The organism is Streptomyces sp. NBC_00887 (assembly GCF_045207585.1).
The window spans coordinates 7,891,829-7,949,499 of sequence record NZ_CP108788.1; the positions used below are offsets into that span (position 1 = coordinate 7,891,829).

Annotated in this window: 52 protein-coding genes (2 of these 52 running past the window's edge); 37 read left to right on the forward strand and 15 right to left on the reverse strand. The window is 70.6% G+C overall.

The window, feature by feature from the left end:
- Together OG844_RS35995 and OG844_RS36000 are read left to right on the forward strand one after the other, a co-directional pair.
- On the forward strand, window positions 1-301 hold the end of the coding sequence (locus tag OG844_RS35995; protein ID WP_406389459.1) for a class I SAM-dependent methyltransferase. Its footprint begins 458 nt before the window's first position; only the last 301 of its 759 coding nucleotides appear in the window; the start codon falls outside the window, past its left edge; it ends in the stop codon at window positions 299-301.
- A 301-nt stretch (window positions 302-602) separates the two neighbouring features.
- Window positions 603-1,001, forward strand: a complete 399-nt coding sequence (locus OG844_RS36000; RefSeq protein ID WP_406389458.1) for a DUF3040 domain-containing protein — start codon at window positions 603-605, stop codon at window positions 999-1,001.
- A 343-nt stretch (window positions 1,002-1,344) separates the two neighbouring features.
- Here OG844_RS36000 and OG844_RS36005 read toward each other — a convergent pair whose 3' ends face one another.
- The 4 genes from OG844_RS36005 to OG844_RS36020 form a co-directional block, all read right to left on the reverse strand.
- Window positions 1,345-3,765, reverse strand: coding sequence for a DUF3488 and DUF4129 domain-containing transglutaminase family protein (locus tag OG844_RS36005; RefSeq protein WP_406389457.1), 2,421 nt, complete (start codon window positions 3,763-3,765; stop codon window positions 1,345-1,347).
- Window positions 3,762-5,135 (reverse strand): DUF58 domain-containing protein, encoded by a 1,374-nt coding sequence (locus OG844_RS36010; RefSeq protein ID WP_406389456.1) that lies wholly within the window; start codon window positions 5,133-5,135, stop codon window positions 3,762-3,764. The genes OG844_RS36005 and OG844_RS36010 overlap by 4 nt, the downstream gene beginning before the upstream one ends.
- Window positions 5,135-6,181, reverse strand: a complete 1,047-nt coding sequence (locus OG844_RS36015; protein WP_406389455.1) for an AAA family ATPase — start codon at window positions 6,179-6,181, stop codon at window positions 5,135-5,137. The genes OG844_RS36010 and OG844_RS36015 overlap by 1 nt, the downstream gene beginning before the upstream one ends.
- Window positions 6,182-6,387: 206 nt before the next feature.
- Window positions 6,388-6,951, reverse strand: coding sequence for a beta-class carbonic anhydrase (locus OG844_RS36020; protein ID WP_406389454.1), 564 nt, complete (start codon window positions 6,949-6,951; stop codon window positions 6,388-6,390).
- Between the two features lie 408 nt (window positions 6,952-7,359).
- On the opposite strand from OG844_RS36020, the gene rsmH reads away from it, so the two are divergent.
- The 16 genes from rsmH (at window position 7,360) to OG844_RS36100 (ending at window position 25,359) form a co-directional block, all read left to right on the forward strand.
- On the forward strand, window positions 7,360-8,325 hold the full coding sequence (rsmH, locus tag OG844_RS36025) for a 16S rRNA (cytosine(1402)-N(4))-methyltransferase RsmH (RefSeq protein ID WP_406389453.1): 966 nt from the start codon (window positions 7,360-7,362) through the stop codon (window positions 8,323-8,325).
- 49 nt (window positions 8,326-8,374) lie between these two features.
- Window positions 8,375-8,920, forward strand: coding sequence for a septum formation initiator family protein (locus OG844_RS36030; RefSeq protein ID WP_406389452.1), 546 nt, complete (start codon window positions 8,375-8,377; stop codon window positions 8,918-8,920).
- Window positions 8,921-8,924: 4 nt separating this feature from the next.
- A complete protein-coding gene (locus OG844_RS36035; RefSeq protein WP_406389451.1) occupies window positions 8,925-10,928 on the forward strand; it encodes a peptidoglycan D,D-transpeptidase FtsI family protein in 2,004 nt (667 codons plus the stop codon).
- A gap of 15 nt (window positions 10,929-10,943) precedes the next feature.
- Window positions 10,944-12,653, forward strand: a complete 1,710-nt coding sequence (locus OG844_RS36040; protein WP_406389450.1) for a UDP-N-acetylmuramoyl-L-alanyl-D-glutamate--2,6-diaminopimelate ligase — start codon at window positions 10,944-10,946, stop codon at window positions 12,651-12,653.
- Window positions 12,654-12,657: 4 nt separating this feature from the next.
- The gene (gene murF / locus OG844_RS36045; RefSeq protein WP_406389449.1) at window positions 12,658-14,079 is read left to right on the forward strand and encodes a UDP-N-acetylmuramoyl-tripeptide--D-alanyl-D-alanine ligase; all 1,422 of its coding nucleotides are present in this window, start codon (window positions 12,658-12,660) and stop codon (window positions 14,077-14,079) included.
- Window positions 14,076-15,146, forward strand: a complete 1,071-nt coding sequence (gene mraY, locus OG844_RS36050; RefSeq protein WP_329212005.1) for a phospho-N-acetylmuramoyl-pentapeptide-transferase — start codon at window positions 14,076-14,078, stop codon at window positions 15,144-15,146. The genes murF and mraY overlap by 4 nt, the downstream gene beginning before the upstream one ends.
- Window positions 15,128-16,561 (forward strand): UDP-N-acetylmuramoyl-L-alanine--D-glutamate ligase, encoded by a 1,434-nt coding sequence (gene murD, locus OG844_RS36055; RefSeq protein ID WP_406389448.1) that lies wholly within the window; start codon window positions 15,128-15,130, stop codon window positions 16,559-16,561. Before mraY ends, murD begins: the two co-directional genes overlap by 19 nt.
- Window positions 16,562-16,676: 115 nt before the next feature.
- Window positions 16,677-18,155 (forward strand): putative lipid II flippase FtsW, encoded by a 1,479-nt coding sequence (ftsW, locus tag OG844_RS36060; RefSeq protein ID WP_406389447.1) that lies wholly within the window; start codon window positions 16,677-16,679, stop codon window positions 18,153-18,155.
- Between the two features lie 6 nt (window positions 18,156-18,161).
- Window positions 18,162-19,256, forward strand: coding sequence for an undecaprenyldiphospho-muramoylpentapeptide beta-N-acetylglucosaminyltransferase (murG, locus tag OG844_RS36065; protein WP_406389446.1), 1,095 nt, complete (start codon window positions 18,162-18,164; stop codon window positions 19,254-19,256).
- Window positions 19,257-19,305: 49 nt separating this feature from the next.
- A complete protein-coding gene (locus OG844_RS36070; RefSeq protein ID WP_406389445.1) occupies window positions 19,306-20,100 on the forward strand; it encodes a cell division protein FtsQ/DivIB in 795 nt (264 codons plus the stop codon).
- 276 nt (window positions 20,101-20,376) lie between these two features.
- Window positions 20,377-21,591, forward strand: a complete 1,215-nt coding sequence (gene ftsZ, locus OG844_RS36075) for a cell division protein FtsZ (protein WP_406389444.1) — start codon at window positions 20,377-20,379, stop codon at window positions 21,589-21,591.
- A complete protein-coding gene (gene pgeF / locus OG844_RS36080) occupies window positions 21,588-22,340 on the forward strand; it encodes a peptidoglycan editing factor PgeF (protein WP_406389443.1) in 753 nt (250 codons plus the stop codon). Before ftsZ ends, pgeF begins: the two co-directional genes overlap by 4 nt.
- Before the next feature lie 6 nt (window positions 22,341-22,346).
- Window positions 22,347-23,066 (forward strand): YggS family pyridoxal phosphate-dependent enzyme, encoded by a 720-nt coding sequence (locus OG844_RS36085; RefSeq protein WP_406389442.1) that lies wholly within the window; start codon window positions 22,347-22,349, stop codon window positions 23,064-23,066.
- A 127-nt stretch (window positions 23,067-23,193) separates the two neighbouring features.
- Window positions 23,194-23,805: a cell division protein SepF gene (locus tag OG844_RS36090; protein ID WP_056784116.1), complete on the forward strand. Its 612-nt coding sequence runs from the start codon at window positions 23,194-23,196 to the stop codon at window positions 23,803-23,805.
- 89 nt (window positions 23,806-23,894) lie between these two features.
- Window positions 23,895-24,191 carry a YggT family protein gene (locus OG844_RS36095; RefSeq protein ID WP_329212022.1) on the forward strand — a complete coding sequence of 99 codons (297 nt, stop codon included), beginning with the start codon at window positions 23,895-23,897 and terminating at the stop codon, window positions 24,189-24,191.
- 49 nt (window positions 24,192-24,240) lie between these two features.
- A complete protein-coding gene (locus OG844_RS36100; RefSeq protein WP_406389440.1) occupies window positions 24,241-25,359 on the forward strand; it encodes a DivIVA domain-containing protein in 1,119 nt (372 codons plus the stop codon).
- A 267-nt stretch (window positions 25,360-25,626) separates the two neighbouring features.
- Here OG844_RS36100 and ileS read toward each other — a convergent pair whose 3' ends face one another.
- Complete coding sequence (gene ileS / locus OG844_RS36105; RefSeq protein ID WP_406389439.1) at window positions 25,627-28,773, reverse strand: isoleucine--tRNA ligase; 3,147 nt, start codon at window positions 28,771-28,773, stop codon at window positions 25,627-25,629.
- 565 nt (window positions 28,774-29,338) lie between these two features.
- On the opposite strand from ileS, the gene OG844_RS36110 reads away from it, so the two are divergent.
- Genes OG844_RS36110 through OG844_RS36125 form a run of 4 tightly spaced genes read left to right on the forward strand, consistent with a single transcriptional unit; the run spans window position 29,339 to window position 32,270 of the window.
- On the forward strand, window positions 29,339-30,160 hold the full coding sequence (locus OG844_RS36110; RefSeq protein WP_406389438.1) for a TraR/DksA family transcriptional regulator: 822 nt from the start codon (window positions 29,339-29,341) through the stop codon (window positions 30,158-30,160).
- A 57-nt stretch (window positions 30,161-30,217) separates the two neighbouring features.
- Window positions 30,218-30,832, forward strand: a complete 615-nt coding sequence (lspA, locus tag OG844_RS36115; RefSeq protein WP_406389437.1) for a signal peptidase II — start codon at window positions 30,218-30,220, stop codon at window positions 30,830-30,832.
- Between the two features lie 23 nt (window positions 30,833-30,855).
- Window positions 30,856-31,797: an RluA family pseudouridine synthase gene (locus tag OG844_RS36120; protein WP_406389435.1), complete on the forward strand. Its 942-nt coding sequence runs from the start codon at window positions 30,856-30,858 to the stop codon at window positions 31,795-31,797.
- Window positions 31,798-31,802: 5 nt separating this feature from the next.
- The gene (locus tag OG844_RS36125; protein ID WP_406389434.1) at window positions 31,803-32,270 is read left to right on the forward strand and encodes a GNAT family N-acetyltransferase; all 468 of its coding nucleotides are present in this window, start codon (window positions 31,803-31,805) and stop codon (window positions 32,268-32,270) included.
- A 44-nt stretch (window positions 32,271-32,314) separates the two neighbouring features.
- Here OG844_RS36125 and OG844_RS36130 read toward each other — a convergent pair whose 3' ends face one another.
- Window positions 32,315-33,460, reverse strand: coding sequence for a mechanosensitive ion channel family protein (locus tag OG844_RS36130; RefSeq protein ID WP_406389432.1), 1,146 nt, complete (start codon window positions 33,458-33,460; stop codon window positions 32,315-32,317).
- Between the two features lie 37 nt (window positions 33,461-33,497).
- Here OG844_RS36130 and OG844_RS36135 point away from each other — a divergent pair, with 37 nt between their 5' ends.
- Window positions 33,498-34,082, forward strand: coding sequence for a dienelactone hydrolase family protein (locus OG844_RS36135; RefSeq protein ID WP_406389431.1), 585 nt, complete (start codon window positions 33,498-33,500; stop codon window positions 34,080-34,082).
- A gap of 112 nt (window positions 34,083-34,194) precedes the next feature.
- On the opposite strand, the gene OG844_RS36140 is transcribed toward OG844_RS36135, so the two are convergent.
- The 4 genes from OG844_RS36140 to OG844_RS36155 all read right to left on the reverse strand — a co-directional run bounded on the left by OG844_RS36140 (window position 34,195) and on the right by OG844_RS36155 (window position 38,959).
- Complete coding sequence (locus OG844_RS36140; RefSeq protein WP_406389430.1) at window positions 34,195-35,844, reverse strand: alkaline phosphatase D family protein; 1,650 nt, start codon at window positions 35,842-35,844, stop codon at window positions 34,195-34,197.
- Between the two features lie 147 nt (window positions 35,845-35,991).
- A complete protein-coding gene (locus tag OG844_RS36145; protein ID WP_406389428.1) occupies window positions 35,992-36,807 on the reverse strand; it encodes a DsbA family protein in 816 nt (271 codons plus the stop codon).
- 55 nt (window positions 36,808-36,862) lie between these two features.
- On the reverse strand, window positions 36,863-37,588 hold the full coding sequence (locus OG844_RS36150; RefSeq protein WP_406389427.1) for a hypothetical protein: 726 nt from the start codon (window positions 37,586-37,588) through the stop codon (window positions 36,863-36,865).
- A gap of 45 nt (window positions 37,589-37,633) precedes the next feature.
- Complete coding sequence (locus tag OG844_RS36155; RefSeq protein ID WP_406389426.1) at window positions 37,634-38,959, reverse strand: DUF2252 domain-containing protein; 1,326 nt, start codon at window positions 38,957-38,959, stop codon at window positions 37,634-37,636.
- A gap of 169 nt (window positions 38,960-39,128) precedes the next feature.
- Here OG844_RS36155 and dnaE point away from each other — a divergent pair, with 169 nt between their 5' ends.
- Window positions 39,129-42,668, forward strand: a complete 3,540-nt coding sequence (dnaE, locus tag OG844_RS36160; protein WP_406389425.1) for a DNA polymerase III subunit alpha — start codon at window positions 39,129-39,131, stop codon at window positions 42,666-42,668.
- Window positions 42,669-42,746: 78 nt separating this feature from the next.
- On the opposite strand, the gene OG844_RS36165 is transcribed toward dnaE, so the two are convergent.
- The gene (locus OG844_RS36165; RefSeq protein ID WP_329212048.1) at window positions 42,747-42,926 is read right to left on the reverse strand and encodes a hypothetical protein; all 180 of its coding nucleotides are present in this window, start codon (window positions 42,924-42,926) and stop codon (window positions 42,747-42,749) included.
- A gap of 269 nt (window positions 42,927-43,195) precedes the next feature.
- Between OG844_RS36165 and OG844_RS36170 the strand changes: the two genes are divergently transcribed.
- The 4 genes from OG844_RS36170 (at window position 43,196) to OG844_RS36185 (ending at window position 47,216) form a co-directional block, all read left to right on the forward strand.
- Window positions 43,196-44,455 carry an NYN domain-containing protein gene (locus OG844_RS36170; RefSeq protein WP_406389424.1) on the forward strand — a complete coding sequence of 420 codons (1,260 nt, stop codon included), beginning with the start codon at window positions 43,196-43,198 and terminating at the stop codon, window positions 44,453-44,455.
- A gap of 117 nt (window positions 44,456-44,572) precedes the next feature.
- Complete coding sequence (locus OG844_RS36175) at window positions 44,573-45,556, forward strand: ABC transporter ATP-binding protein (RefSeq protein WP_406396062.1); 984 nt, start codon at window positions 44,573-44,575, stop codon at window positions 45,554-45,556.
- A gap of 31 nt (window positions 45,557-45,587) precedes the next feature.
- A complete protein-coding gene (locus OG844_RS36180; RefSeq protein WP_406389423.1) occupies window positions 45,588-46,433 on the forward strand; it encodes an ABC transporter permease in 846 nt (281 codons plus the stop codon).
- A 54-nt stretch (window positions 46,434-46,487) separates the two neighbouring features.
- Window positions 46,488-47,216: an ABC transporter permease gene (locus tag OG844_RS36185; protein ID WP_406389422.1), complete on the forward strand. Its 729-nt coding sequence runs from the start codon at window positions 46,488-46,490 to the stop codon at window positions 47,214-47,216.
- Window positions 47,217-47,250: 34 nt separating this feature from the next.
- Here OG844_RS36185 and ybaK read toward each other — a convergent pair whose 3' ends face one another.
- From ybaK to OG844_RS36205, 4 genes are all read right to left on the reverse strand, one after another.
- Window positions 47,251-47,751: a Cys-tRNA(Pro) deacylase gene (gene ybaK / locus OG844_RS36190; RefSeq protein WP_406389421.1), complete on the reverse strand. Its 501-nt coding sequence runs from the start codon at window positions 47,749-47,751 to the stop codon at window positions 47,251-47,253.
- 16 nt (window positions 47,752-47,767) lie between these two features.
- The gene (locus OG844_RS36195) at window positions 47,768-48,553 is read right to left on the reverse strand and encodes an LON peptidase substrate-binding domain-containing protein (protein ID WP_406389420.1); all 786 of its coding nucleotides are present in this window, start codon (window positions 48,551-48,553) and stop codon (window positions 47,768-47,770) included.
- Between the two features lie 11 nt (window positions 48,554-48,564).
- Window positions 48,565-49,599, reverse strand: a complete 1,035-nt coding sequence (locus OG844_RS36200) for a hypothetical protein (protein WP_406389419.1) — start codon at window positions 49,597-49,599, stop codon at window positions 48,565-48,567.
- A gap of 223 nt (window positions 49,600-49,822) precedes the next feature.
- Window positions 49,823-51,424, reverse strand: coding sequence for an oxidoreductase (locus tag OG844_RS36205; RefSeq protein WP_406389418.1), 1,602 nt, complete (start codon window positions 51,422-51,424; stop codon window positions 49,823-49,825).
- Window positions 51,425-51,584: 160 nt separating this feature from the next.
- Between OG844_RS36205 and hisD the strand changes: the two genes are divergently transcribed.
- The 9 genes from hisD to OG844_RS36250 all read left to right on the forward strand — a co-directional run.
- Window positions 51,585-52,907 (forward strand): histidinol dehydrogenase, encoded by a 1,323-nt coding sequence (gene hisD, locus OG844_RS36210; protein WP_406389417.1) that lies wholly within the window; start codon window positions 51,585-51,587, stop codon window positions 52,905-52,907.
- Window positions 52,904-54,031 (forward strand): histidinol-phosphate transaminase, encoded by a 1,128-nt coding sequence (locus tag OG844_RS36215; RefSeq protein WP_406389416.1) that lies wholly within the window; start codon window positions 52,904-52,906, stop codon window positions 54,029-54,031. The genes hisD and OG844_RS36215 overlap by 4 nt, the downstream gene beginning before the upstream one ends.
- Window positions 54,028-54,621, forward strand: coding sequence for an imidazoleglycerol-phosphate dehydratase HisB (gene hisB, locus OG844_RS36220; RefSeq protein ID WP_031098999.1), 594 nt, complete (start codon window positions 54,028-54,030; stop codon window positions 54,619-54,621). The genes OG844_RS36215 and hisB overlap by 4 nt, the downstream gene beginning before the upstream one ends.
- Entirely contained in the window at window positions 54,618-54,785 is a 168-nt protein-coding gene (locus OG844_RS36225; protein WP_351170823.1) for a hypothetical protein, read from the forward strand. The genes hisB and OG844_RS36225 overlap by 4 nt, the downstream gene beginning before the upstream one ends.
- 10 nt (window positions 54,786-54,795) lie before the next feature.
- Complete coding sequence (gene hisH, locus OG844_RS36230) at window positions 54,796-55,437, forward strand: imidazole glycerol phosphate synthase subunit HisH (RefSeq protein WP_351170820.1); 642 nt, start codon at window positions 54,796-54,798, stop codon at window positions 55,435-55,437.
- On the forward strand, window positions 55,437-56,162 hold the full coding sequence (priA, locus tag OG844_RS36235) for a bifunctional 1-(5-phosphoribosyl)-5-((5-phosphoribosylamino)methylideneamino)imidazole-4-carboxamide isomerase/phosphoribosylanthranilate isomerase PriA (protein WP_329212070.1): 726 nt from the start codon (window positions 55,437-55,439) through the stop codon (window positions 56,160-56,162). The genes hisH and priA overlap by 1 nt, the downstream gene beginning before the upstream one ends.
- The gene (locus OG844_RS36240; protein ID WP_351170817.1) at window positions 56,159-56,557 is read left to right on the forward strand and encodes a RidA family protein; all 399 of its coding nucleotides are present in this window, start codon (window positions 56,159-56,161) and stop codon (window positions 56,555-56,557) included. Before priA ends, OG844_RS36240 begins: the two co-directional genes overlap by 4 nt.
- Window positions 56,554-57,309: an imidazole glycerol phosphate synthase subunit HisF gene (gene hisF / locus OG844_RS36245; protein WP_406389414.1), complete on the forward strand. Its 756-nt coding sequence runs from the start codon at window positions 56,554-56,556 to the stop codon at window positions 57,307-57,309. The genes OG844_RS36240 and hisF overlap by 4 nt, the downstream gene beginning before the upstream one ends.
- 235 nt (window positions 57,310-57,544) lie before the next feature.
- Window positions 57,545-57,671, forward strand: partial view of an alpha/beta hydrolase family protein gene (locus tag OG844_RS36250; protein ID WP_406396060.1) — the 5' end (the start) only. 761 nt of this gene lie beyond the right edge of the window; 127 of the gene's 888 nt are visible here — the first part of the coding sequence; it begins with the start codon at window positions 57,545-57,547; the stop codon falls past the right edge of the window.

The window sequence follows — 57,671 nt, forward strand, 5'->3', positions numbered from 1 at the left end:
CGGGCACTTCACCGAGGCCAAGCAGGCGCTGACGGACCCTTCGGGACGATGGGGGGAGGGCGACCCCGTGCCCCGCAGGTTCACCGCCGACCAGCTCGCCGAGCTGGTGTCGGCCGCGGGGGTAGAGGTCGGCGCGGTCCACGGCGTGCGGGTCTTCGCGGACCTCGTGCCGGGGGTTCTCGTGGACACCGAGCCCGGCGCGCTCGATGCGCTCCTGAGGCTGGAGGCAGCCGTCGCGGAACTGCCGGCGTTCCATTCGGTGGCGACCCAGCTGCACGTTCTGGGCGAGAAGCGCGTCTGAGCCATGACGCGGACACGGCCGAAACGTGGCCGTGGAGCGACCGGAGCACGGCTGATCAGCAACGCAGCTGCAGACGGAGTACGGCCCAGAACACCCGATCGGGGCGCAGGCCCCGTATGATCGGGTGACACCATCCGGCATGACGGATCGGCGGTCGGGGAATCTACGCCTCAGCAGCCGGCCGACATGGCGGTCCGGACTGGCTATGGCTAGAGGGCGGGTTTCACGGGGGCGAATCCCTGCCTATTCTGGAAGGGCCGCATACCGGTCGCCCCCCGCGGCCGACGACGAGGAGGACTCCGTGCCGCTCTCGGAGCACGAGCAGCGAATGCTCGAGCAGATGGAGCGAGCGCTGTACGCCGAAGATCCCAAGTTCGCGACAGCGCTTGAGGGAAGCGGGCTGCGCAGGTACACCCGGCGACGGGTCTACCAGGCGGTGGCCGGTTTTCTGGTGGGTATCGCGCTCCTCATGGCCGGAATGGTCTTTAAGCAGACCTGGATCAGCGTGGTGGGATTCCTGGTCATGCTGGGCTGCGCCGTGCTGGTTGTCACCGGGTGGCGCAAGGCGCCCAAGCCCGGCGAGCAGCCGCAGACGGGGAGCGGGGGCGGAGGCGAACGCCGACATCCCAAGCAGCGCCGGTCGATGATGAACCGGATCGAGCAACGGTGGCAGCGCCGCCGCGACGAACAGGGCCAGTGAACCCCCGGTTCGGCAGGCATCGGTCCGCCCGGCCCTGATCCGTACCGTGAACACCGAAACTTGCTGCAGGACTCATGAGTGAGGGGCGGCCGCATCTCTGCGGCCGCCCCTCACTCGTCATGTGCGCCGCCACCCGTCGCCCGGGCTGCCGGTCCTGGCCCCCACCGGTCCAGGGCCCTCGGCTCCCGCCGGTCCTCGACTCGGGCTGTCGGCCCCGGCGCCCACCCGGTCGCCGCCTGGCCCTGGCCCCCGGCTCCCGCCGGTCCTCGCTCGGGCTGCCTGCCCCCGGGCAGCCGGTTGCCGCCTGACCCCGGGCCGCCGGTCCTTGTCCGGGTCCCGGCGGTCAGCCCTGCTGGCGGGAGGGGCGGCGCAGGCGGGTGGCCCAGCGCTCCCGGCCAGGACGGTCCATCCACCGCAGGCGGAACGCCGCGCGGCGTTCCGAAATCGTCCAGATCACCCGAACGGCCGAACGTGGCGCGACCGTCGCGCGCAGCCGTCCCAGGCGGCCGGCCGAGCCTCGCAGCCCCGCCTGGACGGCCAGGACGTCCTCGGCCGAACCGGCCGGTGCCAGGGGCTCGGGCGCGTACAGCACCTGCTCCACCGCGCCCGCCACCCGGTGGGCCGCGGACGCCGCCGTGCCGGTGAGCTTCCCCAGCCGTACGAGGCGTGCCGCGGCCTTGCGCGGCGTCTGCGACTCGTCGGGTTCGATGCCGTGGTCCCAGGCCGTGTCCGTGAGTTCCCGCCACGCGGCCATGACCCTGGCCGTGGCATCCGCGGGCGTACGGCCACCGGAGGAGCCCAGCCGCCGTGCACGGGCCCGAAGACGCCAGAGCATCGGCAGGAACGGGATGACGAGCACCAGAAGGGCACCCAGCACCACCAGAACCACGGTTCCCGTGGGCGTCCCCGGATCGGCCGAGTCCAGCGCACCGGGAGCCGCCGACGCACCGCACTCACCCTGGCGGCGCATCTGTGCCGGGCACGATTCCGAGGCGGACGGAGCGGCCGTGGGCGCTGAGGAGGCACCCGCGGAGGGCAGCGCCTGATCGTTCGTGTCGTCCGGGGAAACGTCCTGCCTGGTGTACGAGGGGGTGGTGCCCCGGGACGGGGTCGGCTCGAAGCGGGTCCAGCCCACCCCTTCGAAATACAGCTCCGGCCAGGCGTGCGCATCACGCAGCCCGACCGACACGGAACCGTCCGCCTGGACCGTGCCGGGTGTGAAGCCCACAGCGACCCGCGCCGGAATGCCCAGCGTCCTGGCCATCGCGGCCATCGTGAACGAGAAGTGGACGCAGAAGCCTTCCCTGTCCTTGAGGAACCGCTCGATCGCCGCCGTGCCGGTCCCCGACGTCACCGTCGTGTCGTAACGGAAACCGCCCCCCGACGCGAACCAGTCCTGGAGCTTGACGGCCTGCTCGTATCCGTTGGCCGCCCCCTTCGTCACCCGTTCGGCGGTCTTCAGGACCACGTCGGGCAGCGAGCCGGGCACCCGGGTGTACTCACGCGCCAGCTCCGAACGCGGAGCCAGCGCCCCGGCGAGCTGGTCGGCCGTCGGCTGCACGAGCAGACTGCTCACCTCGTACCGGACGCCTCGCGTCGTCTGGCCGTCGTCCCCGACAAGGGTGCGTCCCTCCGGTTCGAACCGCCAGCGACCGCTGATGTCCACCTCGCTCGCCGGATAAGGGAGCGGCAGATACGTCTGCCGGTACGAGCCCGAAGCGGAGATGTTCGTCAGGATCTCCGTGAAGGCGACGTCGGAGCCCAGCCCGGCCGGCTGCGGCAACCGGTCGGGCACATCCTTCAGACGGCGGGTCGAAGGCCGCCACTCGCTCCCGTTGAACTGATCCAGGGCCTGGATGCGCAGATAGAAGTCTTCGGGGTTCGCCGAGTCGGTGCGGTACGACATCACCTGCCGGTTCTCCGGCTGGTTCAGGTTGTTCTGCAGCGAGACCAGCGGGTTGACCGCGGAGATCGTGCCCCCGCCGGTGCCCTTGCCCGTACCGCCGCCCGTGCCGCCCAGCAGCCCGCCGTCCAGGGCGGGCAGCGCCGCAGGGACCACCAGGGCGATGCCCAGCGCCACCGCACCGATGCGACGCCCCGTGCGGACCGGCGCCAGAGGGCCCGAAGGCCCTTCCAGCCCGGCCGCCAGACCGCCCGACGAGCGGGACGTACCGCTGAAGACCCGCCCCCACTGGGACAGCCGGTCACGGCCCTCGGCCAGCAGCAGGAGCAGATAGCCGCACGCGGCGAGCAGGAACCAGAGCCAGCCCGCTCCTCCGTCGCTGAGCCCCGCCGCGACCGAGTAGAGCGCCAGCAGAGGCAGCCCGGCAGGCGCCGCGGTACGGAAGGTCACCGCGAGAGCATCCACGGCGAGCCCGATCAGCAGCACGCCGCCGATCAGCATCAACCGGATGCCGTCGGACGCCGGAGCGGGTATGGCGTACCGGCCGACGTCGTCGGCGCCCGCCGTCAGCAGGTCCGCCAGCCGCTGCACGGCCTCGGGTCCGGGGAACAGACCGAACAGCGCCTCCTCCGAGGCGAAGGCCATCGTCAGCAGCAGCAGCGTGACCAGCAACTGCGCGGAGACCGTCAGAATCCGTGCGAGCGGCACCCGGCGGGTGAGCGCACCCACACCGCTCTGGATCCCCAGCAGGAAAGCGGCCTGGACGAGCCACTTCGCCGTCTCGACCAGCGGCAGCAGAGCCCCCGCCGCCATCAGCGTCGCCACAAAGGCGCACAGCGTCAGCCGCGTACGACCGCTCATGACCATCCCCCAGAGAACCCTGTCGTTCCGCCGGCCGCTGCCGGGTGAGGGCCGGAGTCCTGCCGGCCCGCCTGCTGCCACAGCCGGGAGAACTCCGCCCCGGCCGGCACCGCCACCGCGGTCCAGCCCGCCTCGCGCAGCAACCTCAAGCGGTCGTCGGCCGGCGCGGGAGGCACCTTGTCCCCGTCGCGCACCCATTCCGAACTGTCCAGCACGAACGCCACAGCGGCGCCGCTGCGTTGCCGCATACGGGCAGCCAACGCCGTCTGCTCCTCGTCCAGATCACCGAAGAACGCCAGCAGCAGACCCTCGTTGCCCCCGCGCAGCACGTCGTAGGCGCGGGACAGACCGCCCCCGTCGGAGTGGTCGACGACCGCGAGGGTGTCCATCATCAGCCCCGCCGAGTCCGCGGACCCCTGGGTCGCCCCGGCGAATCCGTCGGAGCCCTCGCCCGGCACGGAACCGCCGTCGTCCGTCAGCAGACGCACGGCGAAGCCGCGCTCCAGCATGTGCACAAGAGAGGAGGCAGCCGCCGACACCGCCCACTCGAAGGCGGAGTCCGGACCTGCCCCCCGGAACGCGATCCGCCGGGTGTCCAGCAGAACCGTGCACCTGGCCCGCTGCGGCTGCTCCTCGCGGCGCACCATCAGCTCGCCGTAGCGCGCGGTGGAGCGCCAGTGCACCCGCCGCAGATCGTCCCCGTGCCGGTAGCCGCGGGGAATGATGTCGTCCTCACCGGCCAGCGCCAGTGAACGCTGCCGCCCCTCGCCGTACCCGGAGGCCTCGCCCGCCAGCCTCAGCGTCGGCAGTGCCTCGGTGCGCGGTATGACGACGAGGGTGTCGTACGCGCTGAAGGAACGGGTCAGCTCGCACATCCCGAACGGGTCGCTGAGCCGCAACTGCAGCGGACCGAGCGGGTAACGTCCGCGCAGATCGGACCTGACCCGGTAGGACACCTCACGCTTGCCGCCCGCCTCCACCCGGTCGAGTACGAACCGGGGCCGGGGACCCAGCACGTACGGCACCTGGTCCTGGAGCATCAGCAGGCCCGTGGGCAGCCGGGACAGATTGTCCATCCGCAGGTGGACCCGGGCCTCCGAGCCCGTGGGCACCCGGGACGGCGCCAGCCGCCGGCTTCCCGCGACCCGGTAGTGGGTGCGGCAGAGCACGGTCACGCAGACCAGGGGCAGCACCGCCAGCAGCAGTCCGACCCGCAGCAGGTCACCCTGGCCCAGCACATAGGCGCAGACCGCGGCGGCGACACCGGCGGCCAGGAAGGACCGCCCCCGTGTCGTCAGACCGTTCAGAGCCGCACGCAGGCTGCCCTTGTCGTCGCCGTCGTCCACGGGACCGGGAACCCCGGCCGCCATCACAGCCGCCGTACGCCGGGCTGGCCGTAGACCGGGCGGCCGGGCTGGTGCTGCGGCGCCGCCGGGGCAGCCGTGACGGCACCGGACGTCGGCACGGGGATGCGCTGAAGGATCTCCAGCACGACCTGCTCCGCCGTGCGCCGGTTGAGCTGTGCCTGGGCCGTGGGCAGCAGCCGGTGCGCGAGCACGGCCACCGCGAGGGCCTGGACGTCGTCCGGCAGGGCGTATTCCCGCCCGCTGAGGGCCGCCGAGGCCTTCGCCGCACGCAGGAGGTGGAGGGTGGCGCGGGGCGAGGCCCCGAGTCTGAGATCCGGGTGCTGACGGGTGGCCCCGACGAGGTCCACCGCGTACCGGCGCACGGAATCGGCCACGTGGACCGTGCGCACCGCGTCGATCAGCTTCACGATGTCGTGGGCGTGCGCCACCGGCTGCAGGTCGTCCAGCGGTGAGACCCCGCCGTGTACGTCCAGCATCTGGAGCTCGGCCTCCGGGCTGGGGTAACCGATCGACACCCGGGCCATGAACCGGTCGCGCTGCGCCTCGGGCAGCGGATAGGTGCCTTCCATCTCCACCGGGTTCTGGGTGGCCACCACCATGAACGGGTTGGGCAGTTCGTAGGTCTGGCCGTCGATCGTGACCTGACGTTCCTCCATCGACTCCAGCAGCGCGGACTGGGTCTTGGGCGACGCTCGGTTGATCTCGTCGCCGATCACGATCTGGGCGAAGATCGCGCCCGGCTTGAACTCGAAGTCCCGTCGCTGCTGATCGAAGATCGACACCCCGGTGATGTCCGAAGGCAGCAGGTCGGGCGTGAACTGGATACGCCGCACCGAGCAGTCGATGGACCGCGCCAGCGCCTTGGCCAGCATCGTCTTGCCGACCCCGGGCACATCTTCGATGAGGAGGTGTCCCTCCGCGAGCAATACGGTCAGCGAAAGCCGTACGACCTCAGGCTTGCCCTCGATCACACCTTCCACCGACCTGCGCACCTGCTCCACTGTGGTGGTCAGATCTGTGAGGCTCGCTCGATCGTCATAGGTCGTCACCCGGCCCTCCTCGGCCCCTTGTGCACGGGCCGACACGCAAAGCTGCCCGGCCCGCCCCGAAATACGGACACTCTCCGGAAGACCCGGAGAGGTGTCACACCCGCATTCTTGTTGCCGTTACCGCTTCGTGTCACTCGCCTGTGGATAAGTGGGCGCGATATGTCGGGTGTGGCCCGTATGTCGATGGGTGAGCCGGGGCCGGAGAGTCAGGAGGCGGGAAGGATCTCGCGGAGCAGGCCGGTCGTCACGTCGAAGACGAACCCCCGGATGTCGTCCGTGTGCAGGAGGAACGGCGAGGTGCGCACGCGCTGCATCGACTGCCGTACGTCCTGGTCCGCGTCCTTGTAGGCCTCGACCGCCCAGACCGGCCGCTGCCCGACCTCGTGCTCCAGCTCCTGCCGGAAGTCCTCGGTGAGCGATTCGAGGCCGCAGTTCGTGTGGTGGATGAGTATGACGCTGCGGGTGCCGAGCGCCCGCTGGCTGATGGTCAGCGACCGGATGACGTCGTCCGTGACCACACCGCCCGCGTTGCGGATGGTGTGGCAGTCGCCGAGCTCCAGGCCGAGCGCCTTGTGGAGGTCGAGGCGGGCGTCCATGCAGGCGACGACGGCGACGTGGAGCACCGGTCGCGCGTCCATGCCGGGGTCGCTGAACTCGTCCGCATAACGGGCGTTCGCTTCGACCAGCCGGTCGGTGACCGTACCGCCCGAACGGGCCGTCCCTGTCGTGGAAGCAATGGGCTCGGCGGAAGACTGCGCGGAAGTCGACATGGATACGACGTTAGCTGTCACGGTCGCCATCGGCGTGCTGTGGAAGGGGACAAAGAACGTCAACGAGACTTGTTGTGAGGTAATCCACAGACCTCACAGTCCTGCACCCGCACGGGTGAGTCCCGGGTCCGCAGAGGGTGGTGCGACGCGCTGTCCGGTTCGTTGATCGTGAATCGATCGAATGGCAGGGTGGACTAAAGTGACGCGAAGTTACCGACACGCCTGCACATTCTGCATATTTCAGCACGTTTCGAATTCCCCGTGATGTGCGGCGTACATGCGGCCCGGCCCTCTCCCGCTCGCCGGTCGGCCGACGCCCCTTCCCCGGCGCCGGCGGGCCTCCCCTTCCGAGCGGGCGGGGACCAGACCGCACGTGCGGCCACACGGGACTGAGCCTGAGAGGGCGCATTGAGCCAGACCCGACATGTCCCGGTGATGCTCCAGCGGTGCCTGGACCTGTTGGCCCCGGCTCTGGAGGTGGCAGGACCGCAGCCACCGGTGGTCGTGGACTGCACCCTCGGGCTCGGCGGGCACAGCGAGGCCCTGCTCGCCGCCTTCCCGGCGGTCCGGCTGATCGCGCTGGATCGCGACAAGGAGGCGCTGCGGCTCTCCGGCGAGCGCCTCGCCCCGTTCGGCGACCGGGCCACGCTGGTCCACGCCGTCTACGACGAACTGCCCGAGGTGCTCGACCGGCTCGGCGTCCCCAAGGTCCAGGGCGTGCTCTTCGACCTCGGCGTCTCCTCCATGCAACTGGACGAGGCGGACCGAGGGTTCGCGTACGCCCAGGACGCCCCGCTCGACATGCGCATGGACCAGACGACGGGCATCGGCGCGGCAGAGGTGCTCAACACCTACGCGCCGGGCGAGCTCGTACGGATCCTCCGCGCGTACGGCGAGGAGAAGCAGGCCAAGCGGATCGTCTCCGCCGTCGTACGCGAGCGCGAGAAGGAACCGTTCACCAACAGCGCCCGCCTCGTGGAGCTCATCCGGGACTCGCTGCCCCAGGCCGCCAAGCGCACCGGAGGCAATCCGGCCAAGCGCACCTTCCAGGCACTGCGCATCGAGGTCAACGGGGAGCTCACCGTCCTGGAGCGAGCCGTTCCGGCCGCTGTGGGGAGCCTCGCGGTGGACGGCCGCATCGCCGTCCTCTCGTACCACTCGCTGGAGGACCGGCTGGTCAAGCAGGTCTTCGCGGCCGGCGCGGCCAACACGGCGCCGCCCGGTCTGCCCGTCGTACCCGAGCGCTACCAGCCCCGGCTGAAGCTGCTGACCCGCGGAGCGGAGCTGCCCACCGAGGAGGAGGTCGCCGAGAACCGGCGGGCCGCCCCCGCCCGGTTGCGCGGCGCCCAGCGGATCCGCGCGGAGGAGCGATGAGCGCGCACCACAGGGCCGAGGAGACACCGGGGAAGGCGGGGGAACTGCGGTGACCAAGGCGGCCGAGCAGTTGAAGGGGCGGGCGGGAAGGCTCGCCCGGCTGATGCCGTCGGGCCCGAGCAAGGCGGCCCGTACCCCCTTCGTCCTGCTGGTCGTGCTGCTCCTCACCGGTGGCCTGATCTCGCTGCTCCTGCTGAACTCGGCGCTCAACGAAGGATCGTTCAGGCTGAGCAAGCTGAAGCGGGAGACCACCGATCTCACCGACGAGCAGCAGGCCTTGCAGCGCGACGTCGACAGCTACTCGGAGCCGGACGCGCTCGAACGGCGCGCCCGGGAACTCGGGATGGTGCCCGGCGGCAGCCCCGTGTTCCTGAACCCGGACGGCACCATCCGCGGCGTTCCCGAGCGCGTCACCGCTGAGCTGTCCCCCGCCGCAGCCCCGAAACCGGACACGAGCCCGGCGGGCAGCGCGGGCCGGCCCCCGGTGACCGCCTCGCCGCCAGGGTCCGTACCCCCGTCTCCCTCCGGTTCCGCAGCCGCCCCGCCGCCGTCCGCGACTCCCACGACTTTGCCCCCGACGAGCTCCGGCAGGTGACGCAGTGCCGTCCAAGGAACCGCCGCGCCGCCGTGTGCCCGGCCCCGCGCGTCCCCGTAAGGCGGCAGGCGGAAGCGGCCGCCCCCGGCCCTCCGCCCGTCCCGGGGCCGGGCGCCCGCGTCCGTCGTCGCGGCGCCCGCGGGGAACGGCGTCTCGCGGAGGCTCCCCGCAGTCCATCCGCCTGGGCAGCCCGCGCCCACGGCTGCGCCTGATCAGCCTCTGCCTGACGCTCGTCATGCTGGCGTTCGTCGTCCGGCTGCTCCAGGTGCAGGCGGTCGACGCCGGCACGTACTCGGCCAAGGCGGAGAAGAACCGCTATCTCGAGTACACGATCGCCGCCGAGCGCGGTGAGATCACCGACCGCAGCGGCATCGCCCTGGCGACCAGCGTCGACGCGCACGACATCACGGCCGACCCCAAGTTGTTCACCCCCGAGGACAGCAAGGCCCCCGACGCGCCGCACCAGGCGGCGGCCCTGCTCGCCCCGATCCTCGGCAAGGACGCCGCGGAACTGACGAAGAAGCTCTCGGCCCCCGACAGCCGCTACACCGTGCTGGCCCGCAGGCAGACCCCGCAGGTCTGGAAGCAGATCAAGGACCTCAAGTCCGTGTTCGCCGAGAAGGCGGCGAAGGACAAGGCCGACGGCGGCACGGGAGCGAACGTCCTAGCCGGAGTCCTCCAGGAGCCCACCACCAGGCGGGTCTACCCGAACGGCGATCTCGCCGCCGGGATACTGGGATTCGTCAACGCCGAGGGCAAGGGCGGCGGCGGACTGGAAGCCCAGCTGAACGGCCGGCTCGAGGGCGAGAACGGCAAGATCCGGTACGCCCAGGCCGGCGGCCGCCCCGTACCGACCGCGGGTACCAAGGAGATCCCGGCCGTCGCGGGCACCGACATCGAGCTGACGATCGACCGCGACATCCAGTGGGCCGCCCAGCGGGCCATCGCCGACCAGGTGAAGAAGTCCAGGGCGGACCGCGGCTATGTGATCGTCCAGAACACGAGGACCGGCGAGGTGCTGGCCATGGCCAACGCCCCCGGCTACGACCCGAACGACCTCTCGCAGGTCAACTCGGCGGCTCTCGGGAACGCGGCGCTCCAGGACGTGTACGAGCCCGGGTCCACGAGCAAGGTCATGTCCATGGCCGCGGTACTGGAGGAGGGCGCCGCGACCCCCGGTACCCACGTCACCGTCCCCAACCGGCTGCACCGGGGGGACCGGCTGTTCAGGGACGACATCGACCACCCCACCTGGTACCTCACGCTCAACGGCGTACTCGCCAAGTCGAGCAACATCGGCACGATCCTGGCCACCGGACAGCTCGGCAGGACGCAGACCGAGGCCAACAAGGTCCTCCACTCGTACCTGCGCAAATTCGGCATCGGCAGCACCACGGGGCTGGACTACCCGGGCGAGTCGCCGGGCATCCTCGCCAAGCCGCACGACTGGTCCACCTCGCAGCAGTACACGATCCCGTTCGGCCAGGGCCTCTCGCTCAACGCCATGCAGGCGGCGTCGGTGTACCAGACCATCGCCAACGGAGGGGTCAGGATCGAGCCGACCCTCGTCCGCGGGACCAAGGGCGCGGACGGCCGCTACACCGCTGGAGCCGCGCCCGAACGGACCCGGGTGGTCAGCGAGAAGACGGCGAAGACCCTGGCGAACATGCTCGAGTCCGTGGTCGACGACCGCGAGGGAACCGGGACGAAGGCGCACATCCCGGGCTACCGAGTCGCGGGCAAGACCGGTACGGCCAACCGTGTGGATCCCGTGCGCGGCATCTACAAGGGCTACACGGCGTCCTTCGCGGGCTTCGCCCCCGCCGACGACCCGCAGATCACCGTCTACTGCGCCATCCAGAACCCCACCAGGGGCAGCTACTTCGGCGGCCAGATCTGCGGTCCGATCTACAAGAAAGTCATGGAGTTCGCGCTGAAGACGCTCCAGACCGCACCGTCCGGCAGCGATCCCGCCAGGCTGCCGGTGTCCTTCAAGCCCGGCGAGTGACTCGGAATGTCCTCAGTGACGACGATCACCCCGGATCACCGGAACCGGAACGAGAAGTACCGCAAACCTGGGCCCTCGCTTCGCGAGAGGCCGGGTCCGCCCGGTACGCTCACCGCCGTGCCCCACGCCGATCAGTTCCAAACCACTCAGAAGGACGCGCCTGTGAACTATCCGGGAGCGCCCCGACCGGACCGGCTCCGGCCGACTTCCCTCGGAGAGCTGGCAGCCCGGCTCGGCGCCGGACCGCAGGAATCCGGTGAGGTCACCGGTATCACCCACGACTCCCGGGCCGTGCGGCCCGGGGACGTGTACGCGGCCCTGCCCGGCGCCCGCTTCCACGGCGCCGACTTCGCCGCCCAGGCCGCAGGCCTCGGCGCGGCCGCGATCCTCACCGACCCGGCAGGTGCCGAGCGCGCCGCCGCCACCGGAATCCCCGTCCTGGTCACCGAGGACCCGCGCGGCCGGATGGGCGACATCGCCGCCGAGATCTACGGCCGGCCCGGCGTCGGTCTCCTGCAGATCGGCATCACCGGAACATCCGGCAAGACCACCACGGCCTATCTGGTCGAGGGGGGTCTGCGCGGCGCCGGACGCAGTACGGGCCTCATCGGCACGGTCGAGATGCGGATCGGCGACGAGCGCATCAAGTCGGAACGCACCACCCCGGAAGCCACCGATCTCCAGGCGCTGTTCGCCGTCATGCGCGAACGCGGTGTCGACGCGGTCGCCATGGAGGTCTCCAGCCACGCCCTGGTGCTCGGGCGGGTCGACGGCTGCGTCTTCGACGTGGCCGTGTTCAACAACCTCAGCCCGGAGCACATGGAGTTCCACTCCGGGATGGAGGACTACTTCCAGGCCAAGGCGAGGCTGTTCACTCCGCAGCGCAGCAGGCTCGGCGTGGTCAACTTCGACGACGAGTACGGCCGCAGGCTGGTCACGGAGGCGACCGTCCCCGTCGTCACCTTCTCCGCCGAGGGCCACCCGGACGCGGACTGGCGTGCCGAGGACGTCGAAGTCGGCCCGCAGAGCAGCACCTTCACGGTGATCGGCCCCAAGGGGGAGCAGATCACCGCGAAAGCCCCGCTGCCCGGCCCGTTCAACGTCGCCAACTCCCTCGCCGCGATCGTCACCCTGGCCGTCGCGGGCGTCGACCCGCAGATCGCCGCCGACGGTGTCGCGGCGGTCCCCGGTGTCCCGGGGCGGCTGGAACGCGTCGACGCCGGACAGCCGTACCTCGCGGTCGTCGACTACGCGCACAAGACCGACGCCGTCGAATCCGTCCTGCGCTCCCTGCAGAAGGTCACCGAGGGCAGGGTGCACATCGTGCTCGGCTGCGGCGGCGACCGTGACACGACGAAACGCGGTCCGATGGGCGCGGCGGCGGCCCGGCTCGCCGACACCGCCGTGCTGACCTCGGACAACCCGCGCTCCGAGGACCCCCTCGCCATCCTCGCCGCGATGCTCTCGGGCGCCGCGGAGGTACCCGTCCACGAACGGGGCGACGTCCTCGTCGACGCGGACCGCGCCGCCGCCATCGCCGCGGCGGTGGCCCGCGCCGAACCCGGCGACACCGTACTGGTGGCCGGAAAGGGACACGAGCAGGGACAGGACATCCACGGAGTGGTACGCCCCTTCGACGACCGCCAGGTCCTGCGCGAGGCCATCGAGCGCTCCATGGGACGCGCGGGCGCCGCACACACCCACGAGAACAACAGTCAGGGATGACCAAGTGATCGCCCTTTCACTCGCCGAGATCGCCGAAATCGTCGGCGGGCAGCCGCACGACATACCGGACCGGGCCCTCACCGTCACCGGCCCCGTCGTCATCGACTCCCGAGAGGTGGAGGAGGGCTCCCTGTTCGCCGCGTTCGCCGGCGAGCGGGTCGACGGGCACGACTACGCGCAGCGCGCCGTCGAGGCGGGCGCGGTAGCGGTGCTCGCCGCCCGCCCCGTCGGTGTCCCGGCGATCGTCGTCGACGACGTCGTGTCGGCGCTCGGCACGCTCGCCCGTGCGGTCGTCGAGCGCCTCGGGACGACCGTCGTGGCGCTCACCGGCTCGGCCGGAAAAACGTCCACCAAGGACCTGATCGCCCAGCTCCTCGAGCACAAGGCACCCACCGTCTGGACCCTCGGCTCGTTCAACAACGAGATCGGACTGCCGCTCACCGCGCTGCGCTCCACCGCCGAGACCCGACACCTCGTCCTGGAGATGGGCGCCCGCGGAATCGGCCACATCCGCTACCTCGCCGGCCTCACCCCGCCGAGGATCGGCCTGGTCCTCAACGTGGGAACCGCCCACCTCGGCGAGTTCGGCAGCCGGGAGGCGATCGCCCAGGCCAAGGGCGAGCTCGTGGAGGTCCTCCCCGAGGACGGAGTCGCCGTGCTCAACGCCGACGATCCGCTCGTGCGGGCCATGTCCGCCCGTACAAAAGCGCGGGTGATCCTCTTCGGAGAAGCCCCGGATGCGGACGTACGGGGAGAGAACGTCCGGCTCACGGACGACGGCCGTCCCGCTTTCGCGCTCCACACACCCACCGGGTGCAGCGACGTGACCTTGCGCCTGTACGGTGAGCACCACGTGTCGAACGCGCTCGCCGCGGCCGCCGTCGCCCATGAGTTGGGCATGTCCGTGACTGAGATCGCCGAGGCGCTCTCCGGGGCGGGCACCCTCTCCCGCTGGCGCATGGAGGTCACCGAGCGTCCGGACGGTGTGACGGTCGTCAATGACGCCTACAACGCGAACCCCGAATCCATGAGAGCCGCACTGCGTGCGCTGGCTGCCATGGGCAGAGCCTCACGGGCAGGAGGGGGACGTACGTGGGCGGTGCTCGGTCAGATGGCCGAGCTCGGCGACGCGTCGCTCGCCGAGCACGACGCTGTCGGACGGCTTGCCGTCCGGCTCAACGTCAGCAAGCTCGTCGCTGTCGGAGGAAGAGAAGCCTCCTGGCTGCAACTGGGCGCATATAACGAGGGTTCGTGGGGTGAGGAGTCGGTGCACGTGTCCGACGCACAGGCGGCCGTCGACCTGTTGCGCAGTGAACTGCGCCCGGGAGACGTCGTGCTGGTGAAGGCGTCCCGGTCGGTCGGCCTGGAGAAGGTCGCCCTGGCACTGCTGGAGAACGCGACCGAGGGCGAGGTCGCCGTCCGATGAGGCAGATCCTCTTCGCAGGGGCCATAGGGCTCTTCCTGACCCTGGTCGGCACTCCGCTGCTGATCAAGCTCCTGGCCCGCAAGGGCTACGGGCAGTTCATCCGGGACGACGGCCCGCGGTCCCACGGCAGCAAACAGGGCACGCCCACCATGGGTGGTATCGCCTTCATCCTGGCGACGATCATCGCGTACGTCCTGGCGAAGGTGATCACCGGCGAGGAGATGCGCTTCTCCGGCGTCCTCGTCCTTTTCCTGATGGCGGGGATGGGCCTCGTCGGCTTCCTCGACGACTACATCAAGATCGTCAAGCAGCGATCGCTGGGTCTGCGGGCCAAGGCGAAGATGGCCGGCCAGCTGATCGTCGGCATCTCCTTCGCGGTGCTCTCCCTGCAGTTCGCGGACATCCGCGGCAACACCCCGGCATCCACCAAGCTCTCGTTCGTCGAGGACTTCGGCTGGTCCATCGGGCCGGTGCTGTTCTGCGTCTGGGCGCTGTTCATGATTCTCGCCATGTCCAACGGCGTGAACCTGACGGACGGCCTGGACGGCCTGGCCACCGGCGCCTCGGTGATGGTCTTCGGCGCGTACACCTTCATCGGACTGTGGCAGTTCCAGGAGTCCTGCGCCAACGCGAACACCCTGACCAACCCCGAAGCGTGCTTCGAGGTACGCGACCCACTCGACCTCGCGGTCGTCGCCTCGGCACTCATGGGCGCCTGCTTCGGCTTCCTGTGGTGGAACACCTCGCCCGCGAAGATCTTCATGGGCGACACCGGTTCGCTCGCCCTCGGCGGAGCGCTCGCGGGCCTCGCGATCTGCTCCCGCACCGAGTTCCTGCTCGCCATCCTCGGCGGCCTCTTCGTGATGATCACGATGTCCGTGGTCATCCAGGTCGGCTCGTTCAAGATGACCGGCAAGCGGGTCTTCCGGATGGCACCGCTCCAGCACCACTTCGAACTCAAGGGGTGGTCCGAAGTCCTTGTCGTGGTCCGCTTCTGGATCATCCAGGGCATGTGCGTGATCGTCGGACTCGGCCTCTTCTACGCAGGATGGGCAGCCAAGAAGTGAGCAACGCGGACTGGCAGGGCAAGCACGTCACCGTCGCGGGACTGGGCGTCAGCGGTATCCCCGCCGCCCGCGCCCTGCACGAGCGCGGGGCGCTGGTCACCGTCGTCAACGACGGCGACGACGAGCGCTCCCGCGCCCAGGCGGCGGAACTGGAGGCGCTCGGCATCACCGTGCGCCTCGGCGACGGGGCCACCCTGCCCGAGTCCACCGAGCTCATCGTCACGGCCCCCGGCTGGAAGCCCGACAAGCCGCTCTTCCTGGCAGCCGCCGAGGCGGACGTCCCCGTCTGGGGTGACGTCGAACTCGCCTGGCGGCTGCGGGGGCCCGATGCCGCACCCTGGCTCGCGGTCACCGGAACCAACGGCAAGACCACGACCGTGCGGATGCTCGCCTCGATCCTGGAGGCGGCCGGGCTGCGCACCGCCGCGGTCGGCAACATCGGCGTCTCCCTCCTGGACGCGGTCCTCGGCGAGGAGACGTACGACGTGCTCGCCGTCGAACTCTCCAGCTACCAGCTCCACTGGTCGCCCTCCCTGCGCGCCCACTCCGCGGCCGTGCTCAACCTGGCCCCGGACCACCTCGACTGGCACGGCTCCATGTCCGGTTACGCCGCCGACAAGGGCCGGATCTACGAGGGCAACAGCGTCGCCTGCGTCTACAACGCACAGGACGGCGCCACCGAGGACCTGGTGCGCGAGGCCGACGTGGAGGAGGGCTGCCGGGCGATCGGCTTCACCCTCGGTACGCCGGGTCCCTCGCAGCTCGGCGTGGTGGACGGCATCCTCGTCGACCGGGCCTTCGTGGCCAACCGCCAGAAGCAGGCGCAGGAGCTCGCCGAGGTCTCCGACGTCAACCCGCCGGCCCCGCACAACATCGCCAACGCCCTGGCCGCCGCGGCCCTCGCCCGCGCCTTCGGCGTGGAGCCGGCCGCCGTACGCGACGGCCTGCGGGCCTTCCGCCCCGACGCCCACCGCATCGAGCACATCGCGGACGTCGACGAGGTCACCTACATCGACGACTCCAAGGCGACCAACACCCACGCCGCGGAAGCCTCCCTCGCCGCCTACGACCCGATCGTCTGGATCGCCGGCGGCCTTGCCAAGGGCGCCACCTTCGACGAGCTCGTGACCGGGGCGGCCAAGCGCCTGAGGGGCGTCGTACTGATGGGTGCCGACCGGGCGCTGATCCGCGAAGCCCTGGCGCGACACGCCCCCGAGGTACCGGTCGTCGACCTCGACCGGACCGACACTGGGGCGATGTCCGAAGCGGTCCGGGAAGCGGCACGTCTCGCCCGGCCGGGCGACACCGTACTGCTGGCACCGGCCTGCGCCTCGATGGACATGTTCGTCAACTACAACAAGCGGGGCGAGGCGTTCGCGGACGCGGTCCGCCAACTCGTCGCCGAGAGCGCCTGACAGGCCCGGCCTCCGCGTCGTACCGTCCCGGAGTCCCGGGGCGCGAGCGGCACCGCCGCGGGCCCCGGCGCCCCGGTAACAGCCCCGGGCACGAGCAGTGGAGGGGACAGCGACAATGCCGGCCCACGAGAGCCCAGCCCCGCGCGGAGCGGACCGCTCACGGGTGACCGCCGCGATCAGCCGGGCGTTCAGCCCGCCCCTGCTCGCCCGGCCGGCCGTCGGTGGCCCCGGGCTGCCCTCCGGACTCGCGCAGCCCCCCGGACTCGCGCTGCGCAGCCGGCCGGCCGTCGGCTCCCGGCGGCCCGCCGTGCCCCGCAGCGGTGGCGCCGGATCGGGCACGGGGTCCCGGCCGCCCCGCTTCGCCGCCGTGCGGCGGATGTACGAGCAGGCGCGGAGGGCCTGGGACCGCCCCCTGACCGCGTACTACCTGATCCTCGGCTCCAGCCTGCTGATCACGGTTCTCGGGCTCGTCATGGTCTACTCCGCCTCCATGATCAAGGCGCTCGAGCTCGCCAAACCCGGTACGTACTTCTTCCGGAAGCAGTTCCTCGCCGCCGTCATCGGGGCCGGGCTGTTGCTGATGGCCTCCAGGATGCCCGTCAAACTGCACAGGGCACTGGCCTACCCGCTCCTCATGGGATCCGTCTTCCTGATGGTGCTCGTGCAGGTTCCGGGGATAGGGATGTCGGTCAACGGCAACCAGAACTGGCTCTACCTGGGCGGTCCCTTCCAGCTCCAGCCCAGCGAGTTCGGCAAACTCGCCCTCGTTCTGTGGGGCGCCGACCTGATCGCCCGCAAACAGGACAAACGGCTCCTGACGCAGTGGAAGCACATGCTGGTGCCGCTCGTCCCCGTCGCCTTCATGCTGCTCGGGCTGATCATGCTCGGCGGCGACATGGGAACTGCGATCATTCTCACCGCGATCCTGTTCGGCCTGCTCTGGCTGGCAGGTGCTCCGACCCGGCTCTTCGCCGGGGTGCTCGCCTTCGCCGGGCTCATCGGCTTCGTCCTGATCAAGACCAGCCCCAACCGGATGTCACGGCTCGGCTGCATCGGTGCCTCCGAGCCGGGTCCCGGCGACTCCTGCTGGCAGGCGGTGCACGGAATCTATGCCCTGGCCTCCGGCGGATGGTTCGGTTCCGGGCTGGGTGCGAGTGTGGAAAAATGGGGTCAACTCCCCGAACCGCACACGGACTTCATCTTCGCCATCACCGGGGAGGAACTGGGTCTGGCGGGGACGCTGTCGGTGCTCGCCCTGTTCGCGGCCCTAGGCTATGCGGGTATCCGCGTGGCCGGACGCACGGAGGACCCCTTCGTGAGGTACGCAGCGGGAGGCGTGACCACCTGGATCACGGCGCAGGCCGTGATCAACATCGGTGCGGTGCTCGGCCTGTTGCCGATCGCCGGTGTCCCGCTGCCGCTGTTCTCCTACGGAGGTTCGGCCCTGCTGCCGACCATGTTCGCCGTCGGGCTGCTGATCGCGTTCGCGCGAGAGGAACCCGCCGCGAAAGCGGCCCTGGCCATGCGGAGGCCCGGGGTGAGATGGAAGACGATGAGACGGCGCGTCACGAAGCGTCCGTCCGGAGAGCGGTGAATTTCGGTGCATGTCGTACTCGCCGGTGGGGGGACCGCCGGCCACATCGAGCCCGCGCTTGCCCTCGCAGACGCCCTGCGCAGGCAGGACCCGACCGTGGGAATCACTGCCCTCGGCACGGAACGCGGACTCGAGACCAGGCTCGTACCCGAGCGGGGGTACGAGCTGGCACTGATCCCTGCCGTGCCGCTGCCGCGCAAGCCCACACCTGAGCTGATCACCGTCCCGGGGCGGCTGCGCGGCACCATCAAGGCGGCCGAGCAGATCCTGGAACGCACCAAGGCGGACTGCGTGGTCGGCTTCGGCGGCTACGTCGCCCTGCCCGGCTACCTCGCCGCCAAGCGGGCAGGGGTGCCGATCGTCGTCCACGAGGCCAACGCCCGGCCGGGCCTGGCCAACAAGATCGGTTCGCGCTACGCGCACGGGGTCGCCGTCTCCACCCCCGACAGCAAGCTGCGTGGTGCCCGCTACATCGGCATCCCGCTGCGGCGCACCATCGCCACCCTCGACCGTGCCCGGGCCCGCCCTGAGGCGCGTGCGGCCTTCGGGCTCGACCCCAACCTGCCGACGCTGCTGGTCTCCGGCGGCTCGCAGGGCGCGCGCCACCTCAACGAGGTGGTCCAGCGGGTCGCGCCGCTGCTCCAGCGGTCCGGAATCCAGATCCTGCATGTGGTCGGCCCGAAGAACGAATTGCCGCGCATCGACAACATGCCCGGGATGCCGCCCTACATCCCGGTACCGTACGTGGACCGGATGGACCTCGCGTACGCCGCGGCCGACATGATGCTCTGCCGCGCCGGCGCGATGACCGTCGCCGAACTCTCCGCCGTCGGGCTGCCCGCCGCCTACGTCCCGCTGCCGATCGGCAACGGCGAACAGCGGCTCAACGCCCAGCCCGTGGTCAACGCGGGCGGCGGTCTCCTGGTGGACGACGCGCTGCTCACCCCGGAGTGGGTGCAGGGCAACGTCCTTCCGGTGCTGTCGGATCCGCACCGGTTGTACGAGATGTCCCGTTCCGCCGCGGAGTTCGGGCGCAGAGACGCCGACGACCTGCTCGTCGGCATGGTGTACGAGGCGATTGCCGCACGCCGCAAGGCGTGAGGCGGTGCGGACCCGGGGCGCGTGCCCCGGGTCCGGTGAAGGAGCGAGCGTGGCCGGACCGACGACCGCCCAGCGCGGCGCAGCCAAGCGTGCCGACACTCCGGCCCGCCCGCCGCACATCCGCCCCGAGGGGCGGCGGCTGACCGGCCGTACGCGACTGGTCCTGGCCGCAGTTGTCGCGGCGCTGATCGCGGCAGGCGGAATCTGGGTGCTCTACGGCTCTTCCTGGCTGCGCCTGGAACAGGTGACGACCACCGGTACGGACGTCCTGACGCGGGCCGAGGTGGAGGCAGCCGCGGCGGCTCCGGTCGGCGCTCCGCTGATTTCCGTGGACACCGAAGCCATGGCGGACAGGTTGCGCCAGAAGTTGCCTCGTATCGACTCGGTGGATGTCGTACGGTCATGGCCACACGGCATCGGACTTAAAGTGACCGAACGGAAGCCGGTTCTGTTGGTGAAAAAGGGCGCAAAGTTCATTGAAGTGGACGCGAAAGGCGTGCGCTTCGCAACGGTGGACGAAGCGCCGCGACACGTGCCCCTGCTGGAACTGGAATCCGACCGGTCGCCGAGCCTGCGCCGCTTCGGCAGTGACCGTCTGTTGCGGGAGGCGGTCCGGGTCGCGGGCGGCCTTCCGACGCGTCTGGCCGGGGAGACGAAGGCCGTACGGATCTCGTCGTACGACTCCGTCGTCCTGGAACTGACCCGGGGGCGCACGGTGATGTGGGGCAGCGCCGAAGAAGGGCCCGTGAAGGCGCGAGTCCTCACCGCACTCATGAATGCGGCGCCCAAAGCGGGGCACTTCGACGTGAGTGCACCCACCGCCCCGGCCGTATCGAAGAGTTGACGCACATTTGGCCTGGCCAGCACCCTGGTTGGTCATCGCTACGGGTGATCACATAGGGTGAAAAGAAAAACGGGAGGTTCGGCGTGTTCGTTGAACGTGCGCCACTTGTCGACTTAGTGTCCTGTTCGGAAGAGTCCAAGAAGCAGACACACTGGTAACCCTAAACTTCAACGTTAGGGTTCGGGTCGGCGTCCGGACCGTCCCAATCGGCATCCGTCGTCGCGGCGGGACTACCGCCAAGCGACGACACGTAACTCGAGGCGAGAGGCCTTCGACGTGGCAGCACCGCAGAACTACCTCGCAGTCATCAAGGTCATCGGTGTCGGCGGCGGTGGTGTCAATGCCATCAACCGAATGATCGAGGTCGGCCTCAAGGGCGTCGAGTTCATCGCGATCAACACCGATGCGCAAGCACTGTTGATGAGCGACGCCGACGTCAAGCTCGACGTCGGCCGTGAACTCACCCGTGGCCTCGGCGCCGGGGCGAACCCGGCCGTCGGTCGAAAGGCGGCAGAGGACCACCGTGAGGAGATCGAGGAGGTCCTCAAGGGGGCCGACATGGTCTTCGTCACCGCCGGAGAAGGTGGCGGCACCGGCACCGGCGGCGCACCCGTCGTGGCCAACATCGCCCGCTCGCTGGGCGCCCTGACGATCGGTGTGGTCACCCGCCCGTTCACGTTCGAGGGCCGGCGGCGCGCGAACCAGGCGGAGGACGGCATCGCCGAGCTCCGCGAAGAGGTCGACACCCTCATCGTCATTCCCAACGACCGACTGCTGTCCATCTCGGACCGCCAGGTCAGCGTGCTCGACGCGTTCAAGTCGGCCGACCAGGTACTGCTCTCGGGCGTCCAGGGCATCACCGACCTCATCACCACCCCGGGTCTGATCAACCTCGACTTCGCCGACGTCAAGTCGGTCATGTCCGAGGCCGGGTCGGCGCTCATGGGTATCGGATCGGCCCGCGGCGACGACCGCGCGGTGGCCGCCGCGGAGATGGCGATCTCCTCGCCGCTCCTCGAGGCGTCCATCGACGGCGCGCGCGGTGTCCTGCTCTCCATCTCCGGCGGCAGCGACCTCGGTCTCTTCGAGATCAACGAGGCCGCGCAGCTGGTGAGCGAGGCGGCCCACCCGGAGGCCAACATCATCTTCGGTGCGGTCATCGACGACGCGCTGGGCGACGAGGTGCGGGTCACCGTGATCGCCGCGGGCTTCGACGGCGGACAGCCGCCGACCCGTCGCGAGACGGTTCTCGGAGCGGGTGCCGGAAAGCGTGAGGAGTCGGCGCCGCCGGCCAGGGCCGCCGAACCGGTGCGCCAGACGGGCGGACTGGGCTCGGTTCCCTCGCGCGAGGAGACCCAGGCACCGGTCGAGCCGGTACCGGTGGCGAACGAGAGCTCGCTGCCGCCGGTCTCCCCGCCGCACGTCCCGACGGCCCGTCCGTACCAGGACACCCAGGCCGAAGAGCTGGATGTACCGGACTTCCTGAAGTGATAGGTCCGCACCACGCGGTGAAGACCGCAGTGTCCTCGACGGGCGGCGCCCATTTCGCCTTCACCGACAGGTGGGGCGGAGTGAGCGCCGCTCCGTACGAGGAGCTCAACCTCGGCGGTGCGGTCGGCGACGACCCCGCCGCCGTCCGCGCGAACCGCGGACGCGCCGCCCGTTCCCTCGGTCTGGACCCGGCGCAGGTCGTCTGGATGAACCAGGTGCACGGTCGCGAGGTGGCCGTCGTCGACGGGCCCTGGGGCGACACCACCGGGATTCCCGCGGTGGACGCGCTGGTGACGGCCCGGCGCGGTCTCCCGCTCGCGGTGCTCACCGCCGACTGCACGCCCGTACTGCTCGCCGATCCGGCCGCCGGTGTCATCGCCGCGGTCCATGCGGGCAGGCCCGGTCTGGTCGCGGGTGTCGTGCCCGCCGCCGTCGAGGCGATGACCGCTCTCGGTGCCGAACCGTCCCGGATCGTCGCCCGCACCGGCCCGGCCGTCTGCGGGCGGTGCTACGAGGTCCCGGCGCAGATGCGCGCCGAGGTCGCGCAGGCCGTTCCCGCCTCCTGGTCGGAGACCGGCTGGGGGACGCCGGCGGTGGACGTCACCGCGGGAGTCCACGCCCAGCTCGACGCCCTCGGCGTGAGCGACCGCCACGGTTCGCCGCACTGCACCCTGGAATCCGGCGACCACTTCTCGTACCGCCGCGACCGCACCACCGGGCGGCTCGCCGGATATGTCTGGTTGGACTGATAGGACATGACGGATCGCAGGTCTCAACTCGCGGCAAACCTGGCACAGGTGGAGGAACGCATTGTTTCCGCCTGTGCCGCGGCAGGCCGCAAGCGGGAGGAAGTGACCCTCGTCGTGGTCACCAAGACCTACCCCGCGAGCGATGTGCGGATCCTGCACGAACTCGGTGTGCGCCAGGTCGCCGAGAACCGTGATCAGGACGCGGCGCCGAAAGCTGACGCTTGTGCGGATCTGTCGCTCACATGGCACTTTGTCGGCCAGTTGCAGACGAACAAGGTTCGTTCCGTGGCCGGTTATGCCGACGTGGTGCAGTCGGTGGACCGGGTCAAACTGGTCACCGCCCTGTCGGCGGCGGCGGTGAAGGGCGGCCGCGAACTCGGCTGCCTCATCCAGGTCGCCCTGGACGCGGAGAGCGGCGAACGCGGTGACCGGGGAGGTGTCGCACCCGACGCGATCGAGGAGTTGGCCGCCGCGGTGGACGCGGCACCGGGGCTCCGGCTGGGAGGTCTGATGACCGTCGCCCCGCTCGCCGGGCCGTACGCGGGCAGGCAGCGGGCCGCGTTCGACCGGCTGATGGAATTCTCATCCCGCCTGCGCGGGAACCATCCGGCTGCGAACATGGTCTCTGCAGGGATGAGTGCGGATCTCGAGGACGCGGTGGCGGCCGGAGCGACACATGTACGCGTCGGTACGGCGGTACTCGGAGTCCGACCCCGGCTCGGGTAACGTCGCGAAGCAAGTCGGACCACAGCAGAAAATATGGTCATTCCCGCTCTGAGCGGGCAGGCCGGAGTGGATCTCGGGCACTTGGTGACACGAATGCCGATCCACCACAGAGCGGAGGACTCGGAGCATGGCCGGCGCGATGCGCAAGATGGCGGTCTACCTCGGCCTCGTGGAGGACGATGGGTACGACGGTCCGGGGTTCGACCCCGACGACGAATTCGAACCCGAACCGGAGCCGGAGCGGGACCGGAGGCGGCACCAGCCCGCGCATCAGGTGGAGCGGGAACGGGACGAACCGGTACGAGTGGTACAGCCGCCCGCGCAACGTGAGCCGGTTCAGCTCCCGGCGGAAAGCGGACGACCCGCCCGAATCGCCCCCGTGGCATCCATCACACCTGACCGCCCGAACATGGAGAAGAACGCACCGGTGATCATGCCCAAGGTCGTGTCCGAGCGGGAGCCCTACCGCATCACCACGCTGCACCCCAGGACCTACAACGAGGCCCGTACCATCGGGGAACACTTCCGTGAGGGCACTCCGGTGATCATGAACCTCACGGAGATGGACGACACGGACGCGAAGCGACTTGTCGACTTTGCCGCGGGCCTCGTCTTCGGACTCCATGGCAGCATTGAAAGGGTGACGCAGAAGGTGTTCCTGTTGTCGCCTGCTAACGTCGATGTCACGGCGGAGGACAAGGCCCGCATCGCAGAGGGCGGGTTCTTCAACCAGAGCTGAGAACACGAACAGGGATCAACCGGCCGTCAGGCCGGTGACCGGCCGGGAGGCCGGAGCTACGAAAGCCAGGGGAGAGGGAAGCGCGGGACATGGGCGTCGCACTGGATGTGGTCTATATCGCGCTGATGTGTTTCCTCATCGTGCTGATCTTCCGGCTGGTCATGGACTATGTGTTCCAGTTCGCACGATCATGGCACCCAGGCAAGGCGATGGTGGTCGTTCTCGAGGGCACTTACACTGTCACCGATCCACCGCTGAAGCTTCTGAAGCGGTTCATACCACCGTTGCGTCTCGGGGGCGTGGCACTTGACCTGTCCTTCTTCGTTCTGATGATCATCGTCTACATCCTGCTCAGCATCGTGGGCAAGCTTGCGAGCAGCGTGTGAACGATACGGTCTTGCCGACTGCCGACGACTACGTAGAGGTGAAGAAGAGATGCCGCTGACCCCCGAGGACGTGCGGAACAAGCAGTTCACGACCGTCCGCCTCCGAGAAGGCTATGACGAGGACGAGGTCGATGCCTTCCTCGACGAGGTCGAATCGGAACTGACTCGTCTGCTCCGTGAGAACGAGGACCTGCGCGCCAAGCTGGCCGCGGCCACGCGTGCCGCTGCGCAGAACCAGCAGCAGCAGGGCATGCGCAAGCCGCCGGAGCAGCAGGACCGCCCCGGTTCCCCCGTACCCGCCGCCATATCTGGCCCGCCGGTGCAGCAGCAGCCCCCGCAGATGGGTCCCCCCCAGCTGCCCGGTGGTGCTCCGCAGCTGCCTGCCGGTCCCAGTGGCCATGGCCCCCAGGGCGGCCACGGCCCGCAGGGCCAGCACGGCCCCGGCCCGATGCAGGGCGGCCCCATGGGTGGCCACCCCCAGCAGCAGCAGATGCAGCAGATGCAGCAGATGCAGCAGATGCAGCCGCCGCAGATGCAGCAGCAGGGCCCCGGTGGCGACAGTGCCGCCCGTGTCCTCTCCCTTGCTCAGCAGACCGCAGACCAGGCGATCGCGGAGGCCCGTTCCGAGGCCAACAAGATCGTCGGCGAGGCGCGCAGCCGCGCCGAGGGCCTGGAGCGGGACGCACGTGCCAAGGCGGACGCGCTGGAGCGGGACGCGCAGGAGAAGCACCGCGTGGCCATGGGCTCCCTCGAGTCGGCCCGCGCGACGCTTGAGCGCAAGGTCGAGGACCTGCGCGGCTTCGAGCGCGAGTACCGGACCCGCCTGAAGTCGTACCTGGAGAGCCAGCTGCGCCAGCTGGAGACCCAGGCCGACGACTCGCTGGCTCCGCCGCGGACCCCGGCAGCCGCTTCGCTGCCGCCGTCGGCCTCGCTGGCCCCGGCCGGCGCCGGTGCCATGGGTCACACCATGGGTGGCAACCACGGTGGGCACGGCAACCAGCAGATGGGCGGCAACCCGTCCATGGGCGGCCCCTCGTACGGCGGCCAGCAGCAGATGTCGCCCGCGATGACGCAGCCGATGGCTCCGGTCCGCCCGCAGGCGCCGCAGCCGATGCAGCAGGCGCCGTCGCCGATGCGCGGGTTCCTGATCGACGAGGACGACAACTGAGCGGTTCGCGCTCTCTGAGCGCGTAGCCGTCGGCAGGCTGAGGGCCGGGCCCCGGGATTCTTCCCGGGGCCCGGCCCTTTGCCGTGGCTGCGGGGCGTGCGGGCCGCTGCACGGGGCTCGTCCCCTGCCCACCCCTTCCCGTAACCCCCGCTCCCCCCGGACCTCCGCTCCTCAATCGCCGGAGGGGCTTGAACGGTCGGGCAAGGGGACAGGAAAGGGCCCGGCCGGAAGTTGTCCGGCCAGGCCCTCTCCTTTCCGCGCCGGGGGTCAGCTCGTCTTGCGGAGGCGGAACCTCAGGGACAGGCCCTCGTCCTCGAAGGCGGTGCCGTACGTGGGGTCGGCCTCGCCCTCGGCGTAGTCCAGGGCGAGGACCTCGTCCGCGATCAGCGACGCGTGCTCGGTCAGGGCCTCGGCCGTTGCCGGGGACGTGGACGTCCAGCGCACCGCGATACGGTCCGCGACGTCCAGGCCGCTGTTCTTGCGGGCCTCCTGGATCAGCCTGATCGCGTCACGGGCCAGACCCGCGCGCCGGAGCTCCGGGGTGATCTCGAGGTCCAGGGCGACCGTGGCGCCCGAGTCGGAGGCCACCGACCAGCCCTCGCGCGGGGTCTCGGTGATGATGACCTCGTCGGGGGAGAGGGTGATCCGCTCACCGTCGACCTCGACCGACGCGGTGCCCTCGCGCAGGGCCAGCGAGAGCGCCGCGGCGTCCGTGTCGGCGACGGCCTTGGCCACCGCCTGGACACCCTTGCCGAACCGCTTGCCCAGGGCCCGGAAGTTCGCCTTCGCCGTCGTGTCGACCAGCGAGCCGCCGACCTCGGACAGGGAGGCCAGCGAGGAGACGTTCAGCTCCTCCGTGATCTGGGCGTGCAGCTCGGCGGAGAGGGTCTCGAAGCCCGAGGCCGCGACCAGGGCGCGGGACAGCGGCTGACGGGTCTTGACGCCCGACTCGGCACGGGTGGCGCGCCCCAGCTCGACCAGGCGACGGACCAGCGCCATCTGCGTGGAGAGCGCCGGGTCGATCGCCGACAGGTCCGCCTTGGGCCAGGTGGACAGGTGCACCGACTCCGGGGCGTCCGGGGTGACCGGGGCGATCAGGTCCTGCCAGACCCGCTCCGTGATGAACGGGGTCAGGGGGGCCATCAGCCGGGTGACCGTCTCGACGACCTCGTGCAGCGTGCGCAGGGCCGCCTTGTCGCCCTGCCAGAAGCGGCGGCGCGAGCGGCGTACGTACCAGTTGGACAGGTCGTCGACGAACGAGGACAGCAGCTTGCCGGCGCGCTGGGTGTCGTAGCTCTCCAGCGCCTGGGTGACCTGGTCCACCAGGGCGTTCAGCTCGCTCAGCAGCCAGCGGTCCAGGACCGTGCGCCCGTCCGGTGCGGGATCCGCAGCGGACGGCGCCCAGCCCGAGGTACGGGCGTACAGGGCCTGGAAGGCGACCGTGTTCCAGTAGGTCAGGAGCGTCTTGCGGACGACCTCCTGGATCGTGCCGTGGCCCACGCGGCGTGCCGCCCACGGGGAACCGCCGGCCGCCATGAACCAGCGCACGGCGTCGGCGCCGTGCTGGTCCATGAGCGGGATCGGCTGGAGGATGTTCCCGAGGTGCTTGGACATCTTGCGGCCGTCCTCGGCGAGGATGTGGCCGAGGCAGACCACGTTCTCGTAACTGGACTTGTCGAAGACGAGCGTGCCGACCGCCATCAGCGTGTAGAACCAGCCGCGGGTCTGGTCGATGGCCTCCGAGATGAACTGCGCCGGGTAGCGGCTCTCGAAGATCTCCTTGTTCTTGTAGGGGTAGCCCCACTGGGCGAACGGCATGGAGCCCGAGTCGTACCAGGCGTCGATGACCTCGGGGACGCGGTACGCCTCCAGCTGGCAGTTCTCCTGCGAGCACGTGAACGTGATCTCGTCGATGAACGGACGGTGCGGGTCCAGGTCCGACTGGTCGGCGCCGGTGAGCCCGGAGAGCTCGGCGCGGGAGCCCACACAGGTCAGGTGGTTGTCCTCGCAGCGCCAGATGGGCAGCGGGGTGCCCCAGTAGCGGTTGCGGGACAGGGCCCAGTCGACGTTGTTGTTCAGCCAGTCGCCGAAGCGGCCGGTCTTGACCGAGTCAGGGAACCAGTTGGTCTTCTCGTTCTCCTCGAGAAGCCGGTCCTTGACGGCCGTCGTGCGGATGTACCAGGACGGCTGCGCGTAGTAGAGCAGCGCGGTGTGGCAGCGCCAGCAGTGCGGGTAGCTGTGCTCGTACGGGACATGGCGGAAGAGCTTCCCGCGGGCGTCCAGGTCCGCGGTGAGCGCCTCGTCGGCCTTCTTGAAGAAGACGCCGCCGACCAGCGGCAGGTCTTCCTCGAAGGTGCCGTCGGGGCGGACCGGGTTCACGACCGGGAGGCCGTAGGAGCGGCAGACGACGAGGTCGTCGGCGCCGAACGCGGGGGACTGGTGGACCAGACCCGTACCGTCCTCGGTCGTGACGTACTCGGCGTTGACGACGTAGTGGGCCTCGGCCGGGAAGTCGACGAGCTGGAACGGGCGCTCGTACGTCCAGCGCTCCATCTCGCGGCCGGTGAAGGACCGGCCCGTGAGCTCCCAGCCCTCGCCGAGGGCCTTCTCGACCAGCGGCCGGGCGACGACCAGTTTCTCCTCGCCGTCCGTAGCGACGACGTAGGTGACGTCCGGGTGCGCGGCGACGGCGGTGTTGGAGACCAGGGTCCAGGGGGTGGTCGTCCAGACCAGGAGGGCCGCCTCACCGGCCAGAGGGCCGCTCGTGAGGGGGAAGCGCACGAAGACCGAGGGGTCGACGACCGTCTCGTAGCCCTGGGCCAGCTCGTGGTCGGAGAGGCCGGTGCCGCAGCGCGGGCACCAGGGGGCGACGCGGTGGTCCTGGACCAGGAGGTCCTTGTCGAAGATCTCCTTCAGGGACCACCACACGGAGTCGACGTACTCCGGGTCCATCGTGCGGTAGGCGTCGTCGAGGTCGACCCAGTAGCCCATGCGGGTCGTGAGCTCGGTGAAGGCGTCGGTGTGGCGGGTCACGGACTCACGGCACCTGGCGTTGAACTCGGCGATGCCGTACGCCTCGATGTCCTTCTTGCCGTTGAAGCCCAGCTCCTTCTCGACCGCGAGCTCCACCGGCAGGCCGTGACAGTCCCAGCCGGCCTTGCGGCCGACGTGGTAGCCCTGCATGGTGCGGAAGCGGGGGAAGACGTCCTTGAAGACGCGGGCCTCGATGTGGTGGGCCCCGGGCATGCCGTTGGCGGTCGGCGGGCCCTCGTAGAAGACCCACTCGGGGCGGCCCTCGGACTGTTCGAGGCTCTTGGTGAAGACCTTGCTGTCACGCCAGAAGTCGAGCACGGCGTGCTCGAGGGCGGGCAGGTCGACCTGGGCGGGTACCTGGCGGTACTGCGGCGATGTCATGTGCGGGCTTCCTCCGGCGGACGTCTTCCACTTCCGTCGGAGGGACGAGAACCGGCAGGCTCCCGCGGTACCACCCTCCTTGGCCCCGGGCATGCGCCCGTGACCCCCTCATTGGGGTCGCGATGCCGGGTCTACTCGCCTTGCGCCCGGGGGCGGAGCCCAGGGTCCAAAGCTTTCTTCCGGCGGCTCCGGGGTGATCTTCACGACGTGCTCGCCCCCGGGCTCCCACCGTCCCCGGGTCGCTGCGGGCTGCGTACGACGCTACTCGTCCCATCCATGCCTCTCGCTGCGGCCAGTGTACGGGCCCGTACGGGCGGCGGCCGACCGGTTTACCGGCGGGGTGCGGCGTGACCCGAATGGCCAGACGGGGCGGAGGGAGTCCTGGCGGGCCGGTCAGGAGCGGATTACCGCGCGGGCAGCTGGGCACAACGGTTGCAGGCGCGTCACGACCCGGGCACGGGGAGGGGCGAACCGGCGGCGTGCCCCGTTGCCGTGGGGCTGGAGTCGATTTATCGTCCCAGCACGATTCGCGTGCAAGATCACAATATGTGAAGGGGCCGCGGCGATGGTGGCGAAGAAGACCGCCGTAACAGGAACGGCGTCGGCGAGATCCACGGGTCCGGTGGCCGAGGAGACGACCGGGAGGACAGCGAAGAAGGCGGCGAAAATGGCGGCCAGGAAGGCGGCAGGGAAGACCGTGGCCGAGGAGGCCGCGGCCGGGCCGCCCGACGGGACGAGCGCCGCGAAGAAGACGGCGGCCGGGCCGCCGGACGAGAAGGAACGGGCCGATCGGGCTCCGGCGCACCACGGGCCGGCGAAGAAGAGCGCAGCCAAGAAGGCTTCGAAGAAGGCCACGGGGGCGGCCCAGGCCGCCGAGCAGACAGGAGCCCACACGGTGGTAGCGAAGAAGAGCGCCGGCCGGACCACGGCGGTAGGAAAGGGCGGTGCCACAGCGGTGCCGCCGGCCCGGGTGGCCGCCGCGACGGCGCCCGGCGAGCTGGCGGTCAGGCCGGGGGAGGACCCCTGGACCCCCGAAGAGGTCGCGGAGGCGAGGACGGAGCTGTCCAGCGAGGTCATCCGGCTGCGCAACGAGCTGGAGGCATCGGGAGCGGCGCTGGCCGGGCTGATGCGGGACTCCGGCGACGGGGCGGGTGACGACGAGGCGGACACCGGCACCAAGAACATCACGCGCGAGCACGAGCTGTCCCTGGCCGCCAACGCCCAGGAGATGCTGGAACAGACCGAACGCGCCCTCGCCAGGCTCGACGCGGGGACGTACGGGCTGTGCGAGATCTGCGGCGACCCGATCGGCAAGGCGCGCATGCAGGCGTTCCCCCGGGCCACCCTCTGCGTCGAGGACAAACAGAAGCAGGAGCGACGCGGCTGACCGGGACGGTGTGTCGTACCCTCGTCCTCAGTCAGGCACCTAGGTTGAGGGACTCACGTGGCAGAGGCGGAGCGCATCATCGGTACGCCGGATATCCCCGATGCCGAGGGGGCTGACGGGGCAGAGCCCCAGCAGCCCTCCGAGGGAGCGACTCGGGCCGGGAGCGACGACACGGGCGGCGGCAGGGGCAGGCGGAAGATCCTCGTGCTCTTCGTCGTGGCCGTGATCGCCTACCTCCTGGACCTGGTCAGCAAGATGATCGTGGTCGCGAAGCTGGAGCACCAGGAGCCCATCGAGATCTTCGGCGACTGGCTGAAGCTCGACGCCATCCGGAACGCGGGTGCCGCGTTCGGGATGGGTGAGGCGTTCACGGTGATCTTCACGGCCATCGCCGCGGTCGTGATCGTGGTGATCGCCAGGCTCGCGCGCAAGCTCTACAGCCTGCCCTGGGCCATCGCCCTCGGGCTGCTGCTCGGCGGAGCGCTCGGCAACCTCACCGACCGCATCTTCCGCGCACCGGGCGTCTTCGAGGGCGCGGTGGTGGACTTCATCGCCCCCGCGCACTTCGCCGTCTTCAACCTCGCCGACTCCGCGATCGTCTGCGGCGGGATCCTGATCGTGATCCTTTCCTTCAAGGGCCTGGACCCCGACGGCACCGTGCACAAGGACTAGTGGGCGCAAGGCATACTCGACAGGTGAGTACGCATCCCGAGGTCCGCACCCTGCCCGTACCCGACGGTCTGGAAGGCGAGCGTGTAGACGCCGCCATCTCCAGGATGTTCGGTTTCTCCCGTACCAAGGCCGCCGAGCTGGCCGCAGCCGGGAAGGTCCAGGTGGACGGTGCGGTGGCCGGGAAGTCCGAGCGGGTGCACGGCGGCGCCTGGCTGGAAGTGGAGATGCCCCAGGCATCCGCTCCGGTCCAGATCGTTGCCGAGCCCGTCGAGGGCATGGAGATCGTGCACGACGACGACGACATCGTCGTGATCATGAAGCCTGTCGGCGTCGCCGCCCACCCCAGCCCCGGCTGGACCGGCACCACGGTCATCGGCGGCCTCGCCGCAGCCGGCTACCGGATCTCCACGTCGGGTGCCGCCGAGCGCCAGGGCATCGTGCACCGGTTGGACGTCGGCACGTCCGGGCTGATGGTCGTCGCCAAGTCCGAGCGGGCCTACACCCTGCTCAAGGCCCAGTTCCGCGACCGGGTCGTCGAGAAGAAGTACCACGCGCTGGTCCAGGGCCACCCGGACCCGATGAGCGGCACCATCGACGCCCCCATCGGGCGTCACCCCCAGCACGACTACAAGTGGGCCGTCACCGCCGAGGGCAAGCCCTCCGTGACGCACTACGACCTCATCGAGGCCTACCGCGCCGCCAGCCTGCTGGACATCAAGCTGGAGACCGGGCGCACCCACCAGATCCGGGTGCACATGTCCGCCCACCGCCACCCCTGCGTCGGCGACCTGACCTACGGCGCCGACCCGACCATGGCCAAGCGCCTCGGTCTGACCCGTCAGTGGCTGCACGCGGTCCGGCTCGGCTTCGAGCACCCCTCGGACGGCAGCTGGGTCGAGTTCTCCAGCACCTACCCGGACGACCTGCGCCACGCCCTCGAGACGATCGCGGCCGAGAGCGAGTGAGCCCCGTGTCCGCCCCGTACAGCACCCGCAGGGCCGTCGAGGAGAACGATCTCTCGGCCTGCTTCCAGGTGCGCAAGAACGTCTTCGTCGGTGAACAGCAGGTGCCCGAGGAGATCGAGTACGACGCCTACGACGCCGACGCGGTCCACGTCCTCGCCGTTGCGGCGGACGGCTCCGCGCTCGGTACGGGCAGGCTGCTGCACGGCTCCGCAGCGGAGGGCAAGACCGGCGGCGCCGAAGCCGTCGGCTCCCTCGGCAGGCTCGCCGTGACCCGCGAGGCGCGCGGCCTCGGGGTCGGTGCCGCGCTCGTGCGCGCCATCGAGGACGAGGCACGCGCCCTCGGCCTGACCGCCGTCGACCTGCACGCCCAGACCCATGCGCTCGGCTTCTACGAGCGGCTCGGGTACGTGGCGTACGGCCCCGAGTTCCCGGATGCCGGAATGCCGCACCGGGCGATGCGCCGCACGCTCTGACCGCGGCGCCCGCCCGAGGCGCCCGACGGCGCCCGTACGGGCGGTCAGCCGCGGCCCGTGCGCGGGGCCCTGCCGGGGGCCGGCACCCGGCCGTCGGGACGGTCCCGGCCGCCGTCCTGCGCACCCGTCAGCTCCGGCCAGTGGTCGCCCGGCGGCAGCACAGCGGGCGACGTCACGATCCGCGGCAGCGCGTACGGATGGTGGTCACGCAGCCAGCCGACGAGCTGCTCACGCACGGCACAGCGCACCGTCCAGATGTCGTCCGCGTCCTTCGCGGTGACCACGGCCCGTACCTCGATCGTCGACGCCGTGGTGTCCGTGACGGCCAGTGACCAGTCGCGGCCGTCCCAGGAGGCGCACTCGCCGAGGATCTCGCGCAGCCGTTCACGCATCGCGGCGACCGGCGCCGAGTGGTCGAGCTGGAAGAAGACCGTGCCGGTCATCTGGACCCCGCCGCGCGACCAGTTCTCGAACGGCTTGCTGGTGAAGTACGACACCGGCATGGTGATCCGCCGCTCGTCCCAGGTCCGCACGGCGAGGAAGGTCAGGGTGATCTCCTCCACGGTGCCCCACTCGCCGTCCACCACCACGGTGTCGCCGATCCGGACCATGTCACCGAAAGCGATCTGGAAGCCGGCGAAGAGGTTGCCGAGCGTCGACTGGGCCGCCACACCGGCGACGATGCCGAGGACACCGGCGGAGGCCAGCATCGAGGTGCCGACGGTGCGCATCGCCGGGAAGGTCAGCAGCATCGCCGCGACCGCGACCGTCGCCACCACGGCGGTGATCACACGCTGGATCAGCGTGACCTGGGTCCGGACCCGGCGGACCCGGGCCGGGTCGCGGGTGGACGTCGCGTAGCGGGCGTACGAGGACTGGACGACGGTGGCGGCTACGCGGATCACCAGCCAGGCCGAGGCCGCGATCAGCACCAGGGTCAGGACCTGGCCGATCGCGGCCCGGTTCTCCCGCACGACGTCGAGCCGGAGCTGGCCGTAGCTGGCCCTCAGCAGCGCCGTGCAGAGCACCACCTGCAAGGGCGGACGACAGAGGCGCAGCAGACCCCAGACGGGCGTCTCGTGGTGCCTGCTGTCGGCACGCCGCAGCAAGAGATCGACCAGCCAGCCCACCAGCAGAGTGATCATCAGCGATCCGCCCACCACGAGCAGCGGTCGCACTACGTTCTCCATTCCCCGGTCCTCCAAGCGTTGGGGCACAGCTGGCACCATGGACGTCATGAACATCATGCTTTTCCACTCGACCTACGGTCTGCGGCCCGCTGTGCACGCGGCTGCCGACCGGCTGCGTGCAGCCGGGCATGAGGTGCGCGTGCCCGATCTCTTCGAGGGGCACACCTACGACACCGTCGAGGAAGGAATGGCCTTCAAGGACCAGGTGGGCAAGGACGAGCTCCTGAAGCGCGCCGTGCTGGCCGCCGCACCCTATTCCGACCAGGGCCTCGTGTACGCGGGCTTCTCCTTCGGGGCGTCGGTGGCGCAGACCCTCGCGCTCGGCGACGCCAAGGCGCGCGGGCTGCTGATGCTCCACGGCACGTCGGACATCGCGGAAAACGCCTCGGTGGACGAACTACCGGTGCAGCTGCACGTCGCCGACCCCGATCCGTTCGAGTCGCACGACTGGCTGAACAGCTGGTACCTCCAGATGCAGCGGACCGGCGCGGACGTCGAGGTCTACCGCTACCCCGGGGCGGGGCACCTGTTCACCGACCCGGAACTGCCCGACTACGACGAGGAGTCGGCCGAGCTGGCCTGGAAGGTCGGGCTCGGGTTCCTCGCCACGCTCCAGGCATGAGGGAGGGCCCCGCACCTCGGTGCGGGGCCCCTTGCGTCGCTCCTCGGCCTTCGCGACCGAAGGGGCCTGTGCGACCGGGCCTTCGCGACCCGGACCTGGCTCCTCGGTGCGGTCAGCGCACAGGGGCGTCGGCCCGTTCGATCTTCTGGGTCCCGCTGCGGGTGCGGTACGAGCGGACCCAGGACGCGGTCGCGTCCTTCTTCGTCTTGTCCGAGATCACGTAGTAGTCCATCTGCGACCGTTCGGCTGTCACGTCGAGGACGCCGTAGCCGTGCGAGTCCAGGTCGATCCACTTCACATGGCGGTTGGCGGCCTTGACCGCCGCCGCGGCGACCACCGAGACGGTCTGGGGCGCCACCCGGAGGATGTCGTCCAGGTTGTCCGAAGTCACCGAGGTCACCACGAACTCGGTGGCCGCCGATGCCGACAGCGGGTAGGTCGCGGCCTTCACGGGGACGTCGTTGGCCCACGCCATGTGGATGTCACCGGTCAGGAAGACCGTGTTGGTCACCGACCGGTCCCGCAGATGCGAGATCAGCTCCTTGCGGTCGGCCGTGTAGCCGTCCCACTGGTCGACGTTGACCGCGAGCCCCTCCCCGGGAAGTCCCAGCAACTCCGCGAGCGGTGCCAGCAGATGGGCCGGCAGCGCGCCGAACGCGACCGGCGAGATCATCACCGAGGTACCGACCAGCTTCCACCTGGCGTCCGATCCGGCCAGCCCGGCCTTCAACCAGTCCAGTTGCGCCCGTCCGGTGATCGAGCGCTCGGGGTCGTCGACCGCGCCGTCGCCGATGGACGCCTGCTCGGAGCGGAAGCTGCGCAGGTCGAGCAGGTGCAGCTCGGCCAGGCTGCCGAAGCTCAGACGCCGGTAGACGGTGCCCTCGGTGGAGGCGCGCACCGGCATCCACTCGAAGTACGCCTGCTTCGCGGCGGCGACCCGTGTCGCCCAGGCGCCCTCGGTGCCCGGGGTGTGGTTCTCCGCACCTCCCGACCACGCGTCGTTCGCGAACTCGTGGTCGTCCCAGATCGCGATCACCGGGTGGGCGGCGTGCAGCGACTGGAGGTCGGTGTCCGTCTTGTACGTGCCGTGCCTGGTCCGGTAGTCGGCGAGGGTGAGGATCTCGTGGAGCGGGGCGTGGGGGCGTACGACGGTGTCCTGGGTCGGATAACTGGCCGACGCGTACTCGTAGATGTAGTCACCCAGGTGGAGAACGGCGTCCAGGTCGGCGCGGGCCGCGAGATGCCGGTACGGGGAGAACCAGCCGGCCTCCCAGTTGGCGCAGGACACCACGCCGAAGCGGATCCCCGGGGCGGCCGTGCCCGCGGCGGGAGCCGTGCGGGTGCGGCCGACGGGGGAGCGGACCGGTTCCCCGCCGCCCGCGGAGAAGCGGAAGTAGTACGTCGTCGCGGGGCGCAGTCCACGGACGTCGGCCTTGACCGTGTGGTCGGAGGCGGCCTTCGAGACGGCCGTGCCCTGCGCGGCTATCCGGGAGAACGCCCTGTCCTCGGCGATCTCCCAGCGCACCGCCGTATCGGCGCCGCGGCCGGAGCCGGGCACGGCGTCGGCGGTGGGAGTGACACGGGTCCAGAGCAGGATGCCGTCGGGCAGGGGATCGCCCGAGGCCACGCCGTGCAGGAAGGCCGGGGGCTCTGCGGCCCGGGCACTCGTGGCGGATGCGAGCACGGGGGCGGCGACCGCTGTGGCGGCGGCGGCTCTGACGACCGTGCGGCGGCTGGGTGCGGAAAGATGTCGACTGGTCACGGACGATCACCCTACTGGCGGGTAGGGCGAACAGGCGGGCGAACAAAGGAAGTTCGCCCGCCTGTTGGGTATTCGCCGCCCGGAGTTACGCCCGGGATGCCCCCGGGGCCGCAGGTTCTCCCGCCGGCCCCAGGGTTCGTGGGCCGGTCAGCCCTTCAGTGCCTTGGTGATCGCCGCGTTGAACTCGGCCACCGTCATGGGCGCGTTCTTGCTGCCCTCGGCGGTGACGGTCTCGCCGTCCATCTTCAGCGTCGGCGTGCCCTCGACCCCGCTCTTGTCGAACGTCTCGGACATCTTCATCGCCCAGGCGTCGTACGTACCGTCCTCGACGTCCTTCCGGAACGCGGTGTTGCCCTTCAGCGCGTCCACCGAGTCCGCCACCTCGATCAGGTAGCTGTCCTTGGCGAACTTGTCCTGGCTCTCCTCGGGGTGGTACTTCGCCGAGTACAGCGCGGCCTTGTAGTCCAGGAAGGCCTCGGGGCTCACATCGAGCGCCGCACCCAGCGCACTCAGGGCGTTCTTGGAGCCCTCGCCGTTGTCGGAGTTGTCGATGAAGGTCGCGCCGAGGTACTTGATCTTGTACTTGCCGGCGTCGACGTCCTTGGCGACCGTCTCGCCCACCGTCTGCTCGAGCGTGGCGCAGATCGGGCAGCGCGAGTCCTCGTACAGCTCCAGGGTCTTCTTGGCGGTCGACTCGCCGATGACGACGGTCGTGCCGTCGTCGCCCGAGGTGTTCTTCGGCGCGGTCACGTTCTTCGCGTCCGCGGCCGCCTCCCAGCCGGAGGGCTTGTTCAGCTGCATCACGCCGTAGCTGACGCCACCCGCGATCGCCAGCACGGCGACCACGGAGACGCCGACGACGACCTGCTTGCGGACCTTGTCCTTCTTGGACTGGCGCTCGCGCTCGACGCGCAGCCGCTCACGGGCGGCTGACTTGTTGGCCTGGCTGTTGCGGTTGCTCATGGCTGTTTCTCCGTGTGTACGTGTGGGGTGTCCGGGGTCTGCCGCGTGCTCGTGCTCAGGAAAGGGCACAGGCCGGGAGCGGCGGTCCCCTCCGTCCCACGGAGTGCACGAGGAGGCGGGCCGGGAAGAGCGGGTCGGCCCGTCCGCCGGAGCGCGCGTCGCGCCGTGCGTGGTGCCGGGTGCTCCCCAGCACGGCGACGGCGGTCAGCAGCGGCCGGAACGCGGCCGCGGCCGCCGCGCGCAGCACCCCAGCCAGCGCGGACTCGCCGCGCCGCAGCCAGGCCGCGGCCAGCAGGCCCACGGTCACGTGCGCGGCGAGCAGCAGCCACGGCACGGCAGGGCCGGGCGAGGCCAGCAGGGCGGCCGCGCGGTCGCCCGTGCCGGTCACCCCCGCCAGCGGTGTACCGACCGCGGCCACGCCCGCGAGATGCGAGGAACCCGTGCCCGCCCCGCCACCGCACAGCACGTCGACGCCCACGGAGCGCAGCGGACCCGCGATCGGGCCGCCCGCCGCCCCGTAACAGAGGTGCTGTCCGGTGGTGAACACGGTGTCGGCGGCCAGCTCCAGCGGAACCAGCAGCCCGGCGATCGCCCCGAAACTGCGCTCCCGGCCCGCCAGCGCGAACGCCACGGCGAAGACGGCCCCGGCCAGCAGGACGACCGCCGTCAGCGGCAGCGGAACCCGGGAGAGCAGCACGTGGGACGCGGAGGAGAGCGTGACGACGAGCGCGGTGAACAGCGCCGCGCGTACCGCTCTGATCTGCGTCCCTGATACGTCCATCGCCGGAGAGTGTGTCATGTGAACCTGTAAGCGAGCCCTAAGGACCTACAGGCCGGGGATGCGGCCGTTGCGGAAGAGGTCCACGAAGATCTGATGATCGGTACGGGCGCGGGCGCCGTAGCTGTGCGCGAAGTCGACCAGGAGCTCCGCGAAGCCCTTCTCGTCCGCCGCGATCGCCGCGTCGATCGCACGCTCCGTGGAGAAGGGGACCAGCGAGTGCCCGCTCTCGTCGTCCGCCGCCGAGTGCATCGTCGCCGTCGCCCGGCCGAGGTCGGCGACGACCGCCGCGATCTCCTCCGGCTCGTCGATGTCGGACCAGTCCAGATCGACCGCGTACGGCGAGACCTCGGCGACCAGCTGACCCGCCCCGTCCAGCTCCGTCCAGCCCAGCCACGGGTCGGCGTGCGCCTGAAGGGCGCGCTGTGAGATCACCGTGCGGTGGCCCTCGTGCTGGAAGTAGTCCCGCACGGCCGCGTCCGTGACGTGCCGGGAGACCGCCGGGGTCTGCGCCTGCTTCAGGTAGATCACCACATCGTTCTCCAGGGCGTCGCTGTTGCCCTCCAGGAGGATGTTGTACGAGGGCAGGCCCGCCGACCCGATACCGATGCCGCGACGTCCGACGACGTCCTTGACCCGGTAGGAGTCCGGCCGGGCCAGGCTCGACTCGGGCAGCGTCTCCAGATAGCCGTCGAACGCGGCGAGCACCTTGTAGCGTGTCGCGGCGTCCAGGTCGATCGCACCGCCGCCGGCGGCGAAGCGGCGCTCGAAGTCCCTGATCTCGGTCATCGAGTCCAGCAGCCCGAAACGGGTCAGGGACCGCGCATCACGCAGTGCGTCGAGCAGCGGGCCCTCGGCGGTGTCCAGGGTGAAGGGCGGCACCTCGTCGTTCTTCGCACCCGTCGCCAGGGCGTGGATCCGCTCCCGGTAGGCCGCGGCGTAGACCCGGACGAGCTCGGTGATCTGGTCGTCGCTCAGCGCCTTCGCGTAACCGATCAGGGCGACGGAGGCGGCGAAGCGCTTGAGGTCCCAGGTGAAGGGAGCTACGAAGGCTTCATCGAAGTCGTTGACGTTGAACACCAGTCGGCCATTGGCGTCCATGTAAGTTCCGAAGTTCTCCGCATGCAGATCGCCGTGTACCCACACCCGGCTGGTGCGCTCGTCGAGGTACGGCCCGCTGCGCTGCTCACGGTCCAGATCGGCGTAGAACAGCCCGGCCGAGCCGCGGTAGAAGGCGAAGGCCGAGCCCGCCATCTTTCGGAACTTCACCCGGAAAGCGGCGGGATCGGCGGCCAGGAGCTCGCCGAAGGCGGTGTCGAAAACGGCAAGGATCTGCTCCCCGCGCTGCTCGCCGCTGGGCTGCGTGTCCGACATCGCTGGGTGCCTCCTGCTACATGGCGTTCATGACAAATGGGGCGGGTGGCCCCGCCCTTCCAACGCGCGACCGTACCCCGGAGTGCCCGTCGCCTGTCACCTCCAAGACGTAGACTTCCCCGCTGTCCCCCCAAGCCGTCATCGCCAGTTTTCCCGGAGGCACCGCGCCGTGACCAAGCCGCCATTCACGCACCTGCACGTCCACACCCAGTACTCGCTGCTGGACGGTGCCGCGCGGCTCAAGGACATGTTCGAGGCGTGCAACGAGATGGGCATGTCGCACATCGCGATGACCGACCACGGCAACCTCCACGGTGCCTACGACTTCTTCCACTCGGCGAAGAAGGCCGGGGTGACGCCCATCATCGGGATCGAGGCCTATGTCGCCCCCGAGTCGCGCAAGCACAAGCGCAAGGTCCAGTGGGGCCAGCCGCACCAGAAGCGCGACGACGTGTCCGGATCCGGCGGCTACACCCACAAGACGATCTGGGCGGCGAACAGCACCGGGCTGCACAACCTCTTCAAGCTGTCCTCGGACGCGTACGCCGAGGGCTGGCTGCAGAAGTGGCCGCGTATGGACAGGGAGACCATCTCCCAGTGGTCCGAAGGCCTGATCGCGTCCACCGGATGCCCCTCCGGCGAGGTGCAGACCCGGCTGCGGCTCGGACAGTTCGACGAGGCGGTCCAGGCGGCCTCCGACTACAAGGACATCTTCGGCGAGGACAGGTACTTCCTGGAGCTGATGGACCACGGCATCGAGATCGAGCGCCGGGTCCGTGACGGGCTCCTCGAAATCGGCAAGAAGCTGAACATCCCGCCGCTCGTGACGAACGACTCGCACTACACCTACGCCAGCGAGGCGACGGCGCACGACGCCCTGCTGTGCATCCAGACCGGCAAGAACCTCTCCGACCCGGACCGCTTCCGCTTCGACGGCACCGGCTACTACCTGAAGACGACGGACGAGATGTACGGCGTCGACTCCTCCGACGCCTGGCAGCAGGGCTGCGCCAACACCCTGCTGGTCGCGCAGCAGATCGACACCGCGGGCATGTTCGAGAAGCGCGACCTGATGCCGAAGTTCGACATCCCGGAGGGCTTCACCGAGATCACCTGGTTCCAGGAAGAGGTCCGGGTCGGCATGGGCCGCCGCTACCCCGGGGGTGTCCCCGAGGACCGGCAGAAGCAGGCCGAGTACGAGATGGACATCATCATCCAGATGGGGTTCCCGGGGTACTTCCTCGTCGTCGCCGACTTCATCATGTGGGCCAAGAACAACGGCATCGCGGTCGGCCCCGGCCGAGGCTCCGCCGCCGGTTCGATCGTCGCGTACGCCATGGGCATCACCGACCTCGACCCGATCACGCACGGACTGATCTTCGAGCGGTTCCTCAACCCCGAGCGTGTCTCCATGCCCGATGTCGACATCGACTTCGACGAGCGCCGGCGCGTCGAAGTGATCAGGTACGTGACCGAGAAGTACGGCGCCGACAAGGTCGCCATGATCGGCACCTACGGCAAGATCAAGGCCAAGAACGCGATCAAGGACTCCGCCCGCGTCCTCGGCTACCCGTACGCGATGGGCGACCGCCTCACCAAGGCCATGCCCGCCGACGTCCTCGGCAAGGGCATCGACCTCAACGGCATCACCGACCCGAAGCACCCGCGCTACAGCGAGGCGGGCGAGATCCGGGGGATGTACGAGAACGAGCCGGACGTCCAGAAGGTCATCGACACGGCGAAGGGCGTCGAGGGCCTCGTCCGGCAGATGGGTGTGCACGCGGCCGGCGTGATCATGTCCAGCGAGCCCATCGTCGACCACGCCCCGATCTGGGTGCGGCACACCGACGGCGTCACGATCACGCAGTGGGACTACCCGCAGTGCGAGTCGCTCGGCCTGCTCAAGATGGACTTCCTGGGCCTGCGCAACCTGACGATCATGGACGACGCCATCAAGATGGTGAAGGCCAACAAGGGTGTCGACCTGGAGATGCTCGCGCTCCCGCTGGACGACCCCAAGACGTACGAGCTGCTGTGCCGCGGTGACACGCTCGGGGTGTTCCAGTTCGACGGCGGGCCGATGCGCTCGCTGCTGCGCCAGATGCAGCCCGACAACTTCGAGGACATTTCCGCCGTCTCGGCCCTGTACCGGCCGGGCCCGATGGGAATGAACTCCCACACGAACTACGCCGAGCGCAAGAACGCCCGGCAGGAGATCACCCCGATCCACCCGGAGCTGGAGGAGCCCCTCAAGGAGGTCCTCGGGCTCACCTACGGCCTGATCGTCTACCAGGAGCAGGTACAGAAGGCCGCCCAGATCGTCGCCGGGTACTCGCTCGGCGAGGCCGACATCCTGCGCCGCGTTATGGGCAAGAAGAAGGCCGACGAGCTCGCGAAGAACTTCGTCCTCTTCGAGGCGGGCGCCAAGAAGAACGGCTTCTCCGACGCGGCGATCAAGGCCCTGTGGGACGTCCTGGTCCCGTTCGCCGGATACGCGTTCAACAAGGCGCACTCCTCCGCGTACGGCCTGGTCACCTACTGGACCGCGTACCTCAAGGCGAACTACCCCGCCGAGTACATGGCCGCGCTGCTCACCTCCGTCAAGGACGACAAGGACAAGTCCGCGGTCTACCTCAACGAGTGCCGCCGCATGGGCATCAAGGTGCTCCCGCCCAACGTCAACGAGTCCGAGTCGAACTTCGCGGCCCAGGGCGACGACGTGATCCTCTTCGGTCTCACCGCCGTACGGAACGTCGGCCAGAACGTCGTCGACTCGATCATCCGGTGCCGCAAGGCGAAGGGGAAGTACTCCAGCTTCCCGGACTTCCTGGACAAGGTCGAAGCGGTCGTCTGCAACAAGCGCACCGTCGAGTCGCTCATCAAGGCAGGCGCCTTCGACGAGATGGGCCACACCCGCAAGGGCCTGGTGGCCCACCACGAGCCGATGATCGACAACGTGGTGCAGGTCAAGCGCAAGGAGGCCGAGGGTCAGTTCGACCTCTTCGGCGGCATGGGCGAGGCGGAGAGCGACGAGCCGGGCTTCGGCCTCGACGTGGAGTTCTCCGACATCGAGTGGGAGAAGTCCTACCTGCTCGCACAGGAACGGGAGATGCTCGGCCTCTACGTCTCCGACCACCCGCTCTTCGGCATCGAGCACGTGCTGTCCGACAAGTCCGACGCCGCGATCTCGCAGCTCACCGGGGGAGAGCACGCCGACGGTGCGATCGTCACCATCGGCGGCATCATCTCCGGGCTCCAGCGCAAGATGACCAAGCAGGGCAACGCCTGGGCCATCGCCACGGTCGAGGACCTGGCGGGCTCCATCGACTGCATGTTCTTCCCCGCCACCTACCAGCTGGTCTCCACCCAGCTCGTCGAGGACACCGTCGTCTTCGTCAAGGGACGCCTCGACAAGCGCGAGGACGTACCCCGTCTCGTCGCCATGGAGATGCAGGTTCCCGACATCTCGTCGGCCGGGACCAATGCGCCGGTCGTGCTGACCATCCCCACGGTCAAGATCACCCCGCCCATGGTCAGCCGGCTCGGCGAGGTCCTGAGCAGCCACCGGGGCGACACCGAGGTGCGCATCAGGCTCCAGGGCCCCCGCAAGACCACGGTGCTGCGGCTCGACCGGCACCGCGTCAAGCCCGATCCGGCGCTCTTCGGTGACCTGAAGGTGCTGCTCGGTCCGTCCTGCCTGGCCGGCTGACAGCCCGCCCGGACCTGCGAGAGGGGCGCCCCGCCAGTGGCGGGGCGCCCCTCTCGGCCTGTCGGCCCTAAGGAACCGTCAGTTGTGACCGAAGCGCCGCTGGTGCTTACGGGCAACATCAGAAGGGCTGCCCTGGGCCTGCGACTGCGGCTGGGTCTGCGACTCGTAGGCCGTCGACTTCGCCTCCTCCGCACCACGCTCCGCGGCGGACGCGCGGTCGTGCTGGCTGCCCTGCTTACGGTTCTTGTTCTTGGCCATGGTGATGCCTCCTGTGGGGAATCTCGGGGCCAGGACCGATGTCAGACTCACATACCACCCCATAAGCCGCATGTTGGATCATTACCCAGCGTAGTCCGGGCGGTATCATGCGCCGTTTCCCGGATCCGCCACGCCGATGATCGAGTTCCGGACCTTAACCCTCGTACGGTCGGGCAGACTCGAAGGAAACCCTGAGTAAGCGAACCCCGAGCAAGCGGACCCACCCTCATGACCGGGCCCGCTGATCCGTTCCCGAAACCTGGAAGAGGGTGGAACGCGTGGACCGTTGCGTCGTCCTGGTGGACGCCGGCTACTTGTTGGGCGCAGCCGCGAGTCTGCTGGCCGGAGAACCCGCCCGTTCCCGCATCACCGTCGACCACGCCGCCCTGATCCAGGGACTGCGCGAGCGCGCAGAGGCCGACACGGAACAGCCCCTGCTCCGGATCTACTGGTTCGACGGCGCCCCCGACCGCGTACCCCAGCCCGAACACCGCCGGCTCCGGGTGATGTCGCGCGTGACCGTTCGGCTGGGGGCCCTCACCCGCAGTGACGGACGGTGGGCGCAGAAGGGCGTCGACGCGGCGATGCACGCGGAGCTCACCGAACTGGCCAGAAACCGCGCCTGCTCCGATGTGGTGCTCGTGACCGGGGACGGCGACCTGCTGCCCGGACTGATGTCCGCCAAGGAACACGGCGTGGCCGTCCACCTCTGGGCCGTCCAGGCCGCCGACGGCGACTACAACCAGTCCGAGGACCTCGTCGCCGAGGCGGACGAACGCCGGGTGCTCGACCGGGCCTGGATCACCAAGGCCGTACGGGCCAAGGAGATGGGCGGTGTGTGCGCGCCGCCGCCCGTCCCCCGCCCCGAGATCGCAGCGATCCTCTCCGCCCCGCTGCCCGAGGCCGCGCTGGCCGCCTCGGCCGAGCGGGCGTCGGAGGCCCAGGCCGCCGCGGCCCGCAACGGCAACGGCACACCGGCGGGCGAGGCCGCCGCACACCCGCCGCCCGCCGCCGGCCACAAAGGCGTCCCCACCCCCAAGGACCTGGCCAGCCTGCGTGCCCCTGGCGCGCCGGCCGCCCCGCACCCCGTACAGCAGCCCGTCCCCAACGCGACCCTGCGCTGGTCGTCCGACCGGGGCTGGGTGGAGCGCGGCGGACCCCTCGGCGAACCCGCGGAGACCGCGTCCCTGCCGACCCTGGCCCAACTGACCAGCGCCGAACAGCGCTGGGCGGACCGGGAGGAGGACATCACCACCGTCGGCGGAGACCCCTTCGAGGTCGGCCAGGTCTTCGCCCGGCGCTGGATGGAGCGGCTGCCGGAGACCGTTCACCTGCAGAAGCTCGCCACCATGTACCCGCGCATCCCGCACCGGATCGACGGGGAACTGCTGCGCTACGCGGCACGCTTCGGGCTGCTCGCCCACAAGGACGACCAGATCGACGAGCACGACCGCTACGCCATCCGGGCGGGTTTCTGGCGCGAGATCGATGTGCGGGCCGCCGCGGAGCCGGCCCCGGTGGCGGAGTAGGCGCGGCGGCAGCGGCACGGCCCTGCCCGGCCCCGGGCGCAATCCGGGGCATCCGACCCCGTACTCTCGTACCTCGTGAGTACGGGCACAGCACAGGCACAGACCGGGACCGGGACCGTGTGCGCGGTGCGTGATCTGGTCAGGACCTATCCCGCCGTCCGCGGCCGACGCGGCCGGGCCGGCACCCCCGAGGTGCGGGCGACCGACGGGATCAGCCTCGACGTCCGGCGCGGTGAGATCTTCGGGCTGCTCGGGCCCAACGGCGCGGGCAAGTCCACGCTCGTGCGCCAGCTCACGGGGCTGATGCGCCCGGACTCCGGCAGTGTCGAGGTGCTGGGGCACGATCTCGTGCGCCACCCCGAACGCGCTTCCCGGCTCATCGGGTACCTCGGGCAGGAGTCCACCGCCCTGGACGAGCTGACGGTGTCCCTGGCGGCCGAGACCACCGGGCGGCTGAGGGGCATGCCGGCGCGTGCGGCGCGGGCCGAGCGCGATGCCGTACTCGAGGAACTGGGCCTCACCGAGCTTGCCGGGCGGCCCCTGAGGAACCTGTCCGGCGGCCAGCGGCGGCTCGCCTGCTTCGCGGCCGCACTGGTCGGGGAGCGCCCCGTCCTGGTCCTCGACGAGCCGACCACGGGCATGGACCCCGTCGCCCGGCGCGCGGTGTGGTCCGCCGTCGACCGGCGCCGTGCCGAGAACGGTGCCACGGTGCTGCTCGTCACCCACAATGTGATCGAGGCGGAGACGGTACTCGACCGCGTCGCCGTCATGGAGCGCGGCAAGGTCATCGCCTGCGACACCCCGGCCGGGCTCAAGGAGCAGGTGGCAGGCGAGGTCCGGGTCGAGCTGGTGTGGCGCGAGAGGGCGCCGCTGGACGTCCCCGAGGTGGCCGCGCTGCGTGGTTCCGCCCAGGAGTCCGGGCGCCGCTGGGTGCTGCGGCTGGTGCCGGACGAGGCGCGGGCCGCGGTCGCCGCGGTGACCGGCGGGGCGGCGTTCTCCTCGCTGGACGACTTCACCCTGGCCACACCCAGCCTGGAGGACGTCTATCTGGCGCTGGGCGGGGATGCGGCGAAGGCGGCCGAGGGACTGGTGAAGGCGTGATCATGAACGTGTCGAAGGGGAGCAGCGCCAGGTGACGAGCATCCTTCCTGTGGAGTCCGCGGAAAAGGTGTCCCGGCCGGCGGACGGACGGTCGGCTGCGGGCATGCCCGCCCGTACCGCCCCGGCACCCCTCGCCCCGCGGGCCCGGCTGCTGCCCGCGCTGGCCGCCGTGTACCGGGCACAGCTGTCGAGGGCGAGGGTCGCCCGGATTCCGCTGCTGTTCGTGGCGACCTTCCAGTCCATCGGAATCATGGTGCTCATGCGGGGCGTCGTCGACGGCGGCGCCGAGGCGCGAGCCGTGGTCGCGGGGTCCAGCGTGCTCGTCGTGGCCTTCGTGGCGCTGAACCTGCTGGCCCAGTACTTCGGCCGGCTGCGGGCGGACGGCGGTCTCGACCACTACGCCACGCTGCCGGTGCCGCCCGCCGCGGTGGTGCTGGGGGCCGCGGGTGCGTACGCCTCGTTCACCGTGCCCGGCACGATCGTCACGGCGGTCACGGGAAGCGTGCTGTTCGGGCTGCCCATGACCCACCTGTGGGTGCTCGTCGCCGTCATTCCGCTGTCCGGGGCCGCGCTCTCGGGGCTCGGCGCCGCGCTCGGGCTGCTGGCGCCGCGGCAGGAACTCGCGACGCTCCTCGGTCAGCTGGGCATGTCCGCCGCGCTGCTGCTCGGCGTGCTGCCGGCCGACCGGCTGCCGGGGCCGGTGGGATGGGCCCGCGACCTGCTGCCCTCGACGTACGGGGTCGAGGCGCTGGCCCGGTCCTTCGACGCCCACCCGGACTGGGCGGTCGTCGCCCTCGACCTCGGGGTGTGCGCGGTGGTCGGTGTCCTGTCCCTGGCCGTGGCGACCTGGGCGTACCGGCGGGCGGCGGTCCGGTAGCCCTGCCGGCGGACCGGTGAGGCGGCGCGCCGGGGGGCCTGGCACGATGGCAGCGTGACCGCACCGTTGACGCCGCCTCACCAGCCCCCGTCCGATGATCCCTGGCAGGCCACGCCGTCGGGATCCCATGCCGCGCCCGGCGGCCAGGAGCCGCCGCACGGGACCGATCTCGTGGCCGAAGTGCGGCAGGCCGCCGTGGTCACCGGGCTGCTGACGGTGGCCGGTGCGGCACTCGGACTGCTGTGGCTGTGGCTGGCGCCCCGCGTGCCGCTGGTCTCCGACGACACGGCGGTGTTCCTCAAGAACAGCGAGGGCGAGGAGGCCATCGGGGCGGACGGCACGTTCGTACTGCTGGCGCTCGCGTTCGGCCTCGTGTCGGCCGCCGCCGTCTTCCTCTTCCGCAGGCGCGGAGGGATCGCGCCGGTGGTCTCGCTCGCCCTGGGCGGACTGCTCGGCTCTCTGCTGGCGTGGGGGATCGGCACGTGGTTCGGGCCGACGTCGGATGTGGTCGCCCATGCCAAGGAGGTCGGCAAGGGCGTGACGTTCGACGCGCCGCTGGAGCTGCACGCGGTGGGGGCGGGGATGCTCGCCTGGCCGGTTGCGGCGATGGCCGTGCACCTGGGCCTGACGGCACTGTTCGGGCCGCGGGACCCCGAGCCGGAGTGGGATGCCGGCTACGGGGCGGACCGGCCCGTCGCCGGTCCCGCCGCCGGCCCCGCGGCGGGTCCTGCCGGAGGGCAGTGGCCCGACGGCGGGGCTACGGAGGGGCCGAAGCAGTCGTAGCGGTGCGGCTCCGGCCGGCGGACGGGCCCAGGAGCTACCCGCGGCCGATCGGGGCCAGTACGGCGTTCGTCAGTACCGCCAGGTCGTCCGCCGACAGTTCGACCTCCAGGCCCCGCCGGCCCGCCGACACGCAGATCGTCGCGTGCGTCCGGGCCGAGGCGTCGATGACCGTACGCAGCCGCTTGCGCTGGCCCAGCGGGGAGATGCCGCCGCGCACATAGCCCGTCGTGCGTTCGGCCGCCGCCGGGTCCGCCATCGCCGCCCGCTTGCCGCCCACCGCCGATGCCAGTGCCTTGAGGTCCAGCGACCCGGCGACGGGGACGACCGCGACGACCAGTTCACCGTCGACATCGGCGACCAGCGTCTTGAACACCCGGTCGGGCGGGACGCCGAGCGCCTCGGCCGCCTCCTCGCCGTACGACGGGGACGCCGGGTCGTGATCGTAGGAGCGGACCGTGAACGCGGTGCCCGCCGCGGTCAGTGCGACCGTGGCCGGGGTGCCGCCGGGCTGCTGCTTCTTGGCCTTCTTAGCCACCGGCAGGGTCCTCGGGTCAGTTGGGGTGTGTGGGTCCGCGGGTCAGGTCGATCGCGGGCAGCGACGGCAGATGCCGGATGACCGCGGTCTCCTTGCGCAGGAGCGTCAGCTCCTCGCGCAGCCGGGTCGCGGTGTCCGGAGCCTGGAGCAGCCGCTGCTTCGACGGGATGTCGAGAACGGCCGCGGCTGCCACCAGGTACGAGACGACGGACGGATCGTCCGGCAGGTCCGCACCCGTCGTCAGGGAGCGTTCATTGGCCCCGGCGAGCCGCTTCTGGTAGCTGCGGAAGGCCCTCAGGACACCCTCGGCGAGCGCGCCGGCCTCTTCCTCGGCCTTCGTGACGCCGCTGTCGGCCGCCCCGTCGTCCGGATCCTCGGTCAGTTCCTCGACCTCGGCCGACAGATAGGGGCCGCTCGCGTCGACGGAGAGCAGTCTGACCCGGGTGGTGCCGGTCGCGAGGACCTCGAAGCTGCCGTCGGCGCGCTCACGGATCTTCGCCGCGTCGGCGATGCAGCCGACCCGGTGGAAGCTCTGGATCGGGTCGGGGCCGAATCCGTCCGCCGGGGCGCGCTCGACCGGGCCGGCCGCGGCGACCGCGTCGGGCATCCCGGTGGCCGTGGGGGCGGTCTCGCGGCCGTCGCGGATCGCGACCACGACGAAGCGGCGCGGTTCGTCCTCGTCGATCTCGAGCAGCTCACGCATCATGGCGCGATAACGCTCCTCGAAGACGTTGAGAGGCAGCACGAGGCCGGGGAACAGCACCGCGTTCAGCGGGAACAGGGGGAGACGAGCGGTGGTCACAACGGTCAAGCCTAATGGCCGCGGAGCCCGCCGTGTCCGGCCCGGCCCCGCAAGGGTGTGGAAGAGGTCACCCGGAGCCGCGCGTCCGCTCTCGCGTCGAGGAATCCACTGAGCGCATCCTCGGACACGGACGCCCACGGGAACGACGTCACATACCGTCCGATCAGCTCGAACTGCTCCAGCGCCTCCGCCCACCTGCCCCGTGCGACCAGCACATGGACGAGGAGGTTGCGGACCTCGGCGGTCCACGGATCGCCGGGCGGATAGGCGGCCGACAGGGAGATCGCGAGATCGGCCGCCGCGTCGATCCGGTCCTCCTGCACGGAGTTCGTCCGCCGGGCTGCCCTCTCGTCGTGCAGGAGCGCGAAGGCCGCACGTACGGGGAGGGCCTGCACCAGGGAGTCCGGCGCGGCGTCCTCCGCCGCCCGCTCGGCGAAGTCGAAGCACTCGCGGTGCGAGCCGTACCAGGCGGCGGAGAGGTACTGGAGCGCGGCGACATGGCAGCCGTAGTGGTGCGCCGAGCGCCGTACCGCCTGCTCCCACAGCGATTCGAATGCGGTGTGGCCGGCGTGCGTGCCACGGGCGTGGTCGAGGGCGAGCCGCCACGGCACCGGGTCGCGCGGATCGGCCTCGGCCGCCGCCGTGATCTGCGGGGCCACCTCGCGCAGCAGCTCGGCGTGGGCGGGGGACTCCCAGGCGCGGCGTACGGCCAGTTCGGCCTTGACGAGCAGGGCGTCCGGGTCGCGCGGTGCGGCGGCCAGCCAGTCGGTGAGCCAGCCGTCGCGGTTGCGGGCGAAGGTCACCAGGCGGGCGAGGCAGCGGTCACGGATCTCCCACTCGGCGGCGTCCCGGGTGGTGGCGAGGAGCTTGGCCGCGGGTTCGAACTCTCCGAGGGCGGCGGCCACCAGAGCGGGCGACAGCCGCTCGTCGGGGGCGTCGAGCAGCACGGTGTCGTCCGCGGGCAGACCGGCCGACAGCCCGGGGCTGCGTCGGAGCGTGCACGCGGAAGTCAGCATCGCGCGGAGGGAAGCCATGGTGCAGACCATTGAAAAGCCCTGGTGGGGGCGGCGCCAGAGGGCCACTGTGAAGCTTCTGTAGGGAGTGGAAGGGTTGCCCTGGAAGGGGTCAAGAAAGGGTAAAGGAAACGGCTCCGCCCGGCCTGATTCCGACTGTCCTGTTGCGAAGAGCCGACCGTGCGGCCGTGGCTCGACAGGCCATTCGATCACTGTGTCCGCCGGAGATCCGGCCGGATCGGAGGAGGCCCTCCGGTCAGCCGCGACGCAGCATCCGGGAGGCGCCCGCCGCCACCGTCGTGGCCAATATCCACCCCAGCATGACGAGGACGGCCGCGGCCCACTGCCAGCCGCCCTCCAACCGCCAGTAGCCGTCCTGTCCGAGATTGATCACCGGAACCAGCAGATCCAGTGCGTACAGCGGGGCGTTCCACTGCGGATGCTCCTCCGCCTTGATCGCCGCCGGGTGGTACTGCGAGAAGGCCACCGCGCCCGCCGCCCACAGCACCGCCATCCACACCGCGGCCCGCCCCGGCCGGTAGCCGTACGCCACCGTCCAGTCCTGCAGATAGCCCCAGAGCCTGGCCGCGGGCGGCAGCGTCTCGCGCCGGCGCCGCTGCTTGGCGAGCAGCACCTCGCGGGCGTCCGCGTCCTCGCCGCAGTTGCGGAGCACCGTGGCGAGGCGCTCGTACGGCTCCGGCACGTACTCCGGCGTCGCGGCCTGCACCCACTCCAGGCGCCGGGAGAGCGGGAAGTGGCCGTAGGGGACGAGGTTCTCGTAGACGAAACCGCCCATCGCCAGCCCGCCGGGGCCGGGCCAGCTGGTCGACAGGTCGATCAGCGTGACGACCCGCGCGCCGTTCAGTACGACCCTGCCCTCCTGCGGGCGCTCCGCGTTGAACCGCAGCTCGGGCGTGACGATCCGGCGCAACGACAGCTCCTCGTGCTGCGCCAGTACGAAGCGGGCCTTGTGCAGGTCCACCGCGTCCCCGAAACGCCCGTCGTCGAGCCGTACGGCGCCCCGGCACTCGAAGACCTGCGCGCGGGTCCCACGCGCCGGGGTGATGCCCCGGATGATGCCGAACGGGGGAGTGGTGCCCTGGTTCCCGGTGTCGATGCTCACCCAGGCCTCGGTCATGTACAGCGTGCGCTCCACGCTCAGCTGCGGGGCGTTCAGCGCCCGCCGCCCGTCCGTCGCGCGCAGCCGGCTGCCCCGCAGGCTCAGCGAACCGCCGACCTTGGCCCCTCGCAGGCTGAGCTCACCACGCGTCTCGATCATCTCCGCCTGGAGGTCCTGGGCCACCGACATCCCGTCGCCCACGAAGGCGCGGCCGCGCCGGTCGGGGCCGACGCTGATCTGGCTGATCAGCAGATCCGTGCCGATCTGGGCGTCGGTCAGCCTGATGCCGCGGTCGACCCGGCAGCGCGGCAGGTGCAGGTCGCCCTCCGTGTGCAGCCGGGCCGCGTCCAGTCTCGGCACCGCGCAGCCCACCATGCGCAGCGTCGTGAAATAGCACTCGGGCAACACGACCTCCTGCTCGAAGCGGCAGCCCGTCAGCTCCACGTACGGGGCGACCCGGCCGCCCGCCAGGTCCAGCTTCCCCGTGATGCGCACACCACGGAGCTTCAGCGCGGCCACCCGCCCCGGCCGCGCGGGCGGCCCGCTGAGCAGCAGCCGCGCCACCGTCCGGGCGCCGACACTCCGCTCCGGCCCCCAGATGTGCGGTGCGAACGGATCGTCGCGCACCGCGTCGTGGGAGCGCAGATCGTAGGTGGTGCCGTTACGGAAGGACTGCCACATGCCCAGCTCCGCCGCGCTGAGCCCGTCCGGGATGTCGCCGTCGTGCGGCTCGGTCACTGAAATACCTCCGCCTGCGCAGCTCGTCCCGCGCTTCGTACAACCGTTCTTCCCTCTGTGTGACGGCGTGAACGCTAGTAGTCAGCTGTGACAGCCGGGACATGTATCAGCCAGTGATACGGACGACCGGACGCCGGAACCGGTCTGAGAGAATTGGGGGGTGATCTCTCGAATCGATCTGCGCGGTACCGCCCTCCCCGAGGGCGGCGCCCTGCGCGACCTGCTGCCCCGTGCCGAGTTCGACGTGGAAGCCGCCCTGGAGACGGTGCGGCCCATCTGCGAGGACGTACGCCATCGTGGCTCCGCGGCAGTGATCGAGTGGGGGGAGAAACTCGACGGCGTGCGCCTCGACTCGATCCGGGTCCCCGCGGCCACGATCACCGGGGCGCTGGAGCAGCTCGACCCCGCCGTACGGGCCGCGCTCGAGGAGTCGATCCGCCGCGCCCGCCTCGTCCACCGCGAGCAGCGCCGCACCACGCACACCACCCAGGTCGTCCCCGGCGGCACGGTCACCGAGAAGTGGGTGCCCGTCGAGCGCGTCGGGCTTTACGTGCCGGGCGGCCGCTCGGTCTACCCCTCGTCCGTCGTCATGAACGTGGTCCCTGCCCAGGAGGCCGGCGTCGAGGGCATCGCCGTCGCCTCCCCGCCGCAGAAGGAGTTCGGCGGGCTGCCGCACCCCACGATCCTCGCCGCCTGCGCCCTCCTCGGCGTCGACGAGGTGTACGCCGCCGGCGGCTCCCAGGCCATCGCGATGTTCGCGTACGGCACCGAGGACTGCCTGCCGGTCAACCTCGTCACCGGCCCCGGCAACATCTATGTCGCCGCCGCCAAGCGCCTCCTCAAGGGCCGCATCGGCATCGACGCCGAGGCCGGACCCACCGAGATCGCGATCCTCGCCGACGCGAGCGCCGACCCGGTGCACGTCGCCGCCGACCTGATCAGCCAGGCCGAGCACGACCCGATGGCCGCCGCGGTGCTCGTCACCGACTCCGAGGAGCTGGCCGCCGCCACCGAGGCCGAACTGCGGCCCCAGATCGCCGCGACCAAGCACGTCTCGGACCGGATCGAACCCGCGCTGGCCGGCCGGCAGTCCGCGATCGTCCTGGTCAACGACCTGGAGGACGGACTCAAGGTCGTCGACGCGTACGCCGCCGAGCACCTGGAGATCCAGACGGAGAACGCCGCCGCCGTCGCCGACCGGGTCCGCAACGCCGGAGCCGTCTTCGTCGGCCCCTTCTCGCCCGTCTCCCTCGGTGACTACTGCGCCGGCTCCAACCACGTCCTGCCCACCGGTGGCTGCGCCTGCCACTCCTCGGGCCTGTCCGTGCAGTCCTTCCTGCGCGGCATCCACATCGTCGACTACACCCGTGACGCGCTCGCCGAGGTCACCCACCACGTCGTGACGCTCGCCGAGGCGGAGGACCTCCCCGCCCACGGCGCCGCGCTCAAGGCCAGGTTCGGCTGGAAGGTTCCGCAGCAGTGAGCAACGACAGCACCACGCGCAACGCCTGGGACGACCTCCCGATCCGCGACGAGTTGCGTGGCCAGTCCCCGTACGGCGCGCCCCAACTCGACGTACCGGTCCGGCTGAACACCAACGAGAACCCCTACCCGCTCCCCGACGCGCTCGTCGACCGCATCGCCGAGCGCGTCCGCGAGGCCGCCCGGAACCTCAACCGCTACCCCGACCGCGACGCCGTGGAGCTCCGCACCGAGCTCGCCCGCTACCTCACCCGCACCGCCGGGCACGGAGTCGGGTACACCAACGTCTGGGCGGCCAACGGCTCCAACGAGGTCCTCCAGCAACTGCTGCAGACCTTCGGCGGCCCCGGGCGCACCGCGATCGGCTTCGAGCCCTCGTACTCGATGCACCCCCTCATCGCACGCGGTACCGGCACCGGCTGGATCTCGGGGCCGCGCAACGAGGACTTCACGATCGACGTGGAGGCCGCGAAGAAGGCCATCGCCGAGCACCGCCCCGAGGTGGTCTTCATCACCTCGCCCAACAACCCCACCGGCACCGCCGTCGACGCGGACACCGTCCTCGCGCTGCACGACGCCGCCCAGGCCGCCCGGCCGTCGATGGTCGTCGTCGACGAGGCGTACGGCGAGTTCAGCCACCACCCCTCGCTGCTGCCGCTGATCGAGGGCCGCCCGAACCTGGTGCTCTCGCGCACCATGTCGAAGGCGTTCGGCGCCGCGGGCCTGCGCCTCGGCTACCTCGCCGCCGATCCGGCCGTCGTCGACGCCGTCCAGCTGGTGCGCCTGCCGTACCACCTGTCCTCCGTCACCCAGGCCACCGCGCTCGCCGCCCTGGAGCACACCGATACGCTGCTCGGGTACGTCGCGCAGCTCAAGCGTGAGCGCGACCGGCTGGTCGGCGGCCTGCGGGAGCTCGGCTTCGCCGTCACCGACTCGGACGCCAACTTCGTCCAGTTCGGCCGCTTCGCCGACAGCCACACCGCCTGGCAGCAGATCCTCGACCGGGGCGTCCTGGTCCGGGACAACGGCGTACCGGGGTGGCTGCGGGTCTCCGCGGGAACCCCGGAAGAGAACGACGCGTTCCTCGATGCGGTGCGCGAACTGAAGAAGGAGCACGACGCATGAGCCGCGTAGGCAGGGTGGAGCGGACCACCAAGGAGACCTCCGTGCTCGTCGAGATCAACCTCGACGGCACCGGCAAGGTCGATGTCGCGACCGGGGTCGGCTTCTACGACCACATGCTCGACCAGCTCGGCCGCCACGGCCTGTTCGACCTCACGGTCAAGACCGAGGGCGACCTGCACATCGACTCGCACCACACGATCGAGGACACCGCCCTCGCGCTCGGCGCCGCCTTCAAGCAGGCGCTCGGCGACAAGGTCGGCATCTACCGCTTCGGCAACTGCACCGTCCCCCTGGACGAGTCGCTCGCCCAGGTCACCGTCGACCTCTCCGGCCGCCCGTACCTGGTGCACACCGAGCCCGAGAAGATGGCGCCGATGATCGGCGAGTACGACACGACGATGACCCGGCACATCCTGGAGTCCTTCGTCGCGCAGGCGCAGATCGCCCTGCACGTCCACGTCCCGTACGGCCGCAACGCCCACCACATCGTGGAGTGCCAGTTCAAGGCGCTCGCGCGCGCCCTGCGGTACGCCAGCGAGCACGACCCGCGCGCAGCCGGGATCCTTCCGTCCACGAAGGGCGCCCTGTGACCGGCCTCAACACCGTGCTGATCGTCGTCGGCCTCTTCCTGGCCGGCGGCGTCTACTCCTTCTGGAAGCAGGGGATGCCCAAGGGCGTCGTCGTGCTTCTCGGGATCGGATCCGTGATGTGCCTGGTCGCAGGCGTCATGCGGATCCAGGGAATCTGGGACTGAGGGCAGGACTGTGAGCGAAAGCAAGAAGGTCGTCGTCTTCGACTACGGCTTCGGCAACGTGCGTTCCGCCGAGCGGGCCCTCGCCCACGTCGGCGCGGACGTGGAGATCACCCGCGACTTCGACCGCGCGATGAACGCCGACGGGCTGCTCGTCCCCGGCGTGGGTGCCTTCTCGGCCTGCATGGACGGGCTGAAGCGGGCCCGCGGCGAATGGATCATCGGCCGCAGACTGTCCGGCGGGCGTCCCGTCATGGGCATCTGTGTCGGGATGCAGATCCTGTTCGAGCGCGGCATCGAGCACGGGGTGGAGACCGAGGGCCTCGACGAGTGGCCCGGCACCGTCGGACCGCTCAAGGCCGACGTCGTCCCGCACATGGGCTGGAACACCGTCGAATCCCCCGAGGGCTCACAGCTCTTCGCCGGACTCGACCCCGAATCCCGCTACTACTTCGTGCACTCCTACGCCGCGCACGACTGGTCCCTCGAAGTCACCAACGCCAAGATCCGTGCCCCCAAGGTCACTTGGGCGACGCACGGAGAGCGGTTCGTGGCGGCCGTGGAGAACGGCGCGCTGTGGGCCACCCAGTTCCACCCCGAGAAGTCCGGCGATGCCGGCGCCCAGCTGCTGACCAACTGGATCGAGACGCTGTAATGCCGAAGCTTGAACTGCTCCCCGCCGTCGACGTCCGCGACGGCCAGGCCGTCCGCCTCGTCCACGGCGAGTCCGGCTCCGAGACCTCCTACGGCTCCCCGCTGGAAGCCGCCCTCGCCTGGCAGAGCTCCGGGGCCGAGTGGCTGCACCTCGTCGACCTGGACGCCGCCTTCGGCACCGGCGACAACCGCGCGCTGATCGCCGAAGTGGCCGGCGCCATGGACATCAAGGTCGAGCTCTCCGGCGGCATCCGCGACGACGCCTCGCTCGCCGCGGCCCTCGCCACCGGCTGCCGCCGGGTCAACCTCGGCACCGCCGCCCTGGAGACCCCGGAGTGGGTCGCCAAGGTCATCGCCGAGCACGGCGACCAGATCGCGGTCGGCCTCGACGTGCGCGGTACGACGCTGCGCGGCCGCGGCTGGACCCGTGACGGCGGCGACCTCTACGAGACGCTCGCCCGCCTCGACTCCGAGGGCTGCGCCCGCTACGTGGTCACCGACATCGCCAAGGACGGCACCCTGCAGGGCCCCAACCTGGAGCTCCTGAGGAACGTCTGCGCCGCCACCGACAAGCCCGTCGTCGCCTCCGGCGGCGTCTCCTCGCTGGACGACCTGCGGGCGATCTCCCTGCTCGTCCCGGAAGGCGTCGAGGGCGCGATCGTCGGCAAGGCGCTGTACGCGAAGGCGTTCACCCTCGAGGAGGCACTGGAGGCGGTCTCCGTATGACGGACTCCGTACGGCGCATCTCCTCCGGCGCCCCCTGGGAGGAGAAGTTCGGCTACTCCCGCGCGGTGGAGCTCCCGGGCGGCCTCGTCCTGGTCTCCGGCTGCACCTCGGTCGTGGGCGGCCAGATCTCGGCCGGCGGCCCCTACGAGCAGGCAGTCACCTCCTTCCAGGTCGCCTTCGACGCGCTGAAGCAGGCCGGCCTCGGACGCGAGGACGTCGTCCGCACCCGGATGTACATCACGCACGCCAGGGACGTCGACGAGGTGGGCCGCGCCCACAAGGAGCTGTTCGACGACGTGCGCCCCGCCGCTTCCATGATCATCGTGTCCGGCTTCGTCGACCCCAGCCTGGTCGTCGAGGTCGAGGTCGAGGCCTTCCGGGCAGGTGAGCGATGACCCTCTCCGTACGGGTCATCCCGTGCCTGGACGTCGACAACGGACGCGTCGTCAAGGGCGTCAACTTCCAGAACCTGCGCGACGCGGGCGACCCCGTCGAGATGGCCAAGCTGTACGACGCCGAGGGCGCAGACGAGCTGACCTTCCTCGACATCACCGCCTCCAGCGGCGACCGGGAGACGACGTACGACGTGGTGCGGCGCACCGCCGAGCAGGTCTTCATCCCGCTCACGGTCGGCGGCGGTGTCCGCACCCCCGACGACGTGGACAAGCTGCTACGGGCCGGGGCCGACAAGGTCGGGGTCAACACCGCGGCCATCGCCCGCCCGGAGCTGATCCGGGAGATCGCGGAGCGCTTCGGGCGCCAGGTGCTCGTCCTCTCCGTCGACGCCCGCCGCACCCCCGAGGGCACCTTCGAGGTGACGACGCACGGCGGCCGCAGGGGCACCGGCATCGACGCCGTCGAGTGGGCCCACCGGGCCGCCGAGCTCGGCGCGGGCGAGATCCTGCTCAACTCGATGGATGCCGACGGTACGAAGGACGGCTACGACACCGAGATGATCAAGGCGGTACGGGCGCACGTCACCGTTCCCGTCATCGCCTCCGGTGGTGCGGGCCGGCTGTCGGACTTCCCGCCGGCCATCGAGGCGGGCGCCGACGCGGTCCTGGCCGCGTCCGTCTTCCACTTCGGTGACCTGCGGATCTCCGAGGTCAAGGGTGCTCTCCGGGAGGCCGGACACCCCGTCCGCTGACCCCGGGGGAGGTGAGGGCCGGAAGCGAAGACCGGCAATCTCGCCGATGTGTGCGCACGGGGTGCACCGCGAGTGTGGCGACCGCCAACGAATGACGGCGGTACCCACGCGGTGCACCCCGAAAGCCCGGGACGACAGGGCCTGAAGGCTGCCGCGTTGTGGCTCCGCCACAACCGAGAGGACCCCCCTCGTGCAGCACCTCCCCTCCGGCGACGTCTCCCCGCGCCGCCACCGGATGTCGAAGAGCCGCTCCCGCACCATCAAGCTCGGCCTGGCAGCCGCGGCCGCCACGGCCGGTCTGGTCACCGCGCTCATCCCCGGTGGAGCGCAGGCCGCCGCCAACCCGTACGAGCGCGGTCCGG

Coding starts and splice junctions, on each gene's coding strand:
- OG844_RS36005 (WP_406389457.1), bottom strand. CDS start 3,765: ATGAGCGGTCGTACGCGGCTGACGCTGTGCGCCTTTGTGGCGACGCTG.
- OG844_RS36010 (WP_406389456.1), bottom strand. CDS start 5,135: ATGGCGGCCGGGGTTCCCGGTCCCGTGGACGACGGCGACGACAAGGGC.
- OG844_RS36020 (WP_406389454.1), bottom strand. CDS start 6,951: ATGTCGACTTCCGCGCAGTCTTCCGCCGAGCCCATTGCTTCCACGACA.
- mraY (WP_329212005.1), top strand. CDS start 14,076: ATGAGGCAGATCCTCTTCGCAGGGGCCATAGGGCTCTTCCTGACCCTG.
- murD (WP_406389448.1), top strand. CDS start 15,128: ATGGGCAGCCAAGAAGTGAGCAACGCGGACTGGCAGGGCAAGCACGTC.
- ftsW (WP_406389447.1), top strand. CDS start 16,677: ATGCCGGCCCACGAGAGCCCAGCCCCGCGCGGAGCGGACCGCTCACGG.
- OG844_RS36085 (WP_406389442.1), top strand. CDS start 22,347: ATGACGGATCGCAGGTCTCAACTCGCGGCAAACCTGGCACAGGTGGAG.
- OG844_RS36090 (WP_056784116.1), top strand. CDS start 23,194: ATGGCCGGCGCGATGCGCAAGATGGCGGTCTACCTCGGCCTCGTGGAG.
- OG844_RS36095 (WP_329212022.1), top strand. CDS start 23,895: ATGGGCGTCGCACTGGATGTGGTCTATATCGCGCTGATGTGTTTCCTC.
- OG844_RS36100 (WP_406389440.1), top strand. CDS start 24,241: ATGCCGCTGACCCCCGAGGACGTGCGGAACAAGCAGTTCACGACCGTC.
- ileS (WP_406389439.1), bottom strand. CDS start 28,773: ATGACATCGCCGCAGTACCGCCAGGTACCCGCCCAGGTCGACCTGCCC.
- OG844_RS36110 (WP_406389438.1), top strand. CDS start 29,339: ATGGTGGCGAAGAAGACCGCCGTAACAGGAACGGCGTCGGCGAGATCC.
- OG844_RS36130 (WP_406389432.1), bottom strand. CDS start 33,460: ATGGAGAACGTAGTGCGACCGCTGCTCGTGGTGGGCGGATCGCTGATG.
- OG844_RS36135 (WP_406389431.1), top strand. CDS start 33,498: ATGGACGTCATGAACATCATGCTTTTCCACTCGACCTACGGTCTGCGG.
- OG844_RS36145 (WP_406389428.1), bottom strand. CDS start 36,807: ATGAGCAACCGCAACAGCCAGGCCAACAAGTCAGCCGCCCGTGAGCGG.
- OG844_RS36150 (WP_406389427.1), bottom strand. CDS start 37,588: ATGGACGTATCAGGGACGCAGATCAGAGCGGTACGCGCGGCGCTGTTC.
- OG844_RS36155 (WP_406389426.1), bottom strand. CDS start 38,959: ATGTCGGACACGCAGCCCAGCGGCGAGCAGCGCGGGGAGCAGATCCTT.
- OG844_RS36165 (WP_329212048.1), bottom strand. CDS start 42,926: ATGGCCAAGAACAAGAACCGTAAGCAGGGCAGCCAGCACGACCGCGCG.
- OG844_RS36200 (WP_406389419.1), bottom strand. CDS start 49,599: ATGGTCTGCACCATGGCTTCCCTCCGCGCGATGCTGACTTCCGCGTGC.
- hisB (WP_031098999.1), top strand. CDS start 54,028: ATGAGCCGCGTAGGCAGGGTGGAGCGGACCACCAAGGAGACCTCCGTG.
- priA (WP_329212070.1), top strand. CDS start 55,437: ATGCCGAAGCTTGAACTGCTCCCCGCCGTCGACGTCCGCGACGGCCAG.
- OG844_RS36240 (WP_351170817.1), top strand. CDS start 56,159: ATGACGGACTCCGTACGGCGCATCTCCTCCGGCGCCCCCTGGGAGGAG.
- hisF (WP_406389414.1), top strand. CDS start 56,554: ATGACCCTCTCCGTACGGGTCATCCCGTGCCTGGACGTCGACAACGGA.